This window comes from Staphylococcus sp. HMSC056G08 (assembly GCF_001812305.1).
Classification (GTDB): Bacteria; Bacillota; Bacilli; order Staphylococcales; family Staphylococcaceae; genus Staphylococcus; species Staphylococcus simulans.
The window spans coordinates 57,672-115,342 of sequence record NZ_KV808525.1 but is presented as its reverse complement, the minus strand read 5'-3'; the positions used below and the strand labels follow the sequence as shown (position 1 = coordinate 115,342).

General features: G+C 35.3%; 56 protein-coding genes, 1 pseudogene and 1 CRISPR repeat array (2 of these 58 cut by a window edge). Of the genes and pseudogenes, 53 read left to right on the top strand and 4 right to left on the bottom strand.

Features of this window, described 5'->3' with window-relative positions; genetic code table 11:
- The 22 genes and pseudogenes from HMPREF2846_RS11235 to HMPREF2846_RS11135 form a co-directional block, all read left to right on the top strand.
- Positions 1-257 carry the end of a VOC family protein gene (locus HMPREF2846_RS11235; protein ID WP_002480605.1) on the top strand. It extends 538 nt beyond the left edge of the window, so the window shows 257 of its 795 coding nt (coding positions 539-795); the start codon falls outside the window, past its left edge; its stop codon occupies positions 255-257.
- Between the two features lie 6 nt (positions 258-263).
- Entirely contained in the window at positions 264-749 is a 486-nt protein-coding gene (locus HMPREF2846_RS11230) for a CHAP domain-containing protein (RefSeq protein ID WP_070626662.1), read from the top strand.
- Between the two features lie 129 nt (positions 750-878).
- Entirely contained in the window at positions 879-1,361 is a 483-nt protein-coding gene (gene lspA, locus HMPREF2846_RS11225; protein ID WP_002480607.1) for a signal peptidase II, read from the top strand.
- 12 nt (positions 1,362-1,373) lie between these two features.
- Positions 1,374-2,291, top strand: a complete 918-nt coding sequence (locus HMPREF2846_RS11220) for an RluA family pseudouridine synthase (protein WP_070626661.1) — start codon at positions 1,374-1,376, stop codon at positions 2,289-2,291.
- A 257-nt stretch (positions 2,292-2,548) separates the two neighbouring features.
- Positions 2,549-6,202: pseudogene (gene cas9 / locus HMPREF2846_RS11215) on the top strand (type II CRISPR RNA-guided endonuclease Cas9).
- Positions 6,203-6,223: 21 nt separating this feature from the next.
- The gene (locus tag HMPREF2846_RS14800; protein WP_256274775.1) at positions 6,224-6,583 is read left to right on the top strand and encodes a hypothetical protein; all 360 of its coding nucleotides are present in this window, start codon (positions 6,224-6,226) and stop codon (positions 6,581-6,583) included.
- A 40-nt stretch (positions 6,584-6,623) separates the two neighbouring features.
- Positions 6,624-7,283, top strand: coding sequence for a type II CRISPR-associated endonuclease Cas1 (gene cas1 / locus HMPREF2846_RS11210; protein WP_256274773.1), 660 nt, complete (start codon positions 6,624-6,626; stop codon positions 7,281-7,283).
- A gap of 191 nt (positions 7,284-7,474) precedes the next feature.
- Positions 7,475-7,792, top strand: coding sequence for a CRISPR-associated endonuclease Cas2 (cas2, locus tag HMPREF2846_RS11205; protein WP_002480613.1), 318 nt, complete (start codon positions 7,475-7,477; stop codon positions 7,790-7,792).
- A complete protein-coding gene (locus HMPREF2846_RS11200; RefSeq protein WP_070626659.1) occupies positions 7,789-8,640 on the top strand; it encodes a hypothetical protein in 852 nt (283 codons plus the stop codon). The genes cas2 and HMPREF2846_RS11200 overlap by 4 nt, the downstream gene beginning before the upstream one ends.
- Before the next feature lie 50 nt (positions 8,641-8,690).
- Positions 8,691-9,049: a CRISPR direct-repeat array (repeat unit 36 nt; unit sequence GTTTTAGAATTATGATCTTTTAGAATGAAGTAGAAC).
- Between the two features lie 396 nt (positions 9,050-9,445).
- Entirely contained in the window at positions 9,446-9,973 is a 528-nt protein-coding gene (gene pyrR / locus HMPREF2846_RS11195; RefSeq protein WP_070626658.1) for a bifunctional pyr operon transcriptional regulator/uracil phosphoribosyltransferase PyrR, read from the top strand.
- Positions 9,974-10,193: 220 nt separating this feature from the next.
- Positions 10,194-11,495, top strand: a complete 1,302-nt coding sequence (locus tag HMPREF2846_RS11190; protein WP_002480616.1) for a uracil-xanthine permease family protein — start codon at positions 10,194-10,196, stop codon at positions 11,493-11,495.
- Between the two features lie 30 nt (positions 11,496-11,525).
- Positions 11,526-12,434 (top strand): aspartate carbamoyltransferase catalytic subunit, encoded by a 909-nt coding sequence (locus HMPREF2846_RS11185; protein ID WP_002480617.1) that lies wholly within the window; start codon positions 11,526-11,528, stop codon positions 12,432-12,434.
- A complete protein-coding gene (locus HMPREF2846_RS11180) occupies positions 12,421-13,692 on the top strand; it encodes a dihydroorotase (protein ID WP_070626657.1) in 1,272 nt (423 codons plus the stop codon). The genes HMPREF2846_RS11185 and HMPREF2846_RS11180 overlap by 14 nt, the downstream gene beginning before the upstream one ends.
- A gap of 6 nt (positions 13,693-13,698) precedes the next feature.
- Entirely contained in the window at positions 13,699-14,799 is a 1,101-nt protein-coding gene (locus tag HMPREF2846_RS11175) for a carbamoyl phosphate synthase small subunit (RefSeq protein WP_070626656.1), read from the top strand.
- Entirely contained in the window at positions 14,792-17,965 is a 3,174-nt protein-coding gene (gene carB / locus HMPREF2846_RS11170; RefSeq protein ID WP_070626655.1) for a carbamoyl-phosphate synthase large subunit, read from the top strand. Before HMPREF2846_RS11175 ends, carB begins: the two co-directional genes overlap by 8 nt.
- A gap of 57 nt (positions 17,966-18,022) precedes the next feature.
- Entirely contained in the window at positions 18,023-18,787 is a 765-nt protein-coding gene (locus HMPREF2846_RS11165) for a dihydroorotate dehydrogenase electron transfer subunit (protein WP_070626654.1), read from the top strand.
- The gene (locus HMPREF2846_RS11160; RefSeq protein WP_070626653.1) at positions 18,784-19,701 is read left to right on the top strand and encodes a dihydroorotate dehydrogenase; all 918 of its coding nucleotides are present in this window, start codon (positions 18,784-18,786) and stop codon (positions 19,699-19,701) included. The genes HMPREF2846_RS11165 and HMPREF2846_RS11160 overlap by 4 nt, the downstream gene beginning before the upstream one ends.
- Positions 19,701-20,405 carry an orotidine-5'-phosphate decarboxylase gene (pyrF, locus tag HMPREF2846_RS11155; protein ID WP_002480623.1) on the top strand — a complete coding sequence of 235 codons (705 nt, stop codon included), beginning with the start codon at positions 19,701-19,703 and terminating at the stop codon, positions 20,403-20,405. The genes HMPREF2846_RS11160 and pyrF overlap by 1 nt, the downstream gene beginning before the upstream one ends.
- A gap of 1 nt (position 20,406) precedes the next feature.
- Positions 20,407-21,018, top strand: coding sequence for an orotate phosphoribosyltransferase (gene pyrE / locus HMPREF2846_RS11150; RefSeq protein WP_070626652.1), 612 nt, complete (start codon positions 20,407-20,409; stop codon positions 21,016-21,018).
- 26 nt (positions 21,019-21,044) lie between these two features.
- Positions 21,045-21,236 carry a hypothetical protein gene (locus HMPREF2846_RS11145; RefSeq protein ID WP_070626651.1) on the top strand — a complete coding sequence of 64 codons (192 nt, stop codon included), beginning with the start codon at positions 21,045-21,047 and terminating at the stop codon, positions 21,234-21,236.
- A 504-nt stretch (positions 21,237-21,740) separates the two neighbouring features.
- The gene (locus HMPREF2846_RS11140; protein ID WP_002480626.1) at positions 21,741-22,142 is read left to right on the top strand and encodes a VOC family protein; all 402 of its coding nucleotides are present in this window, start codon (positions 21,741-21,743) and stop codon (positions 22,140-22,142) included.
- Positions 22,143-22,293: 151 nt separating this feature from the next.
- Positions 22,294-23,058: a tyrosine-protein phosphatase gene (locus tag HMPREF2846_RS11135; RefSeq protein WP_070626650.1), complete on the top strand. Its 765-nt coding sequence runs from the start codon at positions 22,294-22,296 to the stop codon at positions 23,056-23,058.
- Between the two features lie 51 nt (positions 23,059-23,109).
- Here HMPREF2846_RS11135 and HMPREF2846_RS11130 read toward each other — a convergent pair whose 3' ends face one another.
- On the bottom strand, positions 23,110-24,828 hold the full coding sequence (locus tag HMPREF2846_RS11130) for an Rqc2 family fibronectin-binding protein (RefSeq protein WP_070626649.1): 1,719 nt from the start codon (positions 24,826-24,828) through the stop codon (positions 23,110-23,112).
- 169 nt (positions 24,829-24,997) lie between these two features.
- Here HMPREF2846_RS11130 and gmk point away from each other — a divergent pair, with 169 nt between their 5' ends.
- Both gmk and rpoZ read left to right on the top strand, forming a co-directional pair.
- On the top strand, positions 24,998-25,621 hold the full coding sequence (gene gmk / locus HMPREF2846_RS11125) for a guanylate kinase (protein ID WP_002480629.1): 624 nt from the start codon (positions 24,998-25,000) through the stop codon (positions 25,619-25,621).
- Complete coding sequence (rpoZ, locus tag HMPREF2846_RS11120) at positions 25,621-25,851, top strand: DNA-directed RNA polymerase subunit omega (protein ID WP_002480630.1); 231 nt, start codon at positions 25,621-25,623, stop codon at positions 25,849-25,851. Before gmk ends, rpoZ begins: the two co-directional genes overlap by 1 nt.
- A gap of 70 nt (positions 25,852-25,921) precedes the next feature.
- Here the strand turns inward: rpoZ and HMPREF2846_RS11115 are convergent, their stop codons facing one another.
- Positions 25,922-26,239: a thioredoxin family protein gene (locus tag HMPREF2846_RS11115; RefSeq protein ID WP_070626648.1), complete on the bottom strand. Its 318-nt coding sequence runs from the start codon at positions 26,237-26,239 to the stop codon at positions 25,922-25,924.
- Between the two features lie 216 nt (positions 26,240-26,455).
- On the opposite strand from HMPREF2846_RS11115, the gene coaBC reads away from it, so the two are divergent.
- The 9 genes from coaBC (at position 26,456) to HMPREF2846_RS11070 (ending at position 37,425) form a co-directional block, all read left to right on the top strand.
- Positions 26,456-27,667 carry a bifunctional phosphopantothenoylcysteine decarboxylase/phosphopantothenate--cysteine ligase CoaBC gene (gene coaBC / locus HMPREF2846_RS11110; RefSeq protein WP_070626647.1) on the top strand — a complete coding sequence of 404 codons (1,212 nt, stop codon included), beginning with the start codon at positions 26,456-26,458 and terminating at the stop codon, positions 27,665-27,667.
- Positions 27,667-30,075, top strand: coding sequence for a primosomal protein N' (priA, locus tag HMPREF2846_RS11105; protein ID WP_070626646.1), 2,409 nt, complete (start codon positions 27,667-27,669; stop codon positions 30,073-30,075). The genes coaBC and priA overlap by 1 nt, the downstream gene beginning before the upstream one ends.
- Before the next feature lie 302 nt (positions 30,076-30,377).
- Positions 30,378-31,010, top strand: coding sequence for an NAD(P)-dependent oxidoreductase (locus HMPREF2846_RS11100; RefSeq protein WP_070626645.1), 633 nt, complete (start codon positions 30,378-30,380; stop codon positions 31,008-31,010).
- 187 nt (positions 31,011-31,197) lie between these two features.
- Complete coding sequence (locus HMPREF2846_RS11095; RefSeq protein WP_023015733.1) at positions 31,198-31,515, top strand: hypothetical protein; 318 nt, start codon at positions 31,198-31,200, stop codon at positions 31,513-31,515.
- A 101-nt stretch (positions 31,516-31,616) separates the two neighbouring features.
- Positions 31,617-32,741 carry a glycosyltransferase family 4 protein gene (locus HMPREF2846_RS11090; protein WP_002480643.1) on the top strand — a complete coding sequence of 375 codons (1,125 nt, stop codon included), beginning with the start codon at positions 31,617-31,619 and terminating at the stop codon, positions 32,739-32,741.
- On the top strand, positions 32,738-33,928 hold the full coding sequence (locus HMPREF2846_RS11085; RefSeq protein WP_002480644.1) for a lipopolysaccharide biosynthesis protein: 1,191 nt from the start codon (positions 32,738-32,740) through the stop codon (positions 33,926-33,928). Before HMPREF2846_RS11090 ends, HMPREF2846_RS11085 begins: the two co-directional genes overlap by 4 nt.
- Positions 33,929-33,952: 24 nt before the next feature.
- The gene (locus tag HMPREF2846_RS11080) at positions 33,953-34,921 is read left to right on the top strand and encodes an ATP-grasp fold amidoligase family protein (RefSeq protein WP_070626644.1); all 969 of its coding nucleotides are present in this window, start codon (positions 33,953-33,955) and stop codon (positions 34,919-34,921) included.
- 18 nt (positions 34,922-34,939) lie between these two features.
- Positions 34,940-36,151: an O-antigen ligase family protein gene (locus tag HMPREF2846_RS11075; protein WP_002480646.1), complete on the top strand. Its 1,212-nt coding sequence runs from the start codon at positions 34,940-34,942 to the stop codon at positions 36,149-36,151.
- Between the two features lie 29 nt (positions 36,152-36,180).
- Complete coding sequence (locus HMPREF2846_RS11070; RefSeq protein ID WP_176745490.1) at positions 36,181-37,425, top strand: glycosyltransferase family 4 protein; 1,245 nt, start codon at positions 36,181-36,183, stop codon at positions 37,423-37,425.
- A 50-nt stretch (positions 37,426-37,475) separates the two neighbouring features.
- On the opposite strand, the gene HMPREF2846_RS11065 is transcribed toward HMPREF2846_RS11070, so the two are convergent.
- Positions 37,476-37,766, bottom strand: a complete 291-nt coding sequence (locus tag HMPREF2846_RS11065; RefSeq protein ID WP_002480648.1) for a hypothetical protein — start codon at positions 37,764-37,766, stop codon at positions 37,476-37,478.
- 189 nt (positions 37,767-37,955) lie between these two features.
- Here HMPREF2846_RS11065 and HMPREF2846_RS11060 point away from each other — a divergent pair, with 189 nt between their 5' ends.
- From HMPREF2846_RS11060 to HMPREF2846_RS11020, 9 genes are all read left to right on the top strand, one after another.
- Entirely contained in the window at positions 37,956-38,444 is a 489-nt protein-coding gene (locus tag HMPREF2846_RS11060; RefSeq protein ID WP_070626643.1) for a peptide deformylase, read from the top strand.
- Entirely contained in the window at positions 38,437-39,369 is a 933-nt protein-coding gene (fmt, locus tag HMPREF2846_RS11055; RefSeq protein ID WP_002480650.1) for a methionyl-tRNA formyltransferase, read from the top strand. The genes HMPREF2846_RS11060 and fmt overlap by 8 nt, the downstream gene beginning before the upstream one ends.
- Positions 39,369-40,673, top strand: coding sequence for a 16S rRNA (cytosine(967)-C(5))-methyltransferase RsmB (gene rsmB, locus HMPREF2846_RS11050; RefSeq protein WP_070626642.1), 1,305 nt, complete (start codon positions 39,369-39,371; stop codon positions 40,671-40,673). The genes fmt and rsmB overlap by 1 nt, the downstream gene beginning before the upstream one ends.
- Before the next feature lie 3 nt (positions 40,674-40,676).
- The gene (rlmN, locus tag HMPREF2846_RS11045; RefSeq protein WP_002480652.1) at positions 40,677-41,771 is read left to right on the top strand and encodes a dual-specificity RNA methyltransferase RlmN; all 1,095 of its coding nucleotides are present in this window, start codon (positions 40,677-40,679) and stop codon (positions 41,769-41,771) included.
- A 6-nt stretch (positions 41,772-41,777) separates the two neighbouring features.
- Positions 41,778-42,521, top strand: coding sequence for a Stp1/IreP family PP2C-type Ser/Thr phosphatase (locus HMPREF2846_RS11040; protein WP_023015728.1), 744 nt, complete (start codon positions 41,778-41,780; stop codon positions 42,519-42,521).
- Positions 42,521-44,515, top strand: a complete 1,995-nt coding sequence (pknB, locus tag HMPREF2846_RS11035) for a Stk1 family PASTA domain-containing Ser/Thr kinase (protein WP_031262705.1) — start codon at positions 42,521-42,523, stop codon at positions 44,513-44,515. Before HMPREF2846_RS11040 ends, pknB begins: the two co-directional genes overlap by 1 nt.
- A 134-nt stretch (positions 44,516-44,649) precedes the next feature.
- A complete protein-coding gene (gene rsgA, locus HMPREF2846_RS11030; protein WP_002480655.1) occupies positions 44,650-45,525 on the top strand; it encodes a ribosome small subunit-dependent GTPase A in 876 nt (291 codons plus the stop codon).
- Positions 45,525-46,187, top strand: coding sequence for a ribulose-phosphate 3-epimerase (rpe, locus tag HMPREF2846_RS11025; protein WP_023015725.1), 663 nt, complete (start codon positions 45,525-45,527; stop codon positions 46,185-46,187). The genes rsgA and rpe overlap by 1 nt, the downstream gene beginning before the upstream one ends.
- Positions 46,188-46,201: 14 nt before the next feature.
- On the top strand, positions 46,202-46,852 hold the full coding sequence (locus HMPREF2846_RS11020) for a thiamine diphosphokinase (RefSeq protein ID WP_070626641.1): 651 nt from the start codon (positions 46,202-46,204) through the stop codon (positions 46,850-46,852).
- Between the two features lie 208 nt (positions 46,853-47,060).
- Here the strand turns inward: HMPREF2846_RS11020 and rpmB are convergent, their stop codons facing one another.
- Positions 47,061-47,249: a 50S ribosomal protein L28 gene (gene rpmB / locus HMPREF2846_RS11015; RefSeq protein ID WP_000517908.1), complete on the bottom strand. Its 189-nt coding sequence runs from the start codon at positions 47,247-47,249 to the stop codon at positions 47,061-47,063.
- Positions 47,250-47,596: 347 nt separating this feature from the next.
- Between rpmB and HMPREF2846_RS11010 the strand changes: the two genes are divergently transcribed.
- The 11 genes from HMPREF2846_RS11010 to rnc form a co-directional block, all read left to right on the top strand.
- Positions 47,597-47,971 (top strand): Asp23/Gls24 family envelope stress response protein, encoded by a 375-nt coding sequence (locus HMPREF2846_RS11010; RefSeq protein ID WP_002480658.1) that lies wholly within the window; start codon positions 47,597-47,599, stop codon positions 47,969-47,971.
- Between the two features lie 12 nt (positions 47,972-47,983).
- Positions 47,984-49,630, top strand: a complete 1,647-nt coding sequence (gene fakA, locus HMPREF2846_RS11005; protein WP_037556357.1) for a fatty acid kinase catalytic subunit FakA — start codon at positions 47,984-47,986, stop codon at positions 49,628-49,630.
- Between the two features lie 239 nt (positions 49,631-49,869).
- Entirely contained in the window at positions 49,870-50,532 is a 663-nt protein-coding gene (gene sdaAB / locus HMPREF2846_RS11000; protein ID WP_060803492.1) for an L-serine ammonia-lyase, iron-sulfur-dependent subunit beta, read from the top strand.
- Positions 50,533-50,551: 19 nt separating this feature from the next.
- A complete protein-coding gene (sdaAA, locus tag HMPREF2846_RS10995) occupies positions 50,552-51,421 on the top strand; it encodes an L-serine ammonia-lyase, iron-sulfur-dependent, subunit alpha (protein ID WP_057511041.1) in 870 nt (289 codons plus the stop codon).
- A 1-nt stretch (position 51,422) separates the two neighbouring features.
- Positions 51,423-53,477 (top strand): ATP-dependent DNA helicase RecG, encoded by a 2,055-nt coding sequence (recG, locus tag HMPREF2846_RS10990; RefSeq protein ID WP_070626640.1) that lies wholly within the window; start codon positions 51,423-51,425, stop codon positions 53,475-53,477.
- Between the two features lie 177 nt (positions 53,478-53,654).
- Positions 53,655-54,212 (top strand): transcription factor FapR, encoded by a 558-nt coding sequence (gene fapR, locus HMPREF2846_RS10985; RefSeq protein ID WP_002480663.1) that lies wholly within the window; start codon positions 53,655-53,657, stop codon positions 54,210-54,212.
- 7 nt (positions 54,213-54,219) lie between these two features.
- Entirely contained in the window at positions 54,220-55,206 is a 987-nt protein-coding gene (plsX, locus tag HMPREF2846_RS10980; protein WP_002480664.1) for a phosphate acyltransferase PlsX, read from the top strand.
- The gene (gene fabD / locus HMPREF2846_RS10975; protein WP_002480665.1) at positions 55,199-56,125 is read left to right on the top strand and encodes an ACP S-malonyltransferase; all 927 of its coding nucleotides are present in this window, start codon (positions 55,199-55,201) and stop codon (positions 56,123-56,125) included. Before plsX ends, fabD begins: the two co-directional genes overlap by 8 nt.
- Complete coding sequence (gene fabG / locus HMPREF2846_RS10970; RefSeq protein ID WP_057511044.1) at positions 56,118-56,855, top strand: 3-oxoacyl-[acyl-carrier-protein] reductase; 738 nt, start codon at positions 56,118-56,120, stop codon at positions 56,853-56,855. The genes fabD and fabG overlap by 8 nt, the downstream gene beginning before the upstream one ends.
- A gap of 124 nt (positions 56,856-56,979) precedes the next feature.
- Positions 56,980-57,213, top strand: coding sequence for an acyl carrier protein (locus HMPREF2846_RS10965; protein ID WP_002480667.1), 234 nt, complete (start codon positions 56,980-56,982; stop codon positions 57,211-57,213).
- 159 nt (positions 57,214-57,372) lie between these two features.
- Positions 57,373-57,671: the 5' portion of a ribonuclease III gene (rnc, locus tag HMPREF2846_RS10960; protein ID WP_371099759.1), read on the top strand. It continues 409 nt past the right edge of the window; 299 of the gene's 708 nt are visible here — the first part of the coding sequence; its start codon is at positions 57,373-57,375; the stop codon falls past the right edge of the window.

Sequence of the window (57,671 nt, the reverse complement as noted above, 5' to 3'; positions counted from 1 at the left end):
CTGAAGTGAAAGATTATTACTTAGCACACTTTGGATTAGAAGAATCTTCTTTTGTGAATAAATCATCACTCTTTATGTCATCAAACGGTTATCATCATACTTTAGCTGTCAATCATTGGATGTCTAGTATGCAGCGGATGGAAAATGATGATACGTATGGTTTAACATTAGTAGATTTCCATTATCCAGAGACGACACATACTTGGCTAAAAGGACCGGACGGTATCGCATTTCGATTTAATTATCTAGGAGTTTGATAATCATTGAAAAAACTAATTTCAACAGGTGTTATGTTGGTCGTCCTTGGTGGATCAACATATGTGGCAGTCGACCATCAAGATGAGATTGAACATTATATAGAACAGATGAAACCTGATCCTATGGCATTTAATCCGTACGATGATGGAGAATGTACGGATTATGTGTTTGAGAAAGTCAAAGATGACGGTAATATGATTGGTAAAAGTTGGGGAGATGCGAAGTACTGGGCAGACAAAGCTGAAGAAGCGGGTTACACAGTGAATCAACAACCTAAAGCCTCATCACTCTTACAATCACCAAGAGGTGAAGAAGGTCATGTCGCATACATTGAACATGTGAATGATGATGGTTCATTATATGTGACTGAAATGAATTACGTTGGGCCTCATAAAGTGACTTCACGTACGATTCAACCACAACAAGTTCAAAACTATCATTATATTCATCCAAAAGAGAATCCAAAGACACAAGATACTAAAGAAGCTTAATTGATAATTTTAGTATCTGTTCTACTGGCAATTTGTTATAATATACAATGTTGTTATGAAGAAGTGAAAGGTCAGTATGCATCATTGTGATAACACAATAGATGAGCTGGCTGCTTCAAGGAGGAAGACATGAGAAAATCATATTTCATCGGTGCCACGTTATTTGTGACCTTAGCGGTACTGATTTTAGATCAATTTACTAAAGCATATATTGTTAAAACAATGTCAGTAGGCGACTCATATTCAGTCATTCCAGGATTTTTAAACATCACCTCTCACCGTAATACAGGCGCTGCTTGGGGAATACTCAGCGGCAAAATGGGCTTTTTCTTTTTAGTTACGATTATTGTATTAGGGTTACTTACTTATTTCTACGTTAAAGAAGCAAGAGGTCATTTCTGGATGCAGATGGCAATCAGTTTATTATTTGCTGGTGCGTTAGGTAATTTCATCGATCGTATGAAAAATGGTGAAGTGGTCGATTTTATTGATACGTATATTTTCGGTTATGATTTCCCAATCTTTAATGTTGCGGATTCTAGTTTGACTGTAGGTGTCATTTTAATTTTGATTTTGTTGTTGTTTGATTCGAAGAAAAATAAAGTGAAGTAAAGGAGTGTTGAAATGACTCAATTTGATTTTAAGATTACAGAAGATGAACACGTTGGTCAACGTATAGATAAATTCTTGCCTGAACAAAACTCTGATTGGTCACGTAGCCAAATCCAAGATTGGATTAAAGAAGGCTTAGTTGAAGTGAATCAAAAAGTTGTGAAGGCGAATTATAAAATGAAGAAGAATGATCAAGTTCAAGTGACGGAGAAGGAGACGGTTGAAGCGGATATTCAACCTGAAAATTTGGACTTAGATATTTATTATGAAGATGAAGATGTGGCAATTGTTTATAAACCTAAAGGTATGGTTGTGCATCCCTCACCAGGTCATTACAGTGGAACACTTGTAAATGGCTTAATGTATCAAATCAAAGATTTAAGCGGCATTAACGGTGAAATCAGACCTGGTATTGTCCACCGTATCGATAAAGATACATCAGGTTTATTAATGGTTGCGAAAAACGATATTGCGCATAGAGGTTTAGTTGAACAACTCATGGACAAAACTGTAACGCGTAAATATACGGCATTAGTTCATGGTAATATTCCACATGACTATGGCACAATCGATGCGCCAATCGGCCGTAATAAAGTAGACCGTCAAGCTATGGATGTTGTTGATGATGGTAAAGATGCGATTACACACTTCAATGTGCTAGAACACTTTAACAACTACACATTAGTAGAATGTGAACTTGAAACAGGACGTACACACCAAATTCGTGTACATATGAAATACATCGGTTACCCATTAGTTGGCGACCCAAAATACGGACCGAAAAAAACAATGGACATCGGTGGCCAAGCCCTACACGCAGGAGTCATCGGCTTCACACATCCAGTAACTGGTGAATATATCGAAAGAAAAGCACCTCTTCCAGATTACTTTGAGGAAATCCTTGAAGATATTCGTACAAGAGATGCGTAAATAAAAGTAAACTTAATATTTAATAGAAAATCCCTTGAAATGAAAGTGTTCGTTTCAAGGGATTTTTTGCATAAAAAAAGTCTTACTGACACAGTAAGACGTTAGCATTTAAGCTACATTTTCGCTTTAAGCTTGTTTTAACTTATTTGTGATCTTTTAGAATGAAGTAAACTTCTATTACATCTTAACATAGGCCTTTATAAAATAAAAGAATTTTGAGATAATTTATATAAATTATTACGACAACAGGTGATGACATGAAGAAAACAAACCCATATATTCTTAGCTTAGACATTGGAACAGCAAGTATTGGTTATGCTTGTATGGATTTAGATTTTAATATTTTAAAATACCATGATAAAGATGCGATAGGTGTGCTTACATTTGAATGTGCAGATACAGCAGCTGAAAGGCGTGGATTTAGAACAAGTAGAAGACGTAAAAATAGAAGAATTAAACGTCTTGGATTATTACAGGAAGTTTTAGCACCATTAGTAAAGAATCCTAATTTTTACCAATTATTAAACTTGCATAAATGGAAAAATTCAAATGAGGATTTTAAACATCGCAGTTTATCTGAAGTCTTAAAAACTTTAGGGAAGAATCCTAAAACTTATCCTACAATTTATCATTTACAACAAGACATTCAGAACCATCCCGAAAAGAAATTTGAACCAGAATTAATTTTTTTAGCGCTTTACCACTTAGTTAAGTACCGTGGTCATTTCTTATTTAATAATTTAAGTTTTGATAAAGGAAAAACTGTTGATAATGAAGCACAACTATCAGAGCTGTTAGAACAATATCAAAGTATTAATCCATATGAAGACTCTATTTCCAATAAAGATATTAACGTGATTGTTGATACTTTAAAAGATGATCAGTTAACAAGAAATGATAAATCTAAAGAATTAAAGAGAAATGTGTCAAAAACTCATGCAGAGCTATTTAAAATGTTAGTTGGCCTTAAATTTAAGCAAAGTATTTTATTTGAAAATATGGAAAATGCAGAAGATATAAAAGAAAGTGCTACAGGTAGTGATGCAATTTCGTTATCTGATGATTATTATGAAAATTTATCAGAGTTTCTTACAGACGAACAACTGAATTTTATTGAGTCGGCTAATACGTTCTTTATGGGTATTATGTTAGACAGAATATTAAAAGGTGCAACAAGTATCTCTGCAGCCAAAGTGAGAGATTATAAGATTTTCAAAAATCAATTGAAGTTAATTAAAGATATCGTTTATCAAAATAAGTATGATAAATATCATGAGTTTTTCGTGACAAGTAAAGAAGATATGAGAGCATATCAAGAAAACCCTGATGCGAAAAATTTCGAGAAGCTATCTAAATTTGATCAATATTTAATTCATCCTAAAGATCAGTATGCGAAATTGATGAAAGACTTAAAAGGGTTAGTACCTAAAGAATATACTGAGGTTTTAAATTTAATAGATGAACAAAAGTTCTTAGTGGTCCAAAATACTACGGATAATGCGAGTATACCGTATCAAAATAATGTGTTTGAAGCGGAAAATATACTTAGAAATCAACAAAGATATTATCCTGAAATTACTGAAGAGATGATTGGTAAAGTTATCAATTTAATTTCATTTAGAATTCCATACTATGTAGGTCCGCTCACTAATAAAAATGGACAATCTGATTTTGCATGGATGATTCGTAAATCAGATGAACAAACTTTACCATGGAACTTTGACAAAGTTATTGATAAATCTAAGAGTGCTGAAAAATTCATCAGACGTATGACAAGTAAGTGTACTTATTTGTTAGAAGAAGATGTATTACCAAAACACAGTCTGTTATACCAAGAGATGGAAGTACTCAATGAACTTAATAATGTGCAACTTAGGGGAGAAAATGAACCTAAGCATAGAATCCATAGACTTGATCCTAAAGTTAAACAATTTTTTTATCATAATCTGTTCCAAAAGAAAAAGAATGTCACGCATAAAGATTTAATCACTTTACTACAAAACTCTGAACATAGAAATACTTTAAACAAAACAAGTGGTCAAAAATTAAAAGTGTTTGGTACGCAAAATGATTCTAAATTTGCGTCAAAACTCTCTACTTATAATGATATGAAAGCTATTTTTGGTTCTGTTGAAAATAAAAGACAGATGATTGAAGAGTTAGTTTTATGAATTACAATCTTTGAAGATAAAGCGATATTGAAACAGAAAATTGGTGAAAAGTATCCAAATATTACTGAGAAACAACTTAATCAAATTGTTAAACTGAATTATTCTGGATGGGGAAGACTAAGTGAAAAATTACTAACTAAAGAAGTGAATGGTCGTTCTTTAATAGATTTGATGTATAGTACAGAAAATAACTTTATGGAAATTATCACAGATAAAACTTTAGGATTTGTTTGTTTCATTAAAAATAGTAATAAGGTAAAAAATGCTAAAATTTCTTATAAAGATGTTGCTGAATTAAGAACTTCTCCAGCACTTAAAAAGGGTATTTGGAACGCTATAAAAATGGTAAGAGAAATTAGCGATTTATTTGGTGCACCAGAGAAAATTATTATTGAATTTGCGACAGAAGATCAAGTAAAAGGTAAACGCCAAAAGTCACGTAGCGAACTTTGGGATGATTTGGTTAAAAAGAATAACCTAAAACGAAATAAAGAGTTCAAAGGTTTGTTTGAAGAACTAAAAGATTATCCTGATTTAGATTTTTCTAATCCTAAATTATGGCTTTATATTCATCAAAACGGTAAATGTATGTATACCAAGAAGCCGATAGATTTAGAAAGATTAATGTCAGATACGAATAATCAACTCTATGAAATAGATCATATTTTACCGAGAACATTTGTAAAGGACGATAGTATTAACAATAAAGTGCTTGTTATACAAAGTGCTAACCAGAAAAAATCAGGCGATAAAATGCCGCTGGAAATTTTTGATAATCATGTACTTGTTCCATTTTGGAAGATGCTATATGAAAACGACCTAATTAGCAGTAGTAAGCTTTCAAAATTAATGAAGAAAGAATTTAATGATTTGGATAAAGAAGGTTTTATTTAAAGACAACTTGTTGAAACAAGACAGATTATTTCTCATGTAAGTGACTTCTTAACAGAAGAATATCCATCAACTACTGTCGTTCCTATGAAAGCAAACGTCGTTTCTGAATTAAGACGTAAATTTGATATACCTAAAATTCGTCAACTTAACGATTGGCATCATGCGGTAGATGCGTATTTAAATGGTTTCGTATATCAAGCTGCTCGTGTCTTTTATCCTAAAGTTAATTTATTTGAATTTAACTTCAAGTGGGAAAAAGTGCGTGAAAAATGGAGACAATTGGGTGAATTCACTGAGAATAATAAGAAAAGAGAATTCTTCCTGTTTAAGCGTATGGAAAACTATGTTAATGAACATGGGGAAGGTATGATTTCTAAATTGATATTTGACTTAGATAATTTTAAGTTCAATTATTCAAGAAAAGTAGAAAGTACAGAAAGTGCATTCTATAAACAAAGTGCTTTTTCTCCTAAAAATACGACTGCACAGTATGACTCGGATAAAAATAAAACAGCTATTTATAAAGAAATGAAAAATAAACGTGGTATTGTAGTTAGCTACACTTATGTTAAAAAAGATCAAGAGTTAATAGGTTACGGCGTATTTAATGAAACGGTATTTGAATATGTAAATAATGCTGATGTAGATATGAATACACGTGCATTGAAAATTGTTCGAAAAGCATTTCCTAAATTAGACATTAAAAAAGTACAATATCTATTTAGTATTAATAAGGGCGATACACTTCTTGTCAATGGACATCCATTCTTATTTGTTTCTGCATATGAACGCATTAATGGTAAACAATTAGAGTTTGATATCGCAATGCAACGTAAAATAAAATAGGCATTAAGTCCATATAATAATATGACAGAACAAGAAAAAGTAGAGTTTTATAATCAGTTTGCAGAAAAAGTTATTGAAGAGTTCAGAAATAGTATTGGATTACAATCTAGAGATAGAAAGGTTAACTTAATAAAAAATCTGTTTAACAATACAGAAAAGTCTAACGACTCAATGACTCAATCTATATTAGAAGTTTTGAAGATGACTAAAGTCTCAGCTGAGAGATCAAAAGAATTAAAGATACGATGGAATGGACAAACGCCAAACACATTTATAGATACTAAAAATAATGCTGAAATACAATATAAATCTATTACGGGTTTAAAAACAACTAAACCTAAATCTATTTTCAAATTAGCGGAGTCTAAAAATGAGCTTTAGGACTGTCATAATTACTAAAGAATCAAAGTTGTCCTTGAGAATGAATCATTTAATAGTAAAAGCTGATGAATTGTATAAAATTCCACTCCAAGAAATTCTATGCTTGGTGATAGAAAATCCAAGCGTTTCTATTACTGGACATTTATTAAATGCCTTGTCTGAAAATAAGATTATTACGCTTTTATGCGATAAAAAACATTTACCTTCATCGTTTGTGGTGCCAATTTATGGGCATCACAAACAATCTAGGCATATTGCTAAACAATTGAACTGGAATAAGGAATATAAATCATTACTTTGGCAGAGGATTATAAAAAATAAAATTGCTAAACAAAAACAAGTGATTCAATATTTTTATAGAAATATTGATACCTCATTCTTTGATAACTGTGTTCATGAAACCAAATTAAATGATAGTACAAATAGAGAGGGACTAGCCGCAAAGTCTTATTTCAATATTATTTTAGATTCAGGTGTATCCAGAAATTCAGATGAATTTGTGAATGCAGGACTGGATTATGGCTATCAAGTATTATTAGCTGTATTTGTGCGAACTATTGTTAGTAAAGGTTATTTAACTGAGATAGGGATAAAACATAAAAATGAATTTAACCCTTTTAACTTAGCATGTGATTTTATGGAAGTATTTAGACCGATGGTAGATTTTTTGGTTCTACAAAATGTGTACGATAAAATTTGAAAAAGAGGAAAAAAGAGCGATTTTAAACATGTTTAATGAGAAAGTTAAGTTAAACAAAAAGAATTACTTTTTAGTTAATGCGATTGAAATTTATTTGGATGGAATTTTTAAATTCTTGGAAAGTGGAGATATCAACTTTATTAAGATGCCTGTTTTTAACTTCTAAAAATTGGGTGTTTGAAAGGAGTATTATGAGATTCTTGAGACTTTTTATTATGTTTGATTTACCTGTTGAGACTTCGAGAGAACGACGTGAATATAGAAAGTTTGTTAAATTTTTGTTGAATGAAGGATATGTCAGAAGCCAATATTCAATTTATTGTAAATTGATATTAAATAGAGGTACATTAAACCATCAAATAAGTAAGCTTAAACAAAACTTACCTGCGCATGGAATTGTGCAATCGTTAATTGTCACTGAAAAACAATTTTCAGACATGACCTATCTAGTTGGCGAACCTAGAACGAAATATGATGTAAATACAACAGAAAGAATTCTTGAATTATGAAATTAGTTGGAGAATTTAATAAACCGATTGAAATAGCAAAGCAAAGATTAAATGTGATTTCTTTTCAGAATACTAGTAAATTGAATGCTTTAACTGAGGGACTTATAAAGTATAGTCAGTCTAAGTCTAAATATTATGATGAGAACGTTAGACTTGTAGCAGATGATTATCAAACAATATTACCTAATAATGTAAACTTAATTATTGTTCTGTGCGGTGATATAAACCTCTTTGATAGTAAAATATTCAAAGAAGCATTATATCATCGTTTCGAACAACAAATTTTTAACGAAGAAACGACTAATTTATTATATAATAAGGTAGAGTCAACGATAGAAAGTTTCTTAAACTCATTAGAAATAAAGAATGAAAGTTATCAAGTTGACTTTCAATCCTCTAATATTGTTTTGAAAAAGTTGCTTGGCATGTTTAAACCAGACTTTCATAATGATTTAGATGATTTAAATGCGATAGAGCAACGCAAGTTATTTATAGACACATTAACATCAACAGAAAAAGAAAATGTGTTGGTTTTGTTATTTCCTGAAGCTCATTTAGGGCTTTCGGATATGAAGGCATTTAAAAAATATCTGCAGACTCTAAATATGTTTAGTATTATTGTTACGAGCCATCCTTATTTTATTATCGAGTCAGATACATTAGCGCTTATTAAAATGAATGGAGAACCGGTAAATACTAAACAAATAAGAGAAGAGTTATTGTTGTTTAAAGAAAAAGAAACAATAACTGATTTGGATAAGACAAGCAAAATGATAGCTTATCATGAATTTTGCCAACATCCATATCTTGATGATGAGTTCTTCATTCAATTTATGAACAATTATTAGTTTACTGTCATTATAAAGGTCTCTAAAACCTTGATTTCTCGTTGTTTGAGGTTTTAGAATTATGATCTTTTAGAATGAAGTAGAACAATGGAATGATGAGATGTGGTAACTGTGCGTTTTAGAATTATGATCTTTTAGAATGAAGTAGAACTCATATTTTTCAACCTCACGCAATGGAGGAGTTTTAGAATTATGATCTTTTAGAATGAAGTAGAACTGTAGCTTACGCTAAACCGCAAGGGGAATTGTTTTAGAATTATGATCTTTTAGAATGAAGTAGAACAGCGTTCCATGTAATTTACGATACACCAAGTTTTAGAATTATGATCTTTTATAATGAAGTAAAACCAAAAGATATATGAATGCAAGATTGAATGGTTTTAGAATTGTGATCTTTTAGAATGAATTGACCATGGAGATTAACTTAACTATTTATCGTGCTTGTTTGAATGGAAAAATCTTTATATTTGTTTTGGAAATACCTTTGACTTTTCATCTATCTGTGTTAAAATTAGTACAGTTTAATAAAGAAATCGTAAGTCTTTAATTGAGAGTACAGAGATGCTCCGAAGGCAGATAATTTACATGTTGAAACTAGAGAAAGTAACTAAGTAAACACTTTATTAAGAGGTAATTTTGTATGAACACGCAATTCACCAACCCTGATTGCCATACAAATTTAGTAAAGTAACCGACAAAACAGTTACTGATTTAAATAGTTGAGATAGTAAATCTCGCATGTTCTTCGTGTCCCGTGTCTCTCAATTGAGATACGGGATTTTTTTATGGAAAGGTGAGTGCGGGAATGACAGAACGTATTGTATTAGATGATGCAGGCATGCAGCGGACTTTAACACGTATCGCACATGAAATTCTAGAGTATAACAAAGGTACTGAAAATCTTGTGTTGCTTGGTGTGAAAACACGCGGAGAATTTTTAGCGAAACGTATTCAAGTGAAGATTCAACAAATTGAAGACGTAAGTGTTCCTACAGGAACATTAGACATCACGCAATTCAGAGATGATTTAGAGTTACCGACACCTAAAATGTCTGAGAAGTCTTATGTCATTGATGTAGACCTTAAAGACAAAGTCGTTATCATCATTGATGATGTGCTTTATACGGGTCGAACTGTACGTGCGTCACTCGATGCAATCTTACTACATTCTCGACCACAAAAAATCGGGTTAGCAACATTAGTGGATCGCGGACACCGCGAATTACCAATACGCGCTGACTTTGTAGGTAAAAATATTCCAACTGCGAAAGACGAAGAAGTTTTAGTCTATGTAGACGAAACAGATGGTCGCAACGCAGTTATAATTGAATAGCTTACCCTTTTAAATCAGTACGAGAGACTGACAAAGGGTTAGATAAGAACTGTTGTCGACTTACAAAACTAGCACGAGAGGCTACAAAGCTTGTAAGAACAACTTCTAAAGAGGTACACGTGTATCTCAAACAGACAACACCTTCTTATCTTTCCCTCACAATGTCTCTTTGCACGCTGATTGCTGTAAAGAGATTTTTTTATGAAAGGAAGAAAGAGAAATGGAAAATGAACAAATGTTTGAGCGAACGGTGAAACCCGTACTAGATGTCAATGAAAAGCCGAAAGCAGGCCAATGGGCCTTCCTCAGTTTACAACATCTATTCGCGATGTTCGGCGCGACAGTCTTAGTACCATTCCTAACAGGCTTGCCAATTTCAGCGGCATTGCTTGCATCAGGAATCGGAACATTGCTTTATATCTTAATTACAAAATCAATGATTCCAGCATACTTAGGCTCAAGCTTCGCCTTCATCACACCGATTATTACAGGATTAAGTACACACAGCTTAGGAGACATGCTTGTGGCACTCTTCATGAGTGGTGTGATGTATGTCATCATCGGAATCTTAATCAAATTAAGCGGAATCGGTTGGCTTATGCATTTGTTACCGCCCGTTGTAGTAGGACCAGTCATCATGGTTATCGGATTAAGTCTTGCGCCGACAGCTGCCAACATGGCAATGTTTGAAAACACTGCAGACATGAAAGGTTACAACGTTACTTACTTGATTGTCGCAATGATCACGTTAATCACAACATTAGTTGTTCAAGGCTACATGAAAGGGTTCTTCTCGCTGATTCCAGTCTTAATCGGAATCATTGTAGGATACATCGCAGGCATCATCTTCGGCATCGTAGATTTCAAACCAGTGATGAAAGCATCATGGTTCGACTGGCCGCACATCTATGTACCATTTGTAGATTATCATCCAAGCTTCCACTTCGGACTGGTGCTCTTAATGGTTCCAATTGTGTTCGTCACAGTCAGTGAGCACATTGGACATCAAATGGTCATCAACAAGATTGTCGGCAGAAACTTTTTCGAGAAACCAGGTCTTCACAGATCAATTATCGGAGACGGTGTATCTACAATGTTTGCAAGTATTATCGGCGGACCGCCAAGTACAACATATGGTGAAAACATCGGCGTACTTGCGATAACAAAGATTTACAGTATCTACGTTATCGGCGGTGCTGCAGTCATTGCGATTATCCTGGCATTTGTAGGTAAGTTCACAGCATTGATTTCATCAATCCCAACACCAGTTATGGGTGGGGTATCCATTCTCTTATTCGGTATCATCGCTTCAAGCGGCTTAAGAATGCTGGTTGAAAGCAAGGTAGATTTTTCGGAAAACCGTAACTTAGTAATCGCGTCAGTTATTCTTGTGGTGGGTATCGGAAACTTAATGTTCGATATTCACGGCGTCAAAGTTGAAGGTATGGCACTTGCAGCACTTTCAGGTATCGTATTGAACCTAATTTTACCTAAAGTAAAACCGGAAACATCAAATAAATAAACTTTATCCAATTCTTAGGGGGAATTAACAATGAAACAATTAGTATCTATGGAACATTTATCAAATGAAGAAATCTATTCACTTATCGAAACAGCAATCGAATATAAACAAGGTAAGAAAGTTCATAAATTAAATGACACATACGTAGCAAACTTATTTTTCGAAAACTCAACACGCACAAAATGCAGCTTCGAAATGGCAGAACGTCGCTTAGGTATGCAAGAAATTCCATTTGAAACTAGTACTTCATCTGTTAAAAAAGGTGAGTCATTATATGACACATGCAAAACTTTAGAAAGCATCGGTGTAGACGCATTAGTTATCCGTCACCCACAAAATGATTACTACAAAGAATTAGAAGGATTAAACATCCCAGTCATTAATGGCGGAGACGGCAGTGGTCAACACCCAACACAAAGCTTACTTGACATCATGACAATCTATGAAGAATACAAAAAATTCAAAGGCTTGAACGTGTTAATCTGTGGAGATATTAAAAACTCACGTGTAGCACGCAGTAACTACCAAGCACTTACAGCTTTAGGTGCTAACGTTAAATTCGCAGCACCAGATGAATGGGTTGACGATACTCTAGATGCACCTTATGTCAAAATTGATGATGTCATCGAAGAAACGGATATTGTGATGTTATTACGTGTACAACACGAAAGACATGACGGAGAATTAAACTTTGATCCACATGAATACCATGAAAAATACGGTTTAACAAAAGAAAGATACAACCGCATGAAACCAAACGCAATTGTAATGCACCCAGCACCAGTGAACAGAGGCGTTGAAATTGATACAGAATTAGTAGAAGCGCCAAAAGCACGTATCTTCAAACAAATGAAAAACGGCATGTTCTTACGTATGTCAGTCATCAGCCATATTATTGCGGAACAACAGAAAGGGGTTCTTATCGATGTTGCTAATTAAGAATGCAAAAGTATTAAAAGACGGTAAATTAACAGAGGCTTCTATCTTAGTAGAAGACGACAAAGTAAAAGAAATCGCACCAGAAATCACAGTGGGTTCAGAAGTTGAAGTGATCGACGCAAAAGGTCGTTTCGCAGCACCTGGCTTAGTTGATGTACACGTACATTTAAGAGAACCAGGCGGAGAACATAAAGAAACAATTGAAACAGGTACAAAAGCAGCAGCACGCGGTGGATTCACAACAGTTTGCCCAATGCCGAATACTCGCCCAGTACCAGATACAGTTGAACATTTAGAAAAACTCAACAAATTAATTGAAGATAACGCACGCATTCGTGTATTACCATACGCTTCAATTACAATCAGACAAGCAGGCAGCGAATTAGTTGATTTCAAAGGGTTAGTTGAGCACGGCGCATTTGCGTTCACAGATGACGGTGTAGGGGTACAAACAGCCGGTACAATGTATGAAGCAATGCAACAAGCAGCCAAATTAAACAAAGCAGTGGTTGCACACTGTGAAGACAACAGTTTAATCTACGGCGGCGCTATGCACGAGGGGAAACGCAGTAAAGAATTAGGTATTCCAGGTATTCCAAACATTTGTGAAGCTGTACAAATCGCACGTGACGTATTATTAGCTGAAGCAGCAGATTGTCACTACCACGTATGTCACGTTTCAACAAAAGAAAGTGTACGTGCTATCCGTGATGCGAAAGCAGCAGGTATCAAAGTCACTGCTGAAGTGACACCGCACCACTTATTAATGACAGAAGACGATGTCCCTGGTGACAACGCAATGTACAAAATGAATCCTCCTTTAAGAAGTAAAGAAGACAGAGATGCACTGATTGAAGGATTGTTAGACGGCACAATTGATTGTATCGCAACTGACCATGCACCACATGCAGCTGACGAAAAAGCACAACCAATGACAAAAGCACCATTCGGTATTGTCGGCAGTGAAACAGCATTCCCATTACTTTACACACACTTTGTAAAAAATGGAGATTGGTCATTACAACAATTAGTTGACTACTTAACAATTAAACCTGCACAGATCTTTGACTTGCCATACGGTATCCTAGAAGAAGGCAAAACAGCAGACTTAACATTAATCGATTTAGAAGAAGAGAGAGAAATCAAAGCAGAAGATTTCCATTCAAAAGCAAGCAACACACCATTCATCGGTTATAAAGTATACGGCAACCCTGTATTAACAATGGTAGCTGGAGAAGTGGCATTCAAGGAGGAATAAACAACAATGTTAGAAAAACGATATCTTGTATTTGAAGATGGTTCAATTTATGAAGGAAGAAAGCTGGGATCAGACAATCTGACTAAAGGTGAGATTGTCTTCAACACAGCAATGACGGGTTATCAAGAAACAATTTCTGACCCGTCTTACACAGGTCAAATCATTACATTCACTTATCCTTTAATCGGGAATTACGGTATTAACAGAGATGATTTTGAATCGTTAGTACCGACATTAAGTGGCGTAGTCGTAAAAGAAGCGAGTACGCATCCTAGCAACTTTCGTCAACAAAAGACTTTCAACGATGTATTAGTTCAATATGATATTCCAGGTATTTCTGGTGTAGATACACGTAGTATCACACGTAAAATACGTGAACATGGAGTACTTAAAGCAGGTTTTACAGACCACGCTGAAGATATTCCAACATTCATAGAAGAACTTAAACAATTTGAACTCTCTCGTGACGAAGTACCGATGGTATCGACGAAAACACCTTATGTATCAACTGGCTCAGACTTAAGCGTCGTATTGGTAGACTTCGGAAAGAAACAAAATATCGTTAGAGAACTTAACGCACGCGGTTGTAATGTAACTGTCGTGCCATACAATACACCAGCTGAAATTATTCTTGGCATGTCACCTGACGGTGTCATGTTATCGAATGGCCCAGGAGATCCTGAAGATGTACCAGAAGCTGTGGAAATGATTCAAGGTATCTTAGGGAAAATTCCATTCTTCGGTATTTGTTTAGGTCACCAGCTATTTGCATTATCACAAGGTGCCGAAGCTTTCAAAATGAAGTTTGGTCACCGTGGTGCAAACCATCCGGTTAAAGACTTAGCAACAGGAAAAATTGCTTTAACAAGTCAAAACCATGGTTACGCAATTGATGAAGCTTCAGTTGCATACACAGATTTAGAAGTCACACATATTGCCTTAAATGACGGCACAGTGGAAGGATTAAAACATAAAACGCTTCCTGCTTTTTCAGTACAATATCATCCAGAAGCATGCCCAGGACCTACTGATTCAAATTACTTATTCGATCAATTCATTGATATGATGAAAGAATTCAAAGCGAAGGAGCGTACAGTCAATGCCTAGAAATAATGACATCAAAACCATTTTAGTGATTGGTTCAGGACCTATCATCATCGGTCAAGCTGCAGAGTTTGATTATGCTGGTACACAAGCGTGTTTAGCCTTAAAAGAAGAAGGTTACCGCGTTATCTTAGTCAATTCAAACCCAGCAACAATTATGACTGACAAAGAAATTGCAGATAAAGTTTATATCGAACCTTTAACACACGACTTTATCGCACGTATCATCCGTAAAGAACAACCTGATGCACTCTTACCAACACTTGGTGGACAAACAGGTTTGAACATGGCCATTCAACTTCATGACAGCGGTGTTTTAGAAGCGAACAATGTACGTTTATTAGGAACGAAATTAAGTTCAATTCAACAAGCAGAAGACCGTGAGTTATTTAGAAGTTTGATGAATGACTTAGATGTACCTGTTCCTGAAAGTGACATCGTCCACACCGTAGAACAGGCTTTTGCGTTCAAAGAACAAGTGGGATATCCATTAATCGTCCGCCCAGCATTTACAATGGGTGGTACAGGCGGCGGTATTTGTCATAACGACGAAGAATTAAAAGAAGTTGTGACAAACGGCTTGCATTATAGCCCAGCTACACAATGTTTGATTGAAAAATCTATCGCAGGATTTAAGGAAATTGAATATGAAGTAATGCGTGATAAAAACGATAACGCCATTGTGGTTTGTAATATGGAAAATATCGACCCAGTTGGTATCCATACAGGTGACTCTATCGTTGTTGCGCCAAGTCAAACTTTGACAGATGTTGAATATCAAATGTTACGTGACGTATCATTAAAAGTTATTCGTGCTTTAGGTATCGAAGGTGGTTGTAACGTACAATTAGCACTTGATCCATACTCAATGAATTACTATATCATTGAAGTTAACCCACGTGTATCACGTTCATCAGCCTTAGCATCAAAAGCAACAGGTTATCCGATTGCGAAATTAGCAGCTAAAATTACGGTTGGTTTAACATTGGATGAAATGTTAAATCCTGTCACAGGCACATCTTATGCGGCCTTTGAACCAGCTTTAGACTATGTGATTTCTAAAATTCCACGTTTCCCATTTGATAAATTTGAAAAAGGCGAACGTGTACTTGGAACACAAATGAAAGCAACAGGTGAAGTTATGGCTATCGGCCGTACGTATGAAGAATCATTATTAAAAGCCATTCGTTCATTAGAATATGGTGTCCATCATCTAGGATTACCGAATGGAGAAAGTTACGATTTAGACTACATAAAAGAACGTATCTTACAACAAGATGATGAACGTCTTTTCTTCATCGGTGAAGCGATTCGACGTGGTACAACACTCGAAGAAATTCACGAGATGACTAAAATCGATTACTTCTTCCTTAACAAATTCCAACATATTATCGATATCGAACGTGAATTAAAAGCACATAAAGGTGATATCGAATATCTTAAATATGCGAAAGACTATGGTTTCAGCGATAAAGTCATCGCTCATAGATTTGATATGGAAGAAGAAGATGTTTATCGACTCCGCCATGAAAATGATATTAAACCAGTATACAAAATGGTAGATACATGTGCTGCAGAATTTGAATCTGCGACACCGTACTACTATGGAACATATGAAAGAGATAACGAATCCATCGTAACAGATAAAGAAAAAGTGATTGTACTTGGTTCTGGTCCGATCCGTATCGGTCAAGGTGTTGAATTCGACTATGCGACAGTTCATGCCGTATGGGCAATCCAAAATGCAGGCTATGAAGCAATCATCGTCAACAACAACCCAGAAACAGTGTCAACTGACTTTTCAATTTCAGATAAACTTTACTTCGAACCATTAACTGAAGAAGATGTCATGAACATTATTGAGCTCGAACAACCTAAAGGTGTTGTAGTTCAATTCGGTGGCCAAACTGCCATCAATTTAGCAGAAAAACTTGCGAAACACGGTGTGCAAATCTTAGGTACATCTTTAGAGAATTTAAACCGTGCTGAAGATAGAAAAGAGTTTGAAGAACTCTTAAATACCATCGATGTACCGCAACCGAAAGGTAAAACTGCAACTTCTCCTGCAGAAGCTTTAGACAATGCGAGAGAAATCGGTTATCCAGTTGTTGTACGTCCATCGTATGTATTAGGTGGCCGTGCGATGGAAATCGTGTATAATGATGCAGAGTTAGAAAACTACATGAGAGAAGCTGTAAAAGCGAGTCCTGAACATCCTGTACTTGTTGACCGTTACTTAACAGGTAAAGAAATTGAAGTTGATGCGATTTCAGATGGTGAAACAGTGATTATTCCAGGTATTATGGAACATATTGAACGTGCAGGGGTGCACTCAGGCGACTCTATCGCAGTTTATCCGCCTCAAACGTTATCTGATGAAGTGATTCAAACTTTAGAAGCTTATACAACGAAACTTGCGAAAGGTTTGGATATTATCGGTTTAATCAATATCCAATTCGTATTAGCACATGATGGTGTCTATGTGTTAGAAGTGAACCCAAGATCAAGTCGTACAGTACCGTTCTTAAGTAAGATTACAGATATTCCAATGGCACAACTTGCGATGCGTGCCATCTTAGGAGAAAAACTAAGTGACTTAGGTTACAAACCAGGACTTCAACCTTATTCAGAAGGGGTTTATGTTAAAGCGCCAGTATTCAGTTTTAATAAATTGAAAAATGTCGACATTACGCTTGGACCTGAAATGAAATCAACAGGTGAAGTCATGGGTAAAGATTTAACTTTAGAAAAAGCATTGTTCAAAGGTTTAACTGCGAGCGGTGTGGAAGTGAAAGATCATGGTACAGTGTTAATTACTGTCAGTGATAAAGATAAAGAAGAAATGGTTAAAATCGCCAAACGTTTACATGAAGTTGGATATAAAGTACTCGCAACTTCAGGTACAGCTGCGAAATTAGCTGAAAATCATATTCCGGTTGAAACAGTGGGTAAAATCGGCGGTGAAGATGATTTATTAAATCGCATTCAAAATGGTGACGTACAAATTGTCATTAACACTATGACAAAAGGGAAAACGATTGAAAGAGATGGTTTCCAAATCAGACGTGCGTCTGTAGAAAATGGTGTGCCATGTTTAACATCATTAGATACAGCGAATGCGTTAACGAATGTGATTGAAAGTATGACATTCACAATGAGAAGTATGTAAAAGTAGTTAAAGTGGCTATAATGAAGATAGATTCAAGATTAAAAGGAGGATTTAACAGTGGAACAAAACATTATCGTATCCAATCGAGAAATTGCGGACCGCATTTTTGAAATTAAAGTAAAAGGACCTGTGACACGCAAAATGACACAACCTGGACAATTCGTTCATATTAAAGTAGGTGAAGGTTCACTGCATATGTTGAGACGTCCGATCTCAATTTGCCATATCGAACCTGAAATTGAAACCTTTACGATGTTATATCGTGCAGAAGGTGCTGGGACACAACGTCTGTCTCAAATGCGTGAGAATGATGCGATTGATATTATTGCACCTCTAGGTAATGGTTTCCCTGTTGAAAAAGCAGAACGTAAAGCGCTTCTTGTGGGCGGCGGTATCGGTGTTCCTCCTTTATATGAACTATCTAAACAACTGAATCGTCAAGGTATTGAAACAGTACATGTTTTAGGTTTCAGAAGTAAAAAAGATGTCTTCTACGCAGATGAATTTGCGCAATTAGGTGAAACGCACATTGTGACTGAAGATGGCACAATGGGATCAAAGGGCTTTGTGACAAATGTGATTTCTGAGTTGCCGGTAGATTATGATATTTACTATACATGCGGACCTAAACCGATGTTAAAAGCCATTAAAGAACATGACAAATTAGCAGATATTGAAGGTTTCTTATCACTTGAAGAACGCATGGGTTGCGGTATCGGTGCATGTTATGCATGTGTCTGCCATACACCTGAATCTGAAACAAGTTATGTCAAAGTTTGTACAGATGGACCTGTATTTGAGAAAGGAGCAGTCATCCTATGAGTCGATTAAATGTAGAAATTCCAGGATTAGAGTTAAAGAACCCGATTATGCCAGCAAGCGGTTGTTTTGCTTTCGGTGCTGAGTTCAGTCAATTTTATGACTTAAGTGAACTGGGTGCCATTATGATTAAAGCCGCTACGAAAGAAGCACGTTATGGTAATGAAACACCACGTGTTGCTGAAACTGATAGTGGTATGATTAATGCGATTGGGTTACAAAACTCTGGTGTGCATCACATTATTGAACATGAACTTAAGAAGTTAGAACAATTTGATGTACCGATTATCGCAAACGTTGCGGGTTCTACTGAAGAAGACTATGTATACGTGGCTGAGCATATTTCAAAAGCACCAAACGTGAAAGCGTTGGAATTAAACATCTCTTGTCCGAACGTGAAAGAAGGCGGTATGCAGTTTGGTGTGGATCCAGTAGTTGCTGCTGAATTGACACGTAAAGTTAAAGCAGTTTCTGAAGTGCCTGTATACGTGAAACTTTCACCAAACGTAACAGATATTGTCGCAATGGCTAAAGCAATCGCGCAATATGCGGATGGTTTAACAATGATTAATACATTAGTCGGCTTACGTATTGATGCGAAAACAGGACGTCCGATTATCGCAAATACAGTCGGTGGCTTAAGCGGACCAGCAATCAAACCTGTCGCAATGCGAATGGTTTATCAAGTCAGACAAGCTGTAGATATTCCAATTATCGCAATGGGCGGTGTTCAAAACGCACAAGATGTTATAGACTATATTTCAGTGGGTGCGAATGCGGTAGCAGTTGGAACAGCTAACTTCCAAAATCCAATGGTATGTAAAGAAATCATTGATGAACTGCCAGCATTGCTCGACGACTTAGGTGTAAACCATATCAATGAATTGTACAAAAGGACTTTTGAGGTGACTAAATAATGGCAAATCGTAATTTACCTTTACCGATTATCGCATTAGACTTTGCGACGGCTGAAGAAGTAGAAAATTTCTTAGATTTATTTGATGAACCTTTATACATCAAAATCGGAATGGAACTTTATTATCAAACTGGCCCTGAATTAATCAACAAAATTAAAGCACGCGGCCACCAAATCTTCTTAGATTTAAAACTGCATGATATTCCAAATACAGTCAAACAAGCGATGGCTGGTTTAGGACGTTTAAATGTAGATTTAGTAAACGTTCATGCTGCTGGTGGTACTGAAATGATGCGCCAAGCAGTTGAAGGCTTACGTAGCGTCAACAAAGACACTAAAATTATTGCGGTCACACAATTAACATCAACAACAGAAGAAATGCTGCAAAAAGAACAAAACATCCAAACTTCAATTGAAGAGGCTGTATTAAACTATGCACGTTTAACTAAAGAAGCTGGCTTAGATGGTGTAGTATGTTCACCATTAGAAGCAGAATTACTGACAAAAGAATTAGGTTCAGACTTCTTGAAAGTAACACCAGGTATTCGTCCAGCACATTACGCACAAGACGATCAAAAACGTATTACAACACCAGACAAAGCACGTGAAATGGGTTCTACACATATTGTAGTAGGTCGTCCAATCACACAAAGTGACAATCCGGTTGAAAGTTATCATCATATTAAAGAAAGTTGGTTAGGTTAAGATGTCAAAACAAATTGCGCAACCATTATTAGATATTGGTGCAGTTGCACTATCACCGAATGATTTATTTACATGGAGTTCAGGGATTAAATCTCCGATTTATTGTGATAATCGTGTTACATTAGGTTATCCAGAAGTTCGTAACGCGATTCGTGACGGTTTAATCGAATTGATTCAAACACATTTCAAAGATGCTGAAATTGTATCAGGAACTGCGACAGCGGGCATTCCTCATGCAGCGTTCATCTCTGAAAAATTAGATATGCCAATGAGCTATGTACGTTCTAAAAGTAAAAGCCATGGTAAACAAAACCAAATCGAAGGTGCACCAAGTAAAGGTAAAAAAATCGTAGTCGTTGAAGACTTAATTTCAACAGGCGGTTCTTCTTTAGTTGCTGCAGAAGCATTAAGAGAAGCTGGCGCTGAAGTATTAGGTGTAGTTGCTATCTTTACGTATGGTCTTGCTAAAGCGGATCAAATGTTCAAAGATGCTGATATTCCGTTCTATACTTTAAGTGACTACAACGAATTAATCGACGTGGCTAAAGAACAAGGCAAAATTTCTGAGTCTGATATTCAATCTTTAGTTGAATGGAGAGACAATTTAGCATAAGATGGAATTGGATGGAGGGATGAACCATGTCCAATACACATGCACAAACTGCTCATAAACCATTTGCGCACTTAAATAAATTCTTATCCGCAAATGAAGATTATCGTGAGCCGGTCAATAACTATGATCAAGAAGAAAATCAATGGTTATCGAATGAACACGAGAAAAACATATTCAAGAAATGTAAAACAGATATAAAAGAAAAAGGCTTAATTTAAAAACAAACGACAAAATCCGCAATCATGAACACTCATTTTGAGCTTATGATTGCGGATTTTTAGATTTTAAGAAAAATCTGTCTAAGTCAAAAGTGACAAATAGACTAGCGTAAATATATTTTAATAAAGATATAACCGATAATAATCACTGCTAACATTGCTAAAATAGGTAAGAAAAAGTGAGACATCATAGACCTCCATTCATTCAATCATCTGATTAAGATTTACTCATTGTTTTGGAATAAAGTCATTATACTATGAATTGTGTCATACATATAGAAAAAGGTACTGTTTGATTCACTTTTGGTCTTTCACAATGTTAGCTTAAGTTAACGCTTTTAAGGAAAAACACAATCTCAATTAAGGCAGTTCTATGTATAGGTTGAGTTGCTTTTGTATAGTCATTCATGTATCGTTTTAAGTGTCAAAATAGTGATTTTTAAGTTGCTTAATTTTAAATTACTATGTGATTAGTAAATAGTAAGTCTATGAGGAGGGGATAGTGTGCAAATACCAAAGGTAACACCATTTTTAATGTTTAATAATGAAGCTGAAGAAGCGATTGAACTATATACTTCAGTATTTGAAGATAGTGAAGTAGTTTCAATGGTGAAGTATGATGAGTTTGGAAGCGGAGAAGCGGGTGCAGTCCAACACGCAATTATTCGTTTAAAAGACCAAATCATTATGGCAATTGATAATTCTAATGGAACTGAAATACCGATGAATCCATCTATTTCTTTATTTGTGACAGTAGATAATGCTATGGAAATGGAACGTCTATACAGTGGATTAAAAAGCGGCGGTGCCATTTTAATGGCCAAAACTGAGCTTGGACCTTACAGAGAATTCGCATGGATACAAGATCGCTTCGGTGTGAATTTCCAACTAGCATTAATGGATTAATTTCATCAATGATATGTAAACAACTCACCTGATAGGTGGGTTGTTTTTTTTATTTACAGCAGGCTATGAAAGAAGAATATAATAAAGGTGAGTTATGAACAAACGCCATTTAAAAAGATAGATTGGTAGTCTGAATTTTGGAGTGATACCCATGATAGATATGCATAATCATATATTAATTGATGCAGATGATGGACCAAGAGATGAAGAAGCGGCTATTCAATTATTAAAACAAGCTAAAAAAGAAAATGTAACAAAAATTATTGCAACACCTCATTATACTAATAAATACGATAATTCTTTTGATAAAGTAAAGTTAAAAATAAAAAGATTATGTAAATTAAAAGAGTTTAAAGATTTAGGAATTCAAATTTATCCAGGACAAGAGGTAAGAATTCATCAGAATTTAATTGAAGATATTAAATCCGGAAAGGTAAGTGGTTTAAACAAGTCCAGATACTTACTAATTGAGTTTCCTCCTAACGACATTCCTGATTATACGTATCAAATGTTTCAAAATATACAGGGTTTAGGTTATATTCCCATCATTGCACACCCTGAACGTAATATCGCTTTGTTGAAAGATATGAGTGTTTTATATAACTTAGTTCAGCAAGGAGCATTAAGTCAAATTACTTCAACGTCTTTAGTAGGGGATTTTGGTAAAGGAATTCAAGATGTATCGAATGAACTAATGAAATGCAATCTTGCTCATTTTATCGCATCTGATGCGCATGACTTTGAAGCTAGACCTTTTATGATGAAGTCTTTATTTAAAGAAGAAGTGTTATTGGATTTTTGTGAATCTATGATGAAGTTAATCAAGAATGCAGAAGCAATTATTAAAAACGAAGAAATTAATAAGCGTGAACCGCTTATTCCTGATAGTCAAAAAATTAAAGGTTGGATATTTTAAAATAAAGCACTCGAAAACATTTTGTCTTCGAGTGCTTTTAAAGTAAATAGATTATTTTAATTTCACTTTTTCTGAATCGCTTTTCATTGATTGGATGTGATCATAATCTGGTGTGGCATATAATGTTTTTTGATTATCGTACGTTACAAAGCCAGGTTTCGCACCTGATGGTTTGTGTACGTTTTTGATATCTGTGTAATCTACTGGAATTTGACCAGAGTTTCCTGCTTTAGAGAAGTAGGCTGCTAACATTGCAGCTTCTTCAATTGTTTTATCGCTTGGTTCATCTTCGAAAATGACTACGTGAGAACCAGGAATATCTTTTGTATGGAACCATAAATGGTGCTTACGTGCTTTTTTATTTGTTAGATAATCGTTTTGTTTGTTGTTTTTACCTACATATATAGTTGAGCCATCTGTAGAAAGGTAAGTTTGCAACTGCATTTGCGGTTGTTTCTTTTTCTTACGATTTTGACGTTGTTTCATAAAGCCTTGTTCTGCAAGTTCTTCACGGATTTCGTCAATATCTTCTACTGTGATATGAGCCAACTGTTGCTCAATAGATTCAAAGTATGCAATGTTTTCTTCTGTGAGTTGAATTTGGTGTTCAAGCTCATGTTCACGTGTTTTTAAACGGTTATATTGCTTATAGTAATATTGAGCATTCAGTGAAGGTGATTTAGTCGGATCTAACTTAATTGTCACTTCTTCACCTGTGTAGTAATTTTCAGTAGTTAAGGTTTCATCACCTTGTTTAATGCGATAGATGTTTGCGGTAATGAGTTCACCATATAACTGCATATCTTCTTTTGATTGCGTACCTTCATACTCAGCGTTTAATTTAACGAGTTTGTTTCGGTTTTTTTGAAGTTGTTGTTGGACAAAACGAACTAGATCATTCGCACGTTGTTTAACACGTTCACGTTCGCCACGTGCATCGTAGAAACGATCTAATAACTCATCAAGTGATTCATAAGTCACGCTATCATCATCAAACTGTTTTAAACGCATGAAGTAATAATCTTCTTTACCAGTTTCATGGTTTTTATGGAAAATCGGAACAGGCTTAAGTTTAGTTTCTTCCATAACTTCATCGAATGCTGCAGGTAATGTTTCAGTAGTCATAAATTGACGACGTTCTGTAATTTCTTTTGTAATGAGTGGACTGAAACCTTCGAAAGTTTGTAAGAGTTGTCTCGCAATATTACCTTGATTGAAATCTATATATTTTAATACGTCTTGACCTGAAACTTCATAAGGATTGATTTTATTTTGTGTAGGTGGTGCTTCATATTGGAATCCTGGCATAACGGTACGATATTGGTTTGTGTTTGGTGTTAAATGTTTGAAACCTTCGATAATCTTGCGATTATCATCCACAAGTATTAAGTTACTGTGTTTACCCATAATTTCTAAGATAACGGTACGATATATTTTATCACCGAGTTCATCTGTGCTTTGAACATCGATTTCGATACGACGGTCATTATCAATTTGACGAATTGCTTGTATAATTCCGCCGTCTAAGTGTTTACGAAAGACACGGTTAAACATTGGCGGTTCAAATGGGTTATCATATTTCTTTTTCGTAATATGCATACGAGAGAAATTAGAATGGATAGATAACAGTAATGAATGGTTTTTACGATTCTGACGAATGATCATTATAATTGTATCGTTATCAGGTTGGTTGATTTTATGAATACGTCCACCTTCAAGAAAGGACAGTTCTTCTACCATTTTCTTTGTGAATAGGCCATCAAATGCCATAATTATCAGCTACCTTTTTATTTTCGTTCTTGTACTACGTTCTTATTATTGTACCATGTGAATATGGTAAACTTCCAAATTAAGATTTTATCTATTGGCATCTATACAATTTTATTTAGAATATGGTATCATTATATAATACAACAATAGCTTAGAGAGGTCGTAAGGCATGGATAATGAAAAAGGTTTACTAATTGTCTTATCAGGTCCATCTGGAGTCGGAAAAGGTACTGTCCGCAAAGAAATATTTGATGACCCGAAAACATCATACAAATATTCAATTTCAATGACGACACGTGAAATGCGTGAAGGTGAACAAGATGGCGTTGATTATTTTTTCAAGACAAAACGAGAGTTTGAGCAACTTATCGCACAAGATCAATTTATTGAGTATGCAGAATATGTAGGTAACTACTACGGTACACCTGTACAGTATGTGAAAGACACTATGGATGAAGGCTATGATGTCTTCTTAGAAATCGAAGTTGAAGGTGCGAAACAAGTACGCAAGAAATTCCCTGATGCATTATTTATCTTCCTAGCACCGCCAAGTTTAGACCACTTAAGAGAGCGTTTAGTCGGCCGCGGTACAGAATCAGACGAAAAGATTCAAAGTCGTGTGAAAGAAGCACGTAAAGAAGTGGAAATGATGAATCTTTATGACTACGTTGTGGTAAACGATGAAGTAGAACTTGCTAAAGAACGTATTCAAGCAATCGTTGCAGCCGAACATCTAAAACGCGAACGTATAGAAGCAAAGTATAGAAAAATGATATTGGAGGCCAAAAAATAATGTTATACCCACCGCTTAATCAATTAACTTCAAAAGTAAAATCAAAATATTTAATCGCAACAGTGGCAGCCAAACGCGCACGTGAATTATATGACAAAAAAGACACTGCGTTATTAGAAAAATATCACTCAGTTAAAACAGTTGGAGAAGCTCTAGAAGAGATTGCCGATGGCAAAATCACTCCAATCGAACCAGAATTAAACGAAAGTGAATTCGAAACAAAAGACTGAGTTTAAAAGTGATTATATAAATTGAAAACAACCTTTAAGGCAAAAAACTGCTTTAAAGGTTGTTTTTCATTTAATAAGACATCTTCAATTGTTCCATGGAACGTTCTAACTGATCAAAATCTATAATACGTGCTTGTCTATGAAATTCTCTTCCATTATTAAAAAGAATGACGACAGGTGCAGTAAAGAGTGAGAGTTGACCGGCAGCTTCAGGAATATCATTTACAATAATTTGTGCTGCAGGTATTTCTAATTGTTTTACTAATTTTTCTACTCTAGGTTGGTCTGCATGGCAGACTGAGCAACCATTCGCCATGACATATAATAAAAATTTATTTTCTGATTCAATGCGTTGTGTAATATCGTCATATTGCTTTAAAGTCTCCATCCTCGAACCTTCTTTCTATTGTCTGTATCGAAAGCTATCTTACGCGGATAGAGGTAGAGAATCAACTTTATTGCTTTGCAAAGCAAAGGACTTTTTTGACCTAGAGTGTTAAAATATAAAATGATTGATGAATTATGAGGCCATTTCATTTGGACTCATTTTTTAATATTAAGCCGTATACATAAAGAGAGAATAAACTTGGAGGCAAAGATTGCGATGAAGAATATTTTATTAGCAGTATCGGGTGGTATTGCAGCTTATAAAGCGATTGATTTAACAAGTAAATTAACACAAGCAGGGTATGACGTACGTGTAATGCTGACTGAACATGCACAAGAGTTTGTGACACCGCTTGCTTTCCAAGCAATCAGTCGTAATCCTGTATACACGAGTACATTTAAAGAAGAGAATCCAGCTGAAATTCAACATATAGCGTTAGGTGATTGGGCAGACGCAGTGATTATTGCGCCAGCGACTGCCAATATTATCGGTAAATTAGCAAACGGTATTGCTGACGATATGATTACTTCAACTTTATTAGCGACGACTGTTCCTAAATTTGTTGCTCCTGCTATGAATGTGCATATGTATGAAAATCCAAGAGTACAAGCAAACATGCAAGTATTGACTGAAGATGGATATCATTTCGCTGAACCTGGTGAAGGCTTTTTAGCCTGCGGCTATGTAGCGAAGGGCCGTATGATGGAACCATTGGATATCATTGCATTCATGCGCCAAACGATGGAACAAAATAATAATCAATCAGTCATCAATGAGAGTGATTGGTTCAATGGTAAACATGCCTTAGTTACAGCAGGACCGACGGTCGAAGTTATTGATCCTGTACGTTTTGTTTCTAATAGAGCATCGGGGAAAATGGGATATGCACTTGCTGATGCATTACAAAAGAGAGGCGCTAAAGTAACTTTAGTGAGTGGTCCAACAAGCTTAACGCCACCAGAAAATGTGGACTTTGTACCTATAACTAGTGCGGAAGATATGTTTAACGCAGTAGTTGAACGTTTTGATGCTCAGGACTTTGTCTTTAAAACGGCTGCAGTTTCAGATTACAAACCATCAGAAAAACTGGAACATAAAATGAAAAAACAAGATGGAGATTTAACCATTTCATTTACACGAACTAAAGATATATTGAAATATTTAGGTGAGCATAAATCGCAACAAAAATTAATTGGCTTTGCAGCTGAAACACAAGATATTGAAAAATATGCAAAAGCTAAATTAGAGAAAAAGAATGCAGATGTGATTATTGCGAATAACGTAGGAGACACATCTATCGGTTTCAGTTCTGATGATAATGAAGTCACATTATACTTCAAAAATGACGAAGCAGTTAATATAGAGAAAGGTAAGAAACAGCAGCTTGCTGGAAGAATCTTAGAAGAATTAGAACGTAGGTGGAAATAATGTATGCAAAGGTAATTGTAGATGTCCCAGCTAAAAACGTAGACTTTACCTTTGACTATAAAATACCAGAGCGACTCGTACCCATTATTCAAGTTGGTGTACGAGTCGTTGTACCCTTTGGGTACAGAACCATTCAAGGGTATGTTATGGAAATAGCTGAGGAACCAGATCCAGAACTAGATTTATCTAAACTAAAAGAAATCCAAGAAATTCAAGATATCAAACCAGAACTGACACCTGAATTAGTTGATTTAAGCGCTTGGTATGGTAAATATCATGTCACGAAACGTATTTCTATTTTAGAAGCCATGTTACCAAGTGCTATTAAAGCAAGATATACCAAAGTATTTGAAATTGTAGAAGATGAATCAATACCAGATGACATTTTAAAACGCTTTAATAAAGAAGGACATTATGCTTATAAAGCTGCTCAACAAAATGGTGATTTAAAACATTTAGTTCCTTTATTAGAAGAAGGTATCGTTAGAGAAAAAACGTTACTGTCTCAAAATACAAAGAAAAAAACACAACGTGCAATACGAATAAGAGATGATCATCAACCAGATGAAGTTTTAGCAATGTTAGAACGACACCCTAAACAATATGATGTTTATGCTTACTTGCTAGATGCACAAAATAGAGATGTTCCTTTAAAAGAACTTGAAGAAGTAGGGTTATCAGCTTCAAGTGCTAAAACATTGGAACGTAATGGTTTTGTTGAGAAGTATGATGCCATAGTAGAACGTGACCCATATGCATCAAGAGTATTTGAACAAGAAGAAAAACGACAACTCACTCCAAGCCAACAAATCGCTTACGATGAGATTAAAAAGGTTATTGATGAAGAAAAACAAGAGACTTTCTTATTACATGGTGTAACAGGTTCTGGTAAAACTGAAGTTTATCTTCAAACGATAGAAGCTGTTCTAGAAAAAAATCAACAGGCTATGATGTTAGTTCCAGAAATTGCTTTAACACCACAAATGGTTTTACGTTTTAAACGTAGATTTGGTGATGAAGTTGCAGTATTGCATTCAGGTCTTTCAAAAGGCGAACGTTATGATGAGCGGCAAAAAATACGTGACGGTCGTGCACGTGTAAGTGTAGGCGCGCGTTCTAGTGTTTTTGCACCATTTAAAAATCTGGGTATGATTATTATTGATGAAGAACATGAGGCAACATATAAACAAGAAGATTATCCTCGTTATCATGCGAAAGAGATTGCATTATGGCGAGCAAAATATCATCAATGTCCATTAATTTTAGGTAGTGCGACGCCAAGTCTTGAATCATATGCACGTGCTGAAAAGGGAGTTTATCACTTATTAAGCTTACCTGATCGTGTGAATAATCAACCATTACCTGAAATTGATATTGTAGATATGCGTGAAGAATTAGCAAATGGTAACCGGTCAATGTTTTCGACAGAATTGCGAGAAGCAATTCAAGACCGTTTATCTCGCAATGAACAAATTGTACTGTTTCTAAATCAACGTGGTTATTCTTCATTTATATTATGTCGAGACTGTGGTCATGTACCGCAATGTCCAAACTGCGATATTTCATTGACCTACCATAAATCTAGCGATAAATTGAAATGTCATTATTGTGGTTATGAAGAAACACCGCCTAATAAATGTCCAAACTGCGAAAGTGAACACATTCGTCAAATGGGAACTGGTACACAACGTGTGGAAGAACTGTTAAATCGTGAATTTGAAAATGCGAAGATTATTCGTATGGATGCAGATACAACATCAAGAAAAGGTGCACATGAGAAGTTATTGAATGACTTCGGAGATGGTAAAGGGGATATTCTGCTCGGTACTCAAATGATTGCGAAAGGGTTGGATTTCCCAAATATTACACTTGTCGGTGTATTAAACGCTGATACAATGTTGAACTTACCAGATTTTCGTTCCAGTGAAAGAACCTTCCAATTGCTGACTCAAGTAGCAGGGCGTGCAGGACGTCATGAAAAAGAAGGGAAGGTTATTATCCAAACCTATAACCCTGATCATTATGCGATACAAGATGTCCAGCTTAATGATTATTTATCGTTCTATCATAAAGAAATGAAATACAGACAAATTGGTAAGTATCCACCATACTATTTCTTGATTAACTTTACGATTTCTCACCAAAATATGAAAGAAGTTATGCAAGCAGCGGCACATGTTCATAAAATATTATTACAACACCTCACGGATCGGGCTTTGATTTTAGGACCATCACCAGCAGCTATCGCTAGAATTAATAGAGAATTTCGTTTCCAAGTTCTAGTCAAATACAAAAGTGAACCCGAATTACACAAAGCACTTCAATATTTAGATGATTACTATCATGAACGCTATCAAAAAGATAAGCTTTCATTAAAGATAGACATAAACCCTTATGTCATGATGTAGAGAATAAAATAGCATAAAATCAAGGATAAGTGATGATTTAGGAAGTATTAGATGCTTTTTAGATTGTCACTTATCTTTTTATTTTCAGCCAACATCAATGTATAAGTGTAACACTTTTTGAAAGTTCTTTATTATTGCGTGCTATACAAAAAGTGGGGTAAAATAAATCAAATTATAAATGCTTATCTGCTTACGAACTTCATATAGATATACGATTAAGGATTCTTTATGAGACACCATACTTTTAAAAGTAAGCAGTTTATCAAATCTATAATTAATTTTCAAAAGGGGATGATGAAACGATGAAAATAGCAATCATTAGCGCAACGGGTAAACAAGGAACGCTCTTAACTGAAAAAGCATTAGAGAGAAACCATGAAGTTACTGCGTTTGTCAGAAATCATAATAAATTACAATTTGATGTTCCATATGTAGAAAAAGACATATTAGATATTACTCGTGAAGATTTAGAAGGTTTTGATGCAGTATTCGTCGCATTTGGCGCACCAAAAGGGAAAGAAGAGTTATATATTCAAATGACTAATCATCTTATTAATATTTTAGACGGTATAGATGTAAAACTGATGTTTGTTGGTGGAACAGGTAGATTGTATATAGATGATAGTAAAACAACAAGAGTAGCGGATAATCCAAATATCCCAGAGACTGTAAAAGAATCAGCTATAAAAATGGCTGAAGCTTATGATATTCTAGCAGCGCAAGACAAACTAAAAGACTGGACGTTTGTAAGTCCTGCAAGCATGTTTGATTTTAATGGTCCAGAAACCAACGATTATAAATTGGGTACTGATACAATTATTTATAACTCAAGAAATAAATCTTATGTATCGTACAGTGATTTCAGCAACGCATTTATAGATGAAGCTGAAAATGATCAATATCCAAACCAAGGTATCACAGTAGTTTCTGGTTAACTGATAATAAAAAGCAACCTCATTAAAAGCAATAGAAAGTAAATTGCTTTTAATGAGGTTTTATTATTAAGAATGCACTAACTTGTACAGGTGTATATATCTTATATAGGTAACTATAAGTTAATATCCCTTTTTTGATATTGTAATGATTATTTTCATGTATAATAAGGAATCAAGGAGTGATTTTATGATTCTGCTCAAAACGTTTATCATAGCATTTTCAGTTTTCACATTTTTATCTGCGATATTAATGTTAGCACGTAATCCGAAAACACCTAAAATTACAATGATCCTCTTAATAGTAGGAAGCTTATTGTTAGATATCGGAGCTTTAATTGCTAATTTCATACCAGCTCTGATTCTTTTAATCATTGGATTTGCGATGATCCAAGTAGGCATAGGTATTTATCAAAAGCGAACTTTTGGGAAAATCATCTTTTTAGCACAAAGTGTAAGGTTCATTGTAAGCATATTTGTTATTGTTTTCTTTATTATTTTACAATAGTTTAAAGCATCTACTAAGAAATCTTGGTAGGTGCTTTTTTACGCCTTAGCAAAGGTATCCAGTGAATTAAGCTATCAATTTAAAAAGAAAGGTTAGATGTTATGGAAATTTTGCATTTTAATAGCAATTACTTACATTCACCTTTATATAGCGAAATGTTTAATCAATTAGAAAAACAAGGTGTTAGAAATGATGTTATTATGCCAAGGAAAATTAAAGATGAAGCAAACGTTAGTGATAAGTTGATTGAAACAAACACAAATGTGTTTGAAAAACAATTTTTAAAATCAATTGATCGTTTCTTTTATTTTAAAAAGCAAAAGAAGATACTAGCTTGGGTTCAGTCATTAAACTTAGACTTGAATGATTACGATATTGTTCACGCACACACTTTATTTTCAGATGGTTATCAAGCGTTAAAATCAGGTAAGCCATATATTGTTACAGTGAGAAATACTGATATAAATTTTTATATGAAATTTTACAAGCACCTATTACCTTTAGGAAGAAAAATTTTAAAAAAAGCCAGTCAAATAATATTTTTATCGGAGTCTTATAAAAACAATACTATAGAAATGTTGTTTGGTACTAGAAAAATAAAAAAAGAAATTTACGAAAAATCACATGTCATACCTAATGGTATTAATGATTATTGGTTGAAGCATTCCAGTGACCAAACAAAACATATTAATGAAGATATAAATGTTATTTGTGTTTGTAGGATTATGAAAAATAAAAATTTGGAATTTTTAGCTGAAAATCTTACTGCTAAAAACTTAGGAAGAAATGTAAATATTTATATAGTTGGTGATGTAGTTGATTTGAAATATTACCAGAATTTAAAAAAATATCCTAATATGTATTTTCTTGGCAAAAAAGGCAAACAAAACATTGTAGAAATTATGAAAAATATGCACGTTTTTATAATGGTTTCTTTTACAGAAACGTTTGGCTTAGTGTACTTAGAAGCGCTGACACAAAATTTACCTGTTATATATACCAAAAATGAAGGTTTTGATAAATACTTTGAAGAAGGGTATGTTGGTTATTCTGTAAACCCAACAAATAATAATGAATTAATAAAGCAAGTAAGAAAAATTATTGAAAATTATAATGTAATACAAAAAAATATTAGTCAAATAGATAAGAAACGATTTTCTTGGCAAAACAATGCCTTAAAACACAAAGAAATTTACGAAATAGCAAAGGCAAGGGTTGAACAATGAAATTTATCAAAGATATGTTAATAAACATATTATCTCAAGGTTTATTTATAGCGGTTCAACAATTGTTTTTATTTCCCAATTTCGAACAAGCACTTGGTCAAGGGGAGTTCGGTAGATTTTTAATAATATATGGTTACTTTAATGTATTGGTAATAACCTTAAATGCAAGTTTTACCAATCTGTATCAAAAAAAATTTAACACGTTTGATCAAGAACTAGATAACAAATCTGCACTTTACACGTATTATAAAAAGTTGTTGCTATATATTACGTTAGTATCTGTGATATTTTCTGTATCAATTTGGGTATTTCATATTGATGAAATAGAATATTTACTAATTTATTTATTAGTTTTATTTACGTCGAGTAGAATGTTTTTACTAGTTTTCTACAGGGTGAAAAAAGAATTTATGAAAATTCTTTATGTTAACTTAGTACTTAGTTCTATGTATATATTGCTATACTTTTTACCTATAGAAAGTGTGAGAGGCGTTCTTTTATGTTTTGTAGTGATAGAGTTGTTGATTAATGTAGTTACTTACCTATTAGTTAAAGTTAATGTAATTGCATTGTTCAAAACAAAAAATTATTATTTTGAAGCATCAGCACTAACTTTTTTATTAATATCAGGCTGTGCAGGATCTTTAATGAACTATTCTGATAGATTTATAACAAGTTTTTTACTTGGTGCAAGTAGTGTTTCGATTTTTTATATAGCAACTTTGCCAACTAAATTAATGTTATTCCCGTTTACAATGATTTCATCAGTTATTTTGAGTTACATTGCTGATACTGAAAAAATCACAAAAAGAATTAAAAAACGCGTATTAATGTTGATGCCGATTGTAAGTGTTATTGTATTTGTTATTTCCTATTTTGTTGGCTATATTTTGATATATCTGTTATATGAAAATTATTTAGAAGCAGTCAAACCTATATATTTATTTGTAACAATAACGTTTGGATTGATTTGTGCTGATTACATTATACGTAGTTTCTTAGTTAAATATTATTCATTAAAACGCAAAGCGTTGATTGACATATTAACGCTAATCTTTTTTGTAGTATTATCAATGATATTAAGTATTTTTAGCCATAGTTTAGTTATGATTGCAGTTGCTCAATTAGTTACATACTCAATAAAGCTATCTGTACAATTGTATATCTTCTCAAAACTAAAAGTATAAAAACAGATTACATGGAGGAATAAGATGATTAGTCGTATTAAGATAGCTATTAGAAAATTGTTATTAAGAGAAAGTACTAAAAATATATATAAGAAAATGAGTAAAATAAAAGCTAAATTGATGAGATTTTTGAGTGACGAGCAATTTACAAAGCTCAATATAAAACATAATACAGTTATTAAACTAAACTTGAAAAACCCTAAGATGTTTGTTGAAAAAATAAATTGGCTGAAGTTGAATTATAGAAATGACTTGCAAACTGAGTATACTGATAAGTATCTAATGAGACAGCATTTAATTGATAATGAGTATAGTAACTTATTACCTCCTTTATTAGGTGCATATGATAATTTTAATGATATTAACTTTGAAAAATTGCCAGATAAAGTATTTTTAAAAACCAACCATACATCTGGGGTAAACCAAGCAGTTGAAAAAAACAAAACAAACTTAAAGAAAACTAAAGAAAAATTTGATGCAGCTATGAAAGATAACTATTTTAAATATTCAAGAGAATGGAATTATAAGAATATTAGACCTAAAATTTTAGTGGAAGAGTATTTAGATATGACGGAATTTATTGATTATAAATTCTTCGTATTTGAAGGTAAAGTAGAATTTTTTGCTATCATAAAAAATATTAATGATGAGCAAGGCAACCAATCTCTAGAAAGTAAAATTAATCTATACGACACAGACCTGAATAAAATGAATATAGATATCAAAAGACAAGAGTTTAATGATGATGATTTCAAATTCAGTAAATTTATACCTGAAATGATTAAAGTATCTGAAAATTTAGCGTCGAGATTTCCGTTTTGTAGAGTTGATTTTTTTGTGAGTAAGGATAAATTGTATTTTGGTGAAATGACATTTCATCCTAATGGCGGCCAATTAGTGCTGTACCCATTAGAAAATGAATTAAAGTATGGAGAAAAAATTCATTTGAATAAAATTCCTCAAAGCGATTTGAAAAAGCAGCTTAATCATTAATGGTTAAGGAGGTAAAGTATGAAAAATAATCTGCATGAACATAAGTTTACGATTAAAGTATCTACAATTGTTATATTCATATTGTATTTGTTAATAATTATAGGATCACTTAATGCGACAGAATCTGCAACTGTCCTTATTGGAACTGCATCGCTGTTTCTAACTTTTTTTATTGCCGCTTTAGGAATACTTATTTATATCAGTAAATTAGTTCCTTTTGATAAATCGCAGTTGGCAGTATTGATTTTAATTCTATTATTGACAATGGTATGTGTTACTTCTATTTCAAATAATACATTTGAAATGAAGGATTTAATTAATACAATTCAAATGATTGCGTGTTTATTAATCATTATGTATTTATCTTTTATCAAAATAAGTTTTGAAAATCTTAAATATATAAATGTGTTAGTCGCAATATTCGTCCTATTTCATTTTATAGTATGGGTAGCAATGGGTTTACCTGGTTTCTTTGCAAGTATATATAATAATTCAAACCTGATTGGTCCTTATATGTTTTATACTTCTTTCTTCCTGATATTAGGTATAAGATACTCTAAATTTAAAATTATATATATTGGAATTCTTTTTATTAGTTTAATTCTTGTTTTCGCTAGTGATACACGATCTATACTTTTGAGTATAGCTGCAACGATATTCGTGTTCTTATTTTGGAAATTTTTAACTAAGTATCAAATTATAGCAGTCTTATTTTTTGCTCTCATAATTATACTTAGTATTTCATTTGTTTATATCTATCCAATGTTACCTACTTTTAGATTCTTTACACCTATAGAACAGTGGATGTTGGATCATACTGGTAAAAGTATAATGTCTGGTAGAAATGACTTGTGGATTCCATTAATTGAATTAATTAATGAAAAGCCTTGGTTTGGTTATAGCCCTGGAACTATGGCAGAAGAATTATATTCACATGATCAGTCGCCACATAATTTATATTTAAATATTTTGATGCAAATTGGTTATTTAGGCTTAATACTAATTTCAGCTATTTTATTGATTATATGGAATGCAATGGTAAAACAAAGAGATAATTTCATTGTTAAATTATCTGCTAGTTATTTTTTAGGAGTAATTGTACACCAATCATTTGAGATTACCTTATTCCAAAATCAGTTATCAGTAGGATTGCTACAAGTATTTATAATGGGTGTTGGATATAGTGTTGCGACAAACTTAAACAAAGAAAGCAAAATGATAATAGAATGATTTATCGAAAAAATATGGAGGTTGTTAACTTGAAAAATATATGGATATTTAACCATTATGCTACAGACAATTATTTTAATGAAGGCGGAAGACATTATTGGTTTGCAGAATTTTTAAAGAAAAAAGGGTATAAAGTTACAATATTTTGTGCAAATACGAGACATAATTCTAATGATGTTATAGATACCAACAGAAAACTGTATGCAGAAAGAGTTGTTAACGAAATTCCATTTGTTTTTGTGAAATCCCATACTTATAATTCAAATAACCATCATAGAATTTTAAATATGCTTTCTTTTAGTAAAAGATTACTTAAAGTATCAGAAGAATATCGAAAAAGATATGGCAAACCGGATATTATTATAGCATCAAGTGTACATCCACTCACTTTAATAGCAGGTTTAAAAATAGCAAAAGAATTACAAGTGAAATGTATAGTTGAAGTCAGAGACTTATGGCCAGAAAGTATTGTTGCATATGAAATTTTAAGTAAAAGCAACCCAATTACACAAATAATGTATCAAGCAGAAAAGAAAATTTATGAAAAAGCTGATGCAATTGTAATGACGTGGCAAGGTGGTAAGGATTATATTAAAAATCAAGGTTGGTTCTCTTCAATATCAGAAGAAAAAATTTACCATATTAGTAATGGTGTAGTTTTAAAAAACTTTAATCAGAATGCTGATTTATATAAAGTAAATGACTCAGAACTAATGGACACTAATTATAAAAATTATGTATACACTGGATCAATAAGAAAAGTAAACTACTTATCGTTTTTAGTTGATGTTGCAAAAATATTAGACGAAAAATATCCAGATTCAAACATAAGAATTCTTGTTTATGGCGATGGAGACGAGAAAACTAATTTAGAAGAAAAAGTAAGTGAATTGAAATTATCTAATATAGTATTTAAAGGAAAAGTACATAAAAAATATGTTCCGTTTATTTTGAAAAACTCTTATGGCAATATACTTCATAATCGCAGTACAAACTTAGATAAATATGGACAGAGTCAAAATAAATTGTTTGAATATTTAGCAGCGGGTAGACCTATTATTCAAACTTATTCGACTGGCTACAGTGTAATTGAAACAGAAAATTGTGGTTACTGTGCAAAAAATCAAACACCAGAAGAAGTTGCTAAAGCTTTAGTTGATCTTGCTCAAAATGAAAATGAAGCAAGAACACAAGGTGAAAATTCAAAACAGAAATCTATCAACTTTGATTTTGAAAATCTTACTAACAAATTAATAGAGGTTATTGAAAGATAAAGTTAAACAAAGCACATCTCACTCGCTTGAGATGTGCTTTACTGTTTGTTCTATTTACTTAATAAGTTCGTGTTCACTTCATCAAAGCCTTTGTCTGATAAGCGAACATCATTAATTTTTGTCCCGTCCCATTTACCGTCTACATATCCTTTATCAAATAAGACTTTCAAATCGTCTAAGAATGGGTCTCGATCCTTATCACAGAAATAGTTTTCTTGTAATGAATAAGAATCCTTGAAATCATTCGCTTGTTCAGGTGTCATATCAGCGTTACGTTTTTCTGTATAATATTTATACAACACCGCAACGATGAATGCCTGATCACGTGTGATATCATCCAAGAATATTCACCACCTTTAATCAATACGCGTATAAACCCTAAATTTATACAACATTAATACTTTACCCATTTTGTTTTGTTTTAAATCTTAATTTTATTAGGAATTTGTTGTTTGTTTTTGTGGATGTATCGCTTTTCTGAGTGTTTTACGATATAATGATTAGATGAATTTTTTAAGGAGTCGATGAATGTGGCAGTGAAACCTTTAGTGTCTGCATCAAGCGCAATATTGCGTCAACAAGCAGAGGATGTTAAAACGTTTGATAGTCAGTTGAAACAGTTATTATTAGATATAGAGGATACTTTATATGAAACAGAAGCATCTGCTTTGTGTGCACCACAAATTGGGGTTTCACAACAAGCAGCGATTATCGATATGGAAGCGGACGGATTACTTCAATTAATCAATCCAAGTATTGTCAGTGAATCAGAAACGAAAGTGACTGAACTAGAAGGCGATGTATCATTTCCAGATATCTTTGGGACAGTTACACGCAGTCAAATGATTGTCGTTCAAAGTAATGATGTTGAAGGCAATACAGTAGAATTAACCGCATATGATGATATTGCACGCATGATTCTTCATATTATAGATCAATTAAATGGCGTGCCTTTTACAGATAAGATAGAAAAACAATTGACTGAAGAAGAATTGGAGGCGTATTTAGAAGATGAGTAGAATTATATTTATGGGAACACCAGATTTCTCCACAAAAGTATTAGAAATGTTAATCGCGAAAGAAGATGTGATTGCGGTTGTAACACAACCAGATCGTCCAGTAGGGCGTAAGCGTGTTATGACACCGCCGCCAGTAAAAGAAGTGGCATTACAAAATGGGATTGAAGTCTATCAACCTGAAAAAATTTCACAATCAGAGGATTTACAAACATTAATTGATTTAAAACCAGACTTAATCGTGACAGCAGCATTCGGTCAAATTTTACCGAAAGCATTGTTAGATGCGCCACGTTTAGGCGCAATTAATGTGCACGCTTCATTATTACCAAAATACCGTGGCGGGGCCCCGATTCATCAAGCGATTATCGATGGCGAAAAAGAAACAGGCGTTACGATTATGTATATGGCACCAAAACTAGATGCAGGCGACATCATTTCACAACAAGCCATTGACATCGAAGCAAATGATGATGTAGGTTCTATGCACGATAAATTAAGCTTCTTAGGTGCAGATTTACTTGCGAAAACTTTACCAGACATTATTAATGGTACAAATGAACGTATTGAACAAAATGAGGAAGAGGCAACATTCGCTTCAAATATCAGTCGTGAAGATGAACGTATCGATTGGTCAAAATCTGCACAAGATATTTACAACCATATCCGTGGTTTATCACCATGGCCAGTGGCATATACAAAACTAGATGATAAAAATGTGAAGTTATATCAAGCACATATAGTAGAAGGAAAAGAAGGCAAACCAGGTGAAATTATTGAAACGACAAAGAAAGCAATCATTGTCGGAACAGGTTCATCTGATGCGATTGCGTTAACAGATATTCAATTATCAGGTAAAAAACGTATGCCGACTGCGAACTTCTTAAGCGGCTACCAAGATGACTTAGTTGGGAAGGAATTAAATTAATGCAGACAGTGAGAACACTCGCATTTGACACATTACAAGCAATTATCCAAGACAAAGCGTACAGTAACTTAAAGATTAATGAAGTTTTAAAAGAAAATGAATTGAGCCGTGCGGATAAAGGTTTATTAACAGAATTAGTCTATGGTACGTTGAAACATCAATATACACTTGATTATTATTTGAAGCCTTTCGTAAAAACGAAGATTAAAGGGTGGATGCGCCGTTTACTATGGATGAGTATCTACCAATATCAATATTTAGATAAAATCCCAGATCACGCAATTATCAATGAAGCAGTTGAAATCACTAAACAACGTGGTGGGCTGCATAACAGTAAAGTTGTGAATGGTATTTTACGTAATATGATGCGCAGTGATTTACCAAACCCTGCAGATATCGAAAATGACCAACAACGTATTGCGATTATGTACAGCTTGCCTAAGTGGATTGTTAAACATTGGGTGACACATTTTGGTATAGAAACAACCGAAGCAATTGCTCAGTCGTTGCTTGAACGACCAGGTCAAACAGTACGTGTCAATACACATAGAACAACGATTGAAGATGCGATAGTACGCTTAGAAAAAGAAGATTATGAAGTATCACAAGATAAAGATATTCACTATTGTTTACATGTGTCAGGACGTCCAGTAGTAGAAAGCCGTGCATTTAAAGATGGTTATGTATCTATCCAAGATAAAAGTTCTATGTTTGTAGCTGAAATCTTAGCACCTGTTGAAGGTGAAAATATTTTAGATGCTTGTAGTGCACCAGGTGGTAAAGCGTGTCAGACTGCTGAATTATTAAAAGGCAGCGGTCATGTCGATGCGACGGATATCCATGAGCATAAAATTGATTTAATTGAGCATAACATTCGTAAGTTGCGTTTGAAGAATGTCACAGCGTTTCAACACGATGCGACAAAGCCATATGACGCAAAGTATGATAAAATTTTAGTGGATGCTCCATGTAGCGGTTTAGGTGTGTTACGCCATAAACCAGAAATTAAATATACACAAAATCCGGAAACGGTCGATGGATTAGTCGACTTACAGTTAGAAATTATGAATAATATTAAAGATTCTGTAAAACCGGGTGGCGTGATTGTCTATTCAACATGTACAATAGAACAGATGGAAAATGAAAATGTGATTTATACATTTTTAAAACAAAACAAAGACTTTGAATTTGAACCATTCCCACATCCTAGAACAGGAGAGGAAGTAAAGACCTTACAAATCTTACCGCAAGACTTTGACTCAGATGGTTTCTTTATTACAAAGATTAGAAGAAAGGAAAGTTAATTCATGATTACACCTCAAAAGAAGAAAAAGAATCGTTTTCTTCCTGATTTTGAAAAGCAATCAATTTATTCACTACGCTATGAAGAGATGCAAGCGTGGTTAGTCGAACATGGCCAACAGAAATTCAGAGCAAAACAAATCTTTGAATGGCTCTACGAGAAACGTGTCGATACAATCGACGAAATGACAAACTTATCTAAAGACTTGCGCGCATTATTAAAAGACAACTTTACAATCACGACTTTAGAAACTGCCGTTAAACAAGAAAGTCGTGATGGGACAATCAAGTTCTTATTTGAATTACAAGACGGTTATACAATTGAAACTGTGTTGATGCGCCATGAATATGGTAATTCTGTCTGTGTAACAACACAAGTAGGTTGCCGTATCGGATGTACATTCTGTGCGTCTACGCTCGGCGGATTGAAACGTAACCTAGAAGCAGGAGAAATCGTAGCCCAAGTGCTTACTGTTCAAAAAGCCTTAGATGCGACAGATGAGCGTGTCTCTTCAATCGTAATTATGGGTATTGGTGAACCATTTGAGAACTATGATGAAATGATGGACTTCTTAAAAATTGTAAACCACGACAATGGTTTAAATATTGGAGCACGTCATATCACGGTTTCAACATCAGGCATTATCCCTAAAATTTATGATTTCGCAGATGAAGAAATCCAAATCAATTTTGCGGTCAGCTTACATGCGGCGAACGATGAAATTCGTTCTAAATTAATGCCGATCAACCGTGCATATTCAATTGATAAATTAATGGAAGCTATTCAGTACTATCAAGAAAAAACGAATCGTCGTATTACGTTTGAGTATGGTTTATTCGGCGGTGTAAACGATCAGCTTACACATGCGAGAGAACTGGCACATTTAATTCAAGGTTTGAACTGTCATGTCAACTTGATTCCAGTGAACCATGTGCCTGAAAGAAATTACGTGAAGACATCTAAAGAAGATATCTTTAAGTTTGAAAAAGAACTCAAACGTTTAGGTATTAATGCGACAATTAGACGTAACCAAGGCTCAGATATCGATGCCGCATGCGGACAATTAAGAGCGAAGGAACGTCAAGTAGAAACGAGGTAGGAACCTATGTTAAATGCACAATTTTTTACAGACACAGGACACCATAGGGAAAAGAACGAAGATGCTGGCGGCATCTTCTACAACATGACTGATCAACAGCTGTTGGTTTTATGCGACGGTATGGGCGGACATAAAGCAGGCGAAGTTGCGAGTCAATTCGTAGTCAACCGCTTCCAAGAACTCTTCGAACAAGAAAACCTTGTCGAAGAATCTCAAGCGGAAGAATGGCTGCGCAGCACCCTGCAGCTCATCAACCGAGAGCTCTTTAACTACGCCGCAGCTAACGAAGATTTCAGAGGCATGGGCACTACAGCAGTTGTCGCCCTGATTTACGATAAGCGCGTCATCATCGCCAACATCGGCGACTCCCGTGCCTATCTCATCAACAGCCGTGAAATTGAACAAATCACAAGCGATCATTCCTTTGTCAATCATCTCGTGATGACAGGACAAATTACCGAAGAAGAAGCCTTTACGCATCCACAACGTAATATTATTACCAAAGTGATGGGTACAGATAAATTCGTAGTCGCAGATATCTATGTGAAACGTTTGAACTTCAATGATTACTTATTATTAAATTCAGACGGCTTAACAGATTTTGTCCGTCCGCATTTAATTCAAGAACAATTGAATCAAGACTTACCGCTAGAAACACAAGGCCAAGCCTTATTAGATTTAGCACAAGCCTATGATTCAACCGATAACGTCAGCTTCGTATTGGCAGAAATAGAAGGTGACCGCGTATGATGATTGGTTCAACTATCAGCGAACGTTATAAAATCATAGAATTCTTGGGCGGAGGCGGCATGAGTAATGTCTACCTCGCTGAAGATTTGATCTTAGAGACTAAAGTTGCGGTCAAAATGATTCATATTGCGCCACATGAAAAAGAAGACATGGTGAGACGATTTGAACGTGAAGTGCATAATACATCTCGTCTCTCACATGATAATGTTGTCAGTGTCAAAGATGTCGGAGAAGACCACGAATATTTCTACTTAGTCATGGAATATATCGAAGGTCCGACACTCTCTGAATATATAAAAACACATGGTCCTTTAAGTATTGAAACAGCGGTTAACTTCGCACAACAAATACTTGAAGGCATTCAACATGCACATGAAATGGGTATCGTACATAGAGACATTAAACCTCAAAATATTTTAGTAGACCGACATAAGACATTGAAAATCTTAGACTTCGGTATTGCTAAAGCGTTAAGTGAAACAGCCATGACCCAAACCAGCCATGTGCTCGGTACTGTGCAATATCTTTCACCTGAACAAGCGAAAGGTGAAGCAACAGACAAACGTACGGATATTTATTCAATCGGGATTGTCTTATATGAAATGTTAGTCGGTGAACCGCCATTCACTGGAGAAACAGCTGTCAGTATCGCCATCAAACATATTCAAGACCAAATGCCGAATCCAACAGATATCCGTTCTAATATCCCGCAAGCACTCAGCAACGTGATTTTAAAAGCGACTGAAAAAGATAGAGACAAACGCTATCAAGATATTGAAAGTATGCAACGTGATTTAAGCAGTGCGTTAGAAAAATGTCGTGAAGATGAAACACCTTATGTTTCAGATGAAGCAGATACTAAAACCATCGCGATTGATAAAGCAGCAATCGCAAAAGAAACTAAAGATAATGAACCGATTCATCAAACAATGGAAATTCCAATTGTGAATCAACAACGTTTCCAAAGTACAGAAGGTCCTGTTTATGAAGTACCTAAAAAACGTCGGTCTAAAAAGAAAAAGTTCTTCTTTGCGTTAATTTTCGCGTTATTGTTAATCAGTCTTATCAGCTTTATTGCGTACGGCTTATTAGGAAATAAATATATCGAAACACCAGACTTGCGCGGTAAAACAGAAGCACAAGCTGAACAGATTTTAAAAGAACATCATATTAAAGTAGGCAAAACAAAACGGGCTTATAGTGATAAGTATCAAGAAAATCAAATTATCACAACAGATCCTGCACCAGGTGAGCGTGTAGAAGAACATGGCACCGTAAATATCGTGTTATCTAAAGGTCCGCAAAAAGCACAAATGCCTAACTTATACGGTACAAGTAAAACGGAAGCATTGAAGCTATTAGATGAACTTGGTTTCAAACATATTTCAGTAGAACAAGCTTACTCTAAGACTAAATTAGAACGTGGTTTAATTGAAAACCAAAATATAGCGGCTGATACCGAAGTGCCGATTAATGATACACATATCGTACTGACTGAATCTTTAGGCGTGAAACAAGTGTATGTCAAAGATTATACAGGTGAAAGCTATGACAAAGCAGAAAAAGAACTGCAAGATAAAGGCTTGAAACCAGTAAAAGAAAAAGAAGTACACAGTGATAAAGTCGAAAAAGGCAAGATTATTTCTCAATCACCTAAGAGTAAATCTATTGATGAGGATTCTACAGTAACGTTTGTCGTATCATTAGGAAAAGATGATGGTAAAGATGAAGATAAAGCTGACGACAATCCATCAGTCAAAGATGTGACACAAACGGTTCAAGTGCCATATTCTGGTGAAGATAAAGAACGTCAGAAAGTAGAAGTCTTTGTCAGAGATAAAGACCATGACGGTTCTTCAGCAGTTCAAACGTTTCATATCAACAGCAACCGTTCGATTTCAATTCCATTAAAAATTGAAAAAGGCAAAACTGCTGGTTATACCGTACGTGTAGATGATAAAATAGTCGCAGATAAAGACGTCGCATATGACTAAAACATTTCAAAATCCTATCTCATTCATTCAGTTGAATTGAGATGGGATTTTCTTTGTTTCAATCCGTTCGTTTATTAAGGGAACGTTTGGTATAATGTATTAGAGAAAATGAACGAAATAAGAGAGGTGTCTCGGTGAGAACAGGACGTATAATCAAGTCGATCAGCGGTGTGTATCGTGTGGACTCAGATGGTGAGCTTTTTGATACGAAACCGCGCGGCCTATTCCGAAAGAAGAAATTTTCTCCGATTGTCGGAGATATTGTAGATTTTGAAATTGAAAATGTGACAGAAGGCTATATTCATCATGTACATGAACGTCAAAATGAATTGAAAAGACCGCCTGTCAGTAATATTGACCATTTAATTATTGTGATGAGTGCAGTCGAACCTAATTTTTCAACACAATTAGTCGATCGCTTTTTAGTCATTGCGCATTCCTATGAATTGAGACCACGTATTGTGGTAACGAAAAAAGATATGGCATCAGAGACTCAAATCGCACAGATAGAAAAAGATTTAGCTGTATATCAAGCAATCGGCTATCAAACGCAATTTGTCGGAAAAGATGACGATGTCGAAGCGATTTTCGATGCGTGGGGCGATGGTTTAGCAGTATTGAGCGGTCAATCTGGTGTAGGTAAATCGACTTTATTAAATGCCTATCGTCCTGATTTACAATTAGAAACGAATCAAATCTCAAAATCATTAAATCGAGGTAAGCATACAACTCGTCATGTGGAGTTGTTTGAACGTAAGCGTGGCTTTGTGGCAGATACACCTGGATTTAGTGCACTTGATTTTGATCATATTCAAAAAGATGAAGTAAAAGATTATTTTTTAGAGATTCAAGAATACGGACAAGACTGCAAGTTCAGAAATTGTAATCATATGAAAGAACCGAAATGTAATGTAAAAGCGCAAGTAGAAGCTGGCAATATTGCGGAATTCCGTTATGCGCATTATGTACAATTATTTGAAGAGATTGCAGCACGAAAGGAAAGATATTAATGGTTAAAGTATTTCCATCCCTTTTATCAGCGGACTTTTTAAACTTACAACAGGAATTGAAAGACCTAGAAGCAGCAGGTGTAGACGGTGTACATTTTGATGTGATGGATGGTCAATTTGTGCCGAATATTTCAATTGGTCTTCCTATTTTAGAAGCAGTAAATGCGGGTACTGATTTACCGATTGATGTGCATTTGATGATTGAAAACCCAGAAGCATATATCGCAGAATTCGCTTCTAAAGGTGCAGATATGATTTCAGTTCATTTCGAAGCAACACCGCACATTCATCGTGCCATTCAACTGATTCATACACATGGTGCTAAAGCAGGTGTCGTGATTAATCCAGGTACTTCTGTTGCCGCAATTGAACCGATTTTACATGATGTAGACTACGTATTAATTATGACAGTGAATCCAGGCTTTGGCGGCCAAGCGTTTATCTCAAACAGTGTAGAGAAAGTGGCTGCGTTACAAGCATTTAAAGAGAAATTTAATTTAGACTTCGATATTGAAGTGGATGGCGGTATTAACGCGATTACTGGTAAGAAATGTGTAGAAGCAGGTGCGACAATGCTTGTGACAGGTTCTTATTTCTTTAAACAAGCGAGTTATCAATCTGTTGTAGAAGCATTGAAATCAACAGCACAACCATCAGAATAAGGCAGGGTGACGCTATGAAAATTAATCTATTATGCGGCGATCGTCATTTGCCGAAACATTTATTAGAAGATAAATCTGAAGAAGAGTGGGGCGGTATTGATCGCGGCGCTTTAATTTTAATAGAACATGAAATTGAACCGATCTTTTCATTGGGTGATTTTGATTCAGTGACGAACGAGGAACGTTCTGAATTAAAAACGAAGCTAGATATTAACCCAGTTAAAGCAGAAAAAGCGGATACTGATTTAGGGTTAGGTGTCAAAGAAGCAGTGGAATGCGGTTTTGACGAAATTGATATTTATGGTGCGACAGGCGGCAGACTGGATCATTTCTTAGGTGCCGTACAACTTCTGCAAGTGCCTGAATATGTAGAAGCGGGTATTGTGATTCGCATTATTGATACGAATAATGAAATTTCATATTTAGAAAAAGGCGAATATCATATGACGTATGATAAGCATATGCCTTATGTATCGTTTGTGCCGCAAAGACCTAATACAGTGATTTCACTGACAGGCTTTAAATATCCGCTTCAAAACCAAACACTCCACCAAGGTTCAACCTTAACCATTTCAAACGAAATTGCAGCTTACCGAGGCACAATCGAGGTAGAATCTGGCGGTATCCTAGCCATCAGAAGCAGAGATGCACAACATTCATTATAAAATGAGTTGAATACAAATAAACACACAGCCTTTTTTATGAGAAAGACTGCGTGTCACATCAATAAAAAAACAGCGGATGATGCATGAGCAAACCATCATCCGCTGTTTTTCGTACAATATATCATTAAAAAGACTAAATCGCTGTTTTAAGACAAGAAAAAAACGACCCGCCACATACGAGTCGTTTTTGTCATGTGCTTAATATTTATTAAACTCTAGTTACTTTACCAGATTTTAAAGCACGTGCAGAAACCCAAACTTTTTTAGGTTTTCCGTCTACTAGGATTCTAACTTTTTGAAGGTTAGCATTCCATCTACGTTTAGTAGAGTTTAAAGCGTGTGAACGACGATTACCAGTCGAAGCTTTACGACCTGTTACGAAACATTGTTTACCCATGAAAGTACCTCCTTTAATAAATATAAACACACTGACTTATGATATACTTTCCTAATTTAGCATATATTTTTCAGATTGGCAACCAAAAATTATAGCTTTCAAGAATATTTTAAGTTATTCTAAACAAGGAACAAAATTGTGTTATAATTTGTAAATGTCTATGTATGCGTTTTTATTAAAAAGCGGCGACGTGGACTTATAACCACGCAATGATTTTATAAGGATGAGCCAAGAGTAAAATCCGGCATTTAAAAGGCAAAATTGTGTTATTCATTATATAATAGTATGTAATGAATCCAAAACATAAATCATAACTGATTAGACCTATATTTAAGGAGGAACTCATAATGACATTAGAAATTACCAATGAATACGGCAATATTGACGTTTCCAACGACGTGATCGCTTCAGTAGTAGGTGGTAAAGCCGTAGAATGTTATGGTATTGTCGGAATGGCATCCAAACAACAAGTCAGAGACGGCATTGCGGAAATTTTAGGTCATGAAAATTATGCACGCGGAATTGTGGTGCGTTCAAATGACAAAGCAATTGACGTTGATATGTATATTATAGTAAGTTATGGCATTAAGATTTCTGAAGTAGCGAATAATGTACAATCTACTGTTAAATATACTTTGGAAAAAACTTTAAATTTGAAAGTCAATTCAATCAACATTTATGTACAGGGTGTACGTATGAATAATTATGGCAAGAAACATTAGGAGGAAGACATGATGATCAGCAAAATAGATGGTAAATTATTTGCCGACATGGTGATCCAAGGGGCACAAAATTTATCAAATAATGCAGAGCTAGTCAATGCATTAAATGTTTATCCAGTGCCAGATGGCGACACAGGGACGAACATGAATCTTACGATGACTTCTGGGAGAGAAGAAGTCGAACAAAATGCTTCACATCACATCGGAGCCTTAGGAAAGACATTTTCTAAGGGCTTATTAATGGGTGCCCGCGGGAACTCAGGCGTGATTCTATCACAAATTTTCAGAGGCTTCTGTCAGAATATGGAAGACTTAGAAACACTAGATGCGAAAGCCTTCGCAGAAAGCTTTGAAGCGGGTATTGAAACAGCTTATAAAGCAGTGATGAAACCGGTAGAAGGGACAATTTTAACGGTTGCGAAAGAAGCGGCTAAAGCAGGTGTTGAGAAAGCACAATCGACTGAAGACTGTGTAGAAGTCTTAGAAGCGATTATCGCATATGGTCAAGTTGCCTTAGAAAACACACCGAACCAATTACCAGTACTTAAAGAAGTCGGCGTAGTCGACAGTGGCGGTAAAGGTTTAATGTGTGTTTATGAAGGTTTCTTAATTGCGATGAAAGGTGAAAAAGTCGAAGCGACAAAACCAAAACTAGATACTGAAACATTTGTGAATGACGAACATGATTTCCATGGTGTCATTAATACAGAAGATATCGTCTATGGTTACTGTACGGAAATGATGGTACGTTTTGACAAACATAAACGTCCATTCAATGAGCAGCAATTCCGTGAAGACATGTCTAAATTCGGAGATTCTTTACTTGTCATCAATGATGATGAAATCGTGAAAGTGCATGTGCACTCTGAACATCCAGGTGAAGTCTTCAACTATGGCCAAGAGTATGGTGAATTGATTAAAGTCAAAGCTGAAAATATGCGTGAACAACACCGCAATGTGGTCAATAAAGAAAAACAAAAATCTAACGATGAAACACCACAAGTAGAAACTGCGATTATTGCGATTTCTATGGGTAATGGTATTTCAGATATCTTTAAATCAATGGGTGCAACGTCTATTATTAATGGCGGTCAAACAATGAACCCATCAACAGAAGACATCGTTAAAGTGATTGAACAATCTGGTGCGAAAAAAGCTATTATCTTGCCGAATAACAAAAACATTCAAATGGCGAGTGATCAAGCAGCTGAGATTGTTGAAGCTGAAACAGTAGTTATTCCAACGAAATCTATTCCGCAAGGGATTGCGGCAATGTTCCAATATCTACCAGATGCGTCATTAGAAGATAATCAATCAAATATGACACAAGCATTAGAAGATGTGACTTCTGGTTCTATTACAAACGCTGTACGTAATACTACAATTGATGGTGTAGAAATCAAAGAAGGCGAATTTATGGGCCTTAAAGAAGGTAAAATTGTTTCAAGTCAGAAAACACAATTAGAAGCAGCGAAAGCATTGTTAGCTGATATGATGGATGATGAAACTGAAATTGTTACAGTAATTACAGGTGAAGATGCTGATGCAGAAACAACTGAAGCATTAACAGAATGGTTAGAAGAAACTTATCCTGATGCAGAAGTCGATGAACAAGTCGGCGATCAACCGATTTATCCATATTTATTCTCTGTAGAATAACGTTGAAAATCATATAAAGTAATGTATATAAAAAAATTCACTTAGACTAAAGCGGTCTAAGTGGATTTTTCTGTGTGTAAGCATAAATATAGAAAACTTATAGTTTGTACATGACAAAAACGATGAAATACAAAAGTTTTGTAAGATTAGTGTAAAAATAAGTGCTTATTTACGAGAATAATTGTTATAATATTTAAAATAGTTGCAATAATCAAAAATTAATGCGAGGGGGAATTAACATGAAATTTAAAAGCGTCTTTGAAATTATCGGACCGACGATGGTCGGACCTTCATCGTCTCATACTGCAGGGGCAGTTAGAATCGGAATGGTTGCACGTGAATTATTCGGGGATTTGCCAGACCGTGTCGATATTTATTTATATGGTTCGTTTATGGAAACCTATCAAGGTCATGGGACAGATGTTGCATTAGTTGGAGGCTTGCTTGGTTATGATACAGACGATGACCGTATCAAGACCAGTTTACAGACGGCAGAAGAATTAGGAATGACTGTTAACTTTATTTCTATGCATGAAGATAAACCGCATCCGAATACGACGGTATTAAGTATGTCGAAAGGTGATCAAACGTTATCTGTTGAGGGTGTTTCTATCGGTGGAGGCAAAATTGAAATTGTCGCTATTAATGGTTTTCCAATCAGTATCTCAGGTAACTATCCAACATTATTAGTCTTTCATCGAGATACCTTCGGAACTATCGGACGAGTCACGAATATTTTAGGAGAAGCCAGTATTAATGTCGGTTCTATGCAAGTTGCGCGTAAAGAAAAAGGTGATTCTGCATTGATGACTTGTGAATTAGATGAAAGACCGGATGAAGCTATCTTAGATCAAATTAGAATGGTTAATGATGTTACAGCGGTATCCTTAATGGAAGATTAGAAAGAGAGGGGGATATAAGATGTTTCAAACAGTAGAAGAATTAGTAAAGAGATGTGAAACTGAAGACAAAGCGATTCATGAAATTATGTTAGAGCAAGAAATGGATGTGACGGGTGCGACGGCTGAGGAAGTATATGCGGGGATGTCGCATCATTTTAAAACGATGGAAAATGCCTTAGAAGAAGGCTTAAACGGGGTGACTTCTACAACGGGTTTAACGGGTGGCGATGCAGTACTGATTAAAAGATATTTAGAAAGCGGACAAGCTTTATCGGGTCCGATTTTATTAGATGCGGTGAGTAAAGCAGTGGCGACCAATGAAGTGAACGCGGCAATGGGGAAAATTTGTGCGACACCGACTGCGGGTTCTGCAGGGGTTGTGCCGGGTGTATTATTTGCGATTAAGCATCGCTTTAATCCTACGCAACGTGATATGTTGAACTTCTTGTTGACAGCAGGTGCATTCGGCTTTGTGGTTGCGAATAACGCATCCATTTCTGGTGCATCAGGCGGCTGTCAGGCAGAAGTCGGTTCTGCCGCTGCGATGGCTGCAGCCGCAACGGTTGAAATGGCTGGTGGTACGCCGCAGCAATCAGCTGAAGCTTTTGCAATTTGTATGAAGAATATGCTAGGTTTAGTATGTGACCCGGTAGCGGGATTAGTTGAAGTGCCTTGCGTAAAGAGAAATGCGGCAGGTGCTTCGAATGCGCTTGTGTCAGCGGATATGGCACTTGCGGGCGTGACGTCGCGTATTCCGACAGATGAAGTGATAGAAGCAATGTATCGTATCGGGCAGACGATGCCTTCTGCACTGCGTGAAACAGGACGTGGCGGCCTCGCTGGAACACCAACCGGCCAACGCTTAAAACAACAAATATTTGGTGATTAACATGTCTAAAGTAAACCTCATTGATCAGCCGTATACGTTAGACCAAATCAAAGGTTTAGGTCCAAAACGTATAGCGGTGTTAAATGAATTAAATATTTATAACGTAGAAGATTTAGTGCTTTATTTACCTGTACGCTATGAAGATAATAGTGTGGTAGATTTAAACCAAGCAGAAGATCAATCAACTGTGACAGTGGTCGGCGAAGTTTACACAACGCCCACTGTCGCTTTTTTTGGCAGAAACCGTTCTAAAGTTACTGTCCATTTAATGGTCAACAATATAGCGGTTAAAGCTGTGTTTTTTAACCAACCGTATTTAAAAAAGAAAATCAACTTGCATGACCATGTGACAATTAAAGGTAAATGGAATCGTGCGAAACAAGAAATCAATGGCATGCGTCTCTTTACGACGAATCAGCCAGAACAAGCACAAGACGGCGAACAATTAGAACCCGTCTATCGTATTAAAGAAGGCATTAAACAAAAGACGCTTCGAGATATCATTCGTAAAGTGTTAGATGATATTGAGATCAACGAATGGCTATCTGAAGATTTACGTCAAAAATATAAACTGGAATCGCTAGCGTCAACGATTAGAACGTTGCATTACGCAGATAATAAAACGGCGTTATTAAAAGCGCGCAGAACATACGCTTTTACTGAGTTGTTCTTATTTGAATTGCGGATGCAGTGGTTGAATCGTTTAGAGAAATCGAGTGATGAAGCGATTGAAATTGATTATGATTTAGCACAAGTCAAAGATTTTATTGACAGTTTACCGTTTGAATTAACGGATGCGCAAAAAACTGCAGTGAATGAAATCTTTAGAGACTTGAAAGCACCGCTTCGCATGCACCGCCTCCTCCAAGGTGACGTAGGTTCTGGTAAAACAGTCGTAGCCGCTTTGTGTATGTATGCCTTAAAGACAGCAGGTTATCAATCTGCCTTAATGGTACCGACTGAAATCTTAGCGGAACAACATGCGGAAAGTTTAACGGAGCTATTTGGCGACCGCATGAATGTTGCGTTACTGACAGGTTCAGTTAAAGGTAAGAAGCGAAAACTCTTACTAGAGCAACTTGAAAACGGCACAATTGATTGTCTAATTGGTACACATGCCTTGATTCAAGATGATGTCTCTTTCCAAAATGTAGGACTAGTGATTACCGATGAACAACATCGCTTCGGTGTTAACCAACGTCAAGCATTACGTGAAAAGGGAGCCATGACGAATGTGCTCTTTATGACTGCGACACCGATTCCAAGAACATTAGCCATTTCTGTTTTCGGTGAAATGGATGTGTCATCGATTAAACAATTGCCTAAAGGTCGTAAACCAATTAAAACGATGTGGGCAAAACATGAAGCCTATGAATCGGTACTAAACCAAATGACAGCAGAATTAAATAAAGGCAGACAAGCTTATGTGATCAGTCCGCTCATTGAGAGTTCAGAACACTTAGAAGATGTACAAAACGTCGTAGAGTTATATGAATCACTCGAACAACATTATGGTGTTGGTCGCGTCGGCTTACTGCATGGTAAAATGCCTGCAGATGAAAAAGATGATGTAATGCAGCGCTTTAACCAACATGACATTGATATTTTAGTTTCAACTACAGTGGTTGAAGTGGGTGTAAACGTACCGAATGCGACATTTATGATTATTTATGATGCTGATCGTTTCGGTTTATCTACACTCCATCAGTTAAGAGGTCGTGTCGGTCGTAGTGACCATCAAAGTTATTGTGTGCTGATTGCCTCTCCTAAAACAGAAACAGGGATTGAGCGTATGACTATTATGACGCAAACGACAGATGGATTTGAACTGAGTGAGCGTGACTTAGAAATGCGTGGACCTGGTGATTTCTTCGGGGTAAAACAAAGTGGTCTGCCTGATTTCTTAGTCGCAAACATTGTTGAAGATTATCGTATGTTAGAAGTCGCAAGAGATGAAGCGGCAGAACTTATTCAATCAGGTGTCTTCTTTACAGACCAATATGCGATTTTGCGCAACTTTGTAGAACAAAATCTCTTGCATACAAGTTTTGATTAAAAATGTACGCTTTAAATAAAGACAAATCCTTTTGATTTAACAATACATGACACAACAGACTAATTTCGATACACTATACTTAATTAGGCTGTTGTGTTTTTTGTTGAGCAAATTTAAGAGAAAATGATATGATATGTAGGTAGTCTTAAGACTTGGTACTAATTAGGGGGTAAAGCGATGAAGTTGAAGAAACAAGAACGACGTGAAGCTATCAAACAACGACTGCAGGAAAACCCCTTTATGACTGATAATGAACTCAGTGATTTATTTTCTGTCAGTATCCAAACCATCAGATTAGATAGAACGTTTTTGAAGATTCCAGAATTACGTAAACGTATTAAAACCGTTGCTGAGCATAACTATAAGCATATTCGTGCAATAGAAGGAAATGAGATTATCGGAGATTTAATCCGGGTAGAACCAGATGTGACTGCAGAATCTTTGATTTATATTACGGAAGATTCAGTCTTTACACGTAATGACATTGCACGTGGACATATTCTTTTTGCGCAAGCGAATTCATTATGCGTTGCTTTAATCCAAAAGAGTATGGTGCTGACAAGAGAAAGCCAAGTGACGTTTTTAAAACAAGTGAAACTGCATGATACAGTCCATGCCTTTGCGCAAGTGGTTGATTTCGGTTCGAAATATATTACTGTTGCGGTTTCGTCTTATGTGAAAGATAAATGTGTTTTTAAAGGTACATTTAAAATGTATTATTATAACGAGGAGTGATCACGAAATGGTGACATTAGCCATTGATATGATGGGTGGAGATGACGCACCGGGTATCGTGTTAGAAGCGGTAGAGCAAGCGTTGAATGACTTCCCAGATTTACATATAATTTTATTCGGAGATGAAGCACAGTGCACACTAAAACATGACCGTTTGGATTTCCGTCATACGACTGAAGAAATCGAAATGGAAGATGAGCCGGTTCGTGCCATTAAACGTAAAAAAGACAGTTCAATGGTCAGAGCTGCACAAGCAGTTAAAGACGGTGAAGCTTCTGGTTGTGTCTCAGCTGGTAATACCGGTGCTTTGATGTCAGCAGGTTTATTTATTGTCGGCCGTATTAAAGGTGTCGCACGTCCAGCATTAGTTGTAACTTTACCGACAGTTTCAGGTAAAGGTTTTGTGTTCTTAGATGTAGGTGCAAATGCGGATGCGAAACCGGAGCATTTATTACAGTATGCGCAACTCGGCAATATTTACGCTGAGAAAATCCGTGGAATCGGCACACCGAAAGTCGCATTATTAAACATCGGAACTGAAGCGAAAAAAGGTAACAGTTTAACGAAAGCGACGTATGATTTAATGAAAGCTGATCCATCATTCTATTTCTCAGGAAATGTTGAAGCGAAAACTTTAATGGAAGATGCGGCTGATGTCGTGGTCACTGATGGCTTTACAGGCAATATGGTCTTAAAGAATTTAGAAGGCACTGCGAAATCAATCGGTAAAATGTTAAAGTCTACATTAATGGCAAGCTTTAAAAATAAATTAGCTGCCTTAGTCTTGAAGAAAGACTTAAGCAACATGAGTAAAAAAATGGATTACGCTGAATATGGCGGTTCTGTATTACTTGGCTTAGATGGTATTGTGGTTAAAGCACATGGCAGTTCTAATGCGAGAGCTTTTTATTCTGCGATTCGCCAAGCGAAAATTGCAGGAGAACAACATATTGTTGAAGTAATGAAAGAGACGGTAGGTGAACAAAATGGGTAAAACAGCAATTATTTTTCCAGGACAAGGTGCACAAAAAGTAGGTATGGCGCAAGATTTGTATCAACAAGATACAAAAGCTACTGAAATTTTAGATGCTGCACAAGATGCGGCAGGCTTTGATTTATTAGAAACTATGTTTACAGATGAAGAAGGTAAACTAGGCGAAACTGAAAACACACAACCGGCATTGTTAACACATAGTATTGCGTTATTAAACGCATTAGGTGATGTTGATGCGGACTATACAATGGGACACAGCTTGGGTGAGTATTCAAGTTTAGTCGCAGCAAAAGTCTTAGCATTCGAAGACGCGGTTAAAATCGTCCGTAAAAGAGGCGAATTGATGGCACAAGCTTTCCCAAGCGGTGTCGGCAGCATGGCAGCGGTACTTGGTTTAGATTATGATGATGTCGCAAAAATTTGTGAAGATTTATCAGAAGAAGGTTCTATTATTGAACCGGCGAACATCAACTCACCAGGTCAAGTTGTAGTTTCAGGTCATAAAACAGCGATTGATCGTATTGTAAAAGAAGGTAAAAGCTTAGGTGCGAAACGTGTCTTACCATTAAAAGTGTCAGGACCTTTCCACTCATCTATGATGCAAGTCATTGAAAAAGACTTCGAAGATTACATCAATCAATTCGAATGGCACGATGCTGAAATTCCGGTTGTTCAAAACTATCATGCGCAAGCTGAAACTGACGCAGAAGTGATTAAACAAAACATGGTCAAACAATTGTATTCACCAGTTCAATTCATTCAATCAACAGAGTATTTAATTGAACAAGGTGTCGATCACTTTATTGAAATCGGACCTGGCAAAGTTTTATCGGGCTTAATCAAGAAAATCAACAGAGACGTTAAATTAACTTCGATTCAAACACTCGAAGATGTTAAAGGATGGAATGAACATGAGTAAAAGTGCATTAGTAACAGGAGCTTCAAGAGGTATTGGGCGCAGTATTGCGTTACAGTTAGCTGAAGAAGGTTATAATGTCGCAGTCAACTATGCAGGCAATAAAGACAAAGCAGAAGCAGTTGTCGCAGAAATCAAGGATAAAGGTGTTGAAGCCTTTGCGATTCAAGCAGATGTCGCAAATCCTGATGAAGTTAAAGACATGATTCAAGAAGTCGTAAAACAATTCGGTTCTTTAGACGTATTAGTCAACAACGCAGGTATTACACGTGATAACTTATTAATGCGTATGAAAGAACAAGAATGGGATGACGTGATCAACACAAACTTAAAAGGTGTGTTCAATTGTATTCAAAAAGCAACACGTCAAATGATGAAACAAAGAAGCGGTGCAATCATCAACTTATCTAGTGTGGTGGGCGCAGTCGGCAACCCTGGTCAAGCAAACTACGTTGCGACTAAAGCAGGGGTTATCGGTTTAACAAAAACTGCAGCACGTGAACTTGCGTCACGTAACATTACAGTTAACGCAGTAGCACCAGGCTTTATCGTTTCTGATATGACAGATGCGTTGAATGACGACCTTAAAGATCAAATGAAATCACAAATTCCATTAGGCCGTTTCGGTGAAGATACAGACATTGCGAACACAGTAGCTTTCTTAGCTTCTGACAAAGCAAAATACATTACTGGCCAAACTATCCATGTTAATGGCGGTATGTTTATGGAATAATAACCATTAATTCACGAGAAGTAGTGGGATTACACTATTTTGTGGGGTAATCCTACTTGTATTCTTGATGATAAAATGGGAAAATAATAGAGTCGTATAGGCTTTTTAAAGGAGGTGAATCGACGTGGAAAACTTCGATAAAGTTAAAGATATCATCGTTGACCGTTTAGGTGTAGATGCTGACAAAGTAACTGAAGATGCATCTTTCAAAGATGATTTAGGCGCTGACTCACTTGATATCGCAGAATTAGTTATGGAATTAGAAGACGAGTTCGGTACTGAAATTCCAGATGAAGAAGCTGAAAAAATCAATACAGTTGGTGACGCAGTAAACTTCATCAACAACCTTGAAAAATAATAACAATATTATCTGAGTCGTCTTAATCAGCGACTCAGATTTTTCTTTTGTTTTGCATTAAATTCACGTAAAATGAGACACATAAGCGCATACAGCGCGATGTTGTATTCTGTAAAATTAAAAGGAGGTCATCTTTTGACCAAGCATAAGAAAGACGCTATGCTGCAGGCTTTTAATCAAAAGTTTGCACAAAAAATGGAGATGTTACATCTCACGTATGACCATTTACCTCTATATCAACAAGCATTTTCACATTCTAGTTTTATCAATGATTTTAATATGGACCGACTTGCGCATAATGAGCGCTTAGAGTTCTTAGGAGATGCGGTATTAGAATTGACGGTTTCACGGTATTTATATGACAAATATCCAGGATTGCCTGAAGGGAATCTGACAAAAATGCGCGCGACCATCGTTTGTGAACCCTCACTTGTAATATTTGCGAATAAAATCAAATT

Excerpts from the sequence above, each read along its gene's own strand:
- HMPREF2846_RS11130 (WP_070626649.1), bottom strand. The coding sequence starts at position 24,828 with ATGGCATTTGATGGCCTATTCACAAAGAAAATGGTAGAAGAACTGTCC.
- HMPREF2846_RS11115 (WP_070626648.1), bottom strand. The coding sequence starts at position 26,239 with ATGGAGACTTTAAAGCAATATGACGATATTACACAACGCATTGAATCA.
- HMPREF2846_RS11160 (WP_070626653.1), top strand. The coding sequence starts at position 18,784 with ATGAGTCGATTAAATGTAGAAATTCCAGGATTAGAGTTAAAGAACCCG.
- HMPREF2846_RS11075 (WP_002480646.1), top strand. The coding sequence starts at position 34,940 with ATGAAAAATAATCTGCATGAACATAAGTTTACGATTAAAGTATCTACA.
- pyrR (WP_070626658.1), top strand. The coding sequence starts at position 9,446 with ATGACAGAACGTATTGTATTAGATGATGCAGGCATGCAGCGGACTTTA.
- HMPREF2846_RS11020 (WP_070626641.1), top strand. The coding sequence starts at position 46,202 with ATGAAAATTAATCTATTATGCGGCGATCGTCATTTGCCGAAACATTTA.
- fmt (WP_002480650.1), top strand. The coding sequence starts at position 38,437 with ATGAGTAGAATTATATTTATGGGAACACCAGATTTCTCCACAAAAGTA.
- recG (WP_070626640.1), top strand. The coding sequence starts at position 51,423 with ATGTCTAAAGTAAACCTCATTGATCAGCCGTATACGTTAGACCAAATC.
- HMPREF2846_RS11010 (WP_002480658.1), top strand. The coding sequence starts at position 47,597 with ATGACATTAGAAATTACCAATGAATACGGCAATATTGACGTTTCCAAC.
- fakA (WP_037556357.1), top strand. The coding sequence starts at position 47,984 with ATGATCAGCAAAATAGATGGTAAATTATTTGCCGACATGGTGATCCAA.
- pyrF (WP_002480623.1), top strand. The coding sequence starts at position 19,701 with ATGGCAAATCGTAATTTACCTTTACCGATTATCGCATTAGACTTTGCG.
- HMPREF2846_RS11085 (WP_002480644.1), top strand. The coding sequence starts at position 32,738 with ATGAAATTTATCAAAGATATGTTAATAAACATATTATCTCAAGGTTTA.
- HMPREF2846_RS11185 (WP_002480617.1), top strand. The coding sequence starts at position 11,526 with ATGAAACAATTAGTATCTATGGAACATTTATCAAATGAAGAAATCTAT.
- cas1 (WP_256274773.1), top strand. The coding sequence starts at position 6,624 with ATGAATCATTTAATAGTAAAAGCTGATGAATTGTATAAAATTCCACTC.
- priA (WP_070626646.1), top strand. The coding sequence starts at position 27,667 with ATGTATGCAAAGGTAATTGTAGATGTCCCAGCTAAAAACGTAGACTTT.
- HMPREF2846_RS11040 (WP_023015728.1), top strand. The coding sequence starts at position 41,778 with ATGTTAAATGCACAATTTTTTACAGACACAGGACACCATAGGGAAAAG.
- fapR (WP_002480663.1), top strand. The coding sequence starts at position 53,655 with ATGAAGTTGAAGAAACAAGAACGACGTGAAGCTATCAAACAACGACTG.
- rsmB (WP_070626642.1), top strand. The coding sequence starts at position 39,369 with ATGCAGACAGTGAGAACACTCGCATTTGACACATTACAAGCAATTATC.
- lspA (WP_002480607.1), top strand. The coding sequence starts at position 879 with ATGAGAAAATCATATTTCATCGGTGCCACGTTATTTGTGACCTTAGCG.
- carB (WP_070626655.1), top strand. The coding sequence starts at position 14,792 with ATGCCTAGAAATAATGACATCAAAACCATTTTAGTGATTGGTTCAGGA.
- HMPREF2846_RS11080 (WP_070626644.1), top strand. The coding sequence starts at position 33,953 with ATGATTAGTCGTATTAAGATAGCTATTAGAAAATTGTTATTAAGAGAA.
- sdaAB (WP_060803492.1), top strand. The coding sequence starts at position 49,870 with ATGAAATTTAAAAGCGTCTTTGAAATTATCGGACCGACGATGGTCGGA.
- rpmB (WP_000517908.1), bottom strand. The coding sequence starts at position 47,249 with ATGGGTAAACAATGTTTCGTAACAGGTCGTAAAGCTTCGACTGGTAAT.
- rpoZ (WP_002480630.1), top strand. The coding sequence starts at position 25,621 with ATGTTATACCCACCGCTTAATCAATTAACTTCAAAAGTAAAATCAAAA.
- rlmN (WP_002480652.1), top strand. The coding sequence starts at position 40,677 with ATGATTACACCTCAAAAGAAGAAAAAGAATCGTTTTCTTCCTGATTTT.
- HMPREF2846_RS14800 (WP_256274775.1), top strand. The coding sequence starts at position 6,224 with ATGACAGAACAAGAAAAAGTAGAGTTTTATAATCAGTTTGCAGAAAAA.
- HMPREF2846_RS11100 (WP_070626645.1), top strand. The coding sequence starts at position 30,378 with ATGAAAATAGCAATCATTAGCGCAACGGGTAAACAAGGAACGCTCTTA.
- fabG (WP_057511044.1), top strand. The coding sequence starts at position 56,118 with ATGAGTAAAAGTGCATTAGTAACAGGAGCTTCAAGAGGTATTGGGCGC.
- HMPREF2846_RS11135 (WP_070626650.1), top strand. The coding sequence starts at position 22,294 with ATGATAGATATGCATAATCATATATTAATTGATGCAGATGATGGACCA.
- HMPREF2846_RS11180 (WP_070626657.1), top strand. The coding sequence starts at position 12,421 with ATGTTGCTAATTAAGAATGCAAAAGTATTAAAAGACGGTAAATTAACA.
- HMPREF2846_RS11190 (WP_002480616.1), top strand. The coding sequence starts at position 10,194 with ATGGAAAATGAACAAATGTTTGAGCGAACGGTGAAACCCGTACTAGAT.
- sdaAA (WP_057511041.1), top strand. The coding sequence starts at position 50,552 with ATGTTTCAAACAGTAGAAGAATTAGTAAAGAGATGTGAAACTGAAGAC.
- cas2 (WP_002480613.1), top strand. The coding sequence starts at position 7,475 with ATGAGATTCTTGAGACTTTTTATTATGTTTGATTTACCTGTTGAGACT.
- HMPREF2846_RS11175 (WP_070626656.1), top strand. The coding sequence starts at position 13,699 with ATGTTAGAAAAACGATATCTTGTATTTGAAGATGGTTCAATTTATGAA.
- pknB (WP_031262705.1), top strand. The coding sequence starts at position 42,521 with ATGATTGGTTCAACTATCAGCGAACGTTATAAAATCATAGAATTCTTG.
- HMPREF2846_RS11090 (WP_002480643.1), top strand. The coding sequence starts at position 31,617 with ATGGAAATTTTGCATTTTAATAGCAATTACTTACATTCACCTTTATAT.
- HMPREF2846_RS11200 (WP_070626659.1), top strand. The coding sequence starts at position 7,789 with ATGAAATTAGTTGGAGAATTTAATAAACCGATTGAAATAGCAAAGCAA.
- rpe (WP_023015725.1), top strand. The coding sequence starts at position 45,525 with ATGGTTAAAGTATTTCCATCCCTTTTATCAGCGGACTTTTTAAACTTA.
- gmk (WP_002480629.1), top strand. The coding sequence starts at position 24,998 with ATGGATAATGAAAAAGGTTTACTAATTGTCTTATCAGGTCCATCTGGA.
- plsX (WP_002480664.1), top strand. The coding sequence starts at position 54,220 with ATGGTGACATTAGCCATTGATATGATGGGTGGAGATGACGCACCGGGT.
- HMPREF2846_RS11145 (WP_070626651.1), top strand. The coding sequence starts at position 21,045 with ATGTCCAATACACATGCACAAACTGCTCATAAACCATTTGCGCACTTA.
- coaBC (WP_070626647.1), top strand. The coding sequence starts at position 26,456 with ATGAAGAATATTTTATTAGCAGTATCGGGTGGTATTGCAGCTTATAAA.
- HMPREF2846_RS11220 (WP_070626661.1), top strand. The coding sequence starts at position 1,374 with ATGACTCAATTTGATTTTAAGATTACAGAAGATGAACACGTTGGTCAA.
- HMPREF2846_RS11095 (WP_023015733.1), top strand. The coding sequence starts at position 31,198 with ATGATTCTGCTCAAAACGTTTATCATAGCATTTTCAGTTTTCACATTT.
- fabD (WP_002480665.1), top strand. The coding sequence starts at position 55,199 with ATGGGTAAAACAGCAATTATTTTTCCAGGACAAGGTGCACAAAAAGTA.
- pyrE (WP_070626652.1), top strand. The coding sequence starts at position 20,407 with ATGTCAAAACAAATTGCGCAACCATTATTAGATATTGGTGCAGTTGCA.